We start from the raw sequence: 57,671 nt of genomic DNA on the forward strand, positions 1-57,671 counted from the left end.
GGAGAAGGTTTTCAAGGTCCGGCGGCGATACGGTCGCCGCCGGCCAGGGGGGTCGGTTTTAGAGTTACAAGGCGGGTCGGATTAGCGAGTTACACGACATGTTAGGCAAGCCTGTCACACAAAGGGTTTTTGGGGAGCACCGCATCTTTGCGGCCAATGAACCCGGTCTCCCTCAAGGACATAGAGGTCGCCGAAGGGCGCATCAGGAAAGTGGTCCACCACACACCTTTGACGCGTAGCGCCACCTTGAGCAAGATAACGGGCGCGGAATTCTACCTGAAACTCGAGAACCAACAGCGCACGGGCTCCTTCAAGATCCGGGGTGCTTTCAACAAACTCCAATCGATGAGCGAGGCGGAAAGGAAGCGCGGAGTGGTGGCCGCAAGCGCCGGAAACCATGCCCAAGGGGTCGCCCTCGCGGCGACGATGTCCGGGGCCAAATCGACGATCTTCATGCCGCGCGACGCCACGGTCGCAAAGGCCGAGGCGACGCGTAACTACGGCGCCGACGTCGTCCTCACGGGCAAGGACTATGCGGAGGCCTTCGAGGCGTCTCAACGGTTCGCGGCGGAGACCGGTGCGGTCGTAGTGCATGCCTTCGACGACCCGGCGATAATCGCCGGCCAAGGCACGATAGGTCTAGAGATCCTCCGCGACAACCCAGACATCGACACCTTGATCTGCGGCGTGGGCGGCGGCGGGCTCATCTCGGGCGTCGCCACCACCATGAAATCGATGAAACCCGGGATGCGCGTGATCGGCGTGCAACCCGAAGGATCCACCACCCTAGCCGAGAGCCTGAAGAAAGGCGCCATCATCGAAAGGGCGAGCGTCAACACCATCGCCGACGGTCTAGGAGCCCGCAAGGTCGGCAAGATCCCGTTCGAGATCATGCGTGAACTCGTCGACGAGGCCCCCATCGTCTCCGACCAGGAGATAAGCTATGCGATCCTCATGTTGCTCGAACGCGCGAAGGTGGTGGCGGAGGGTGCCGCCGCCGCGGGACTTGCCGCGTGCCTTTCCGGCAAGGTCGACGTGAAGGGTCGCAAAGTCGCGTGCATCGTTTCGGGCGGGAACATCGACATCAACCTACTCGACCAGATAATCAACATGGGCCTCATCATGGAGGGGCGCATCTTCCGCTTCTCCGTCATCATCCCGGACAAGCCGGGAAGCCTCCGCCAACTCATCGCGGTCATCGCGGAGGAGCGGGCGAACATCCGCACGGTGAACCACGATAGGCACAGGGCCGGCATCACCATCACGGACGCGGAAGTCTCCTTCGAGCTTGAGACGCGCGGCGCCGACCACATCGAGAGATTGGCGGACCGGCTGAAGAAAGAGGGCTACGAGATCAGGATAAGAAACTAACGGGGCGTCCCCGGCACAAAAGCGCCTTTTGGGCCGCCATCGGTCACGGACTTTCGCATCGACCGGTCGTGGACGAATCCGAGGACAAGTCCGGAGACGACGGTCGTCCCGAGCATCACGGCCCACATCTTGCCTGCCCTGAAGTTCGCGGCTATGGGATAGATGTTGTGACCGAGCGAGAACGCGAATATGAGGGCCGCGACCCCGGTCGCGATCGTCGCCCGCTTGTTTCGCGTCAGGATCCAACCTGCCAGGAGTCCGGGAGGAAGCGCCAGAACCACCGGGGCCACGAGCGGCACGGGGTCGATCTTGGAAAAATCGCTCGTCGAGAGGAGCTGCCCGATGTCCGGAGGGAAAAACATCCCGTAGATCTGTATCGGGACGAACGTGGCAAGAAGCACCAGCGAGAACACGACAGCCGGGAGATTGAGTGGTCCAAGTCCCCCTCGCGAATGGACCTCGTAGTACGCCCAGCCGATCACGGCCCCGACGATTGGGCCAAACAGAAAACCTGTGGCTAGCGGATTCCAGGTGGGAGCGAGGACGAAGTAGTGGGCGATGCCGAAGAAGAGGATGCCGATGGTGCCGGCGACGGCACCTGCCAGCACCGAGTTACGAAATGTATCCCCCATGCGGGCGGATTCGTCTTCCCGCACTAATCCTTGTAGAACCCTTCCCCGCTCTTCTTTCCGAGCTTTCCCTCGCGGACCAAGCGCTTCAAGATCTCCGGCGGCGCGTACCTGTCGTTCTTGAACCTCTGGTGTAGGTTCACCGCGATCGCGAGCCTCACGTCAAGCCCGACGAGGTCGCTGAGTTCGAGCGGGCCCATCGGGTGGTTGTAGCCGAGCCGCATCGCCTTGTCGATGTCGGCGGCCGACGCAACACCCTCTTCGAGCATGCGCATCGCTTCGAGCCCGATGACGACGCCGAGACGCGAAGTGGCGAATCCCGGCGAGTCCTTCACGATTATCGCGTCCTTGCCTAGGCTACCGGCGAACTCGACGGCTAAAGAGATCGTCTCCTTCGAGGTCTTCGCCCCGTACACCACCTCGACGAGCTTCATCGCCCGCACGGGGTTGAAGAAGTGGATGCCGACGAAGCGGTCGGGGCGCGAGACGCCGGTCGCGAGTTCGTTGATGCTAAGGCTACTCGTGTTCGTGCCGAGCATCGCGTGCGGTTGGAGGAACGGCGCCATCTCGCGGTACGTCGAATGCTTCAACGGAACGTCCTCGGGCACGGCCTCGATGACGAGGTCGGCCTGTCTCGCCGCCTCCTCAAGCGATAGCGTCGGCGTCATGTTGCAAGTCACGCGCTTGCGGTCCTCGTCGGTGATCTTTCCAAGTAGGACCCCCTTGTCGAGGTCCGCCTTCACGGCCGCGAGGCCGCGGTCAAGAAACTCCTGCTTCACGTCCCGTATGAGGACAGCGTAACCCGACTGGGCCGCGACGTGCGCGATGCCGCGCCCCATCGTGCCGGCGCCGAGGACCGCGACTATCCTGATCTTGTCCTGCACGCGTGCTCACTCCCGCGAGTACGCCGCGAGTGCTGCTTCCATGATGCGTGTCAGGAAATAGTAGGTCTCGGGGACTTGCATGAAAGTCGCTGCGTCCTTGAGGCGTTGCAGTTCCCTGACATAGGAGTCATAGGCCGTGAGCCCGGTAGGATCGAGGGAATCCACGCGGTCCACCTTCCTGCCGAGGCGCCGAAGCCCCTCGACGGATCCCTCGAGGTAGGCCGGATACGACGGCGTGCAGAAGTGCATCAGCGCTGCGGCCGCCGGGAGGGTGGCCCCGGGGACTTTTGAGAGCTCGAGAAGTTGCCTCGTCTCTGGAAAGATGGCCGACGTGAAAGACTGGCTCCACGGGGCCGGCCCGCTCTTGCGGTCCGCCTCGACGCCGGCGAAGCGGAACACCTTTGACGCGTAATCGAGGGTTATCGGCCGTTGGAACGCGTAGATGAGCGAATCGTATGCCGGGCGCACTTTCTCTTGTTCCTTGGAGAACAGGGGCGCAAGCCTCGCAAGGAAGCGCTCCTCGTCGCTCGTGAGATCGGACGGGGGGACGCGGATCGGCGGCGGTGCCTCGTCCACGATTCGCCCCTCAACCGCCCTTCGGGGCGATCCAGTCGTCGGACTTGAAGATCTCCGCGAGCTTGCGCTCGTCCTCGTCGCTTGGCAACACTTCCATGAGATGCTGCTCGTACTCCTTCTCCGAGAGCCTCTCGCCGGTGACGCTCCAGGTCTCCGTCTTGTGCCGGCCGATCTTCCGGTGGAACTTGATGTCGGGGATGGACAATCGCCGCTCCCCGGGTTTGACAAGCGCGTTGATCTTCTCCATCAATTCCACGATCTCCTGGCGGTAGAGTCGGCGCGCCGTGTCGTTGAGCTCGTCCTTCTTGGCCTCTTCGGCGGCCTCGGTCTCGTTGTAGCGGCCCTTTATCCCCCACACGTACGCCCAATGCGCCGAGCCCGAGTTGTCGGTGCCGAAGAGGTCGAATGCCGTCGGCACCCACTTGTTGAGGTACTTCTGCAAGAGCGGCGTCGGGATCTTCCCGGCCTTCACGACGCGCGTTATCCCTTGGTTTCCCGTGCCGAGGTGGAAGGCCTCCTCCTTGAGCATCGGTCCCATAGATTGGGCGAGAGGAGCGAAGCCGCTACGCGACAGCATCTTCAATTGGTACTTCCCGTCGCGGTCGACGAACTGCGTGTAGACGAAGAAGTCGAGCCAGTGGTTCACGGGCTCGTTGAACGAACCGAGAAGGCGCTCGTTCTTGTAAGCCCGGCGTTCCAATTGTTTTGCGGCCTCGATCTTCCCCGTCTCCCCGAAGTGGTTCATCAGAAGATAGCACATCTGCCAACCGTGCCGCATCTCCTCGCCCATGATGCGAACCGCGCTTTTCAGGTCGTAGTCTGAGGGTGCCGTCTTAAGGAGGTGCCGCTGCTGCTCGACGGACGCGAATTCCGTGTCCGCTTGGAAAACTATGAGGTTGAGGAGAGCGTCGCGGATCTGTTGCTGCGGGATCTGGAGCGTCGACGTCCACTTCGCGTTTCCCTTGTAGTCCCCGAACTCGATCTTCTCGGATTCGAGGTCCGCGAACTTCGTCTCGAGTTTGAAATCCCCGAGGAGCGCCGTGTCGAATCCGATGTCGGCCTGCCAATCGTGGAAATATGACACCCAATCATCGAACGTGGCGAGTCGCTTCGTCATGCTACCGGTCTGAGATATCTTTGGTCTTGGTAATAAAGGTCTGGTGGCGGTTTTTAGGGCGGCATGCACCAACAAGGTTTAAGATGGAAGTCGAAGTGTAGAATGCTTGATGTTGGCGCGTTCCGTCCTCGTACTCGCTGCGCTTGTCGTTTCAGGTTGCGTCACGGGACCTCCGGCAGAGAAAGACGACGTCGTTTCGCCTCCCGCGATCCTGCCGGCGGTCGTGCCATGGTGGGAGGTTGGAGACTGGTGGCTCGTCGACATCACGAATTCGACCGGCGCCACGTACACTTCTAGGCTCGTGAACTTCTGGAACGACACCGAGACCGCGCACTTTTGGCTCGGGGTCCAGGATCGGGACGAGGCGATGGAGCACGCGCTCTTCGACACGAACCCGCTTCTTGGACGGATCCACCACGCAATACTCACTCCCCACGAGAAGGGGATGCATGCGTCGATGTACCGTTTCCCGATCGTGGACAACGAGACGTGGGAAGGTTTCTCCTTCGGGGCCCAGTGGAGCTACAAGGCGAGAGCCGTTCCGGACATCGCAACGCCTCTCGGCGTCAAAGAGGGTTACCGGATCACCGGGTTCCAGCCGAACGGGGCGCGGATAGATTACGATTACGTCCCGGCGCTCAAGTGGTTCTCCTCGCTCGTGCAGCGCGATTCGGCGGGCCGCGAAGTCCTCGAACTTGTGGTGAAGGGCCATGGCTCAGGCTCGACCGGGACCTACGTGTTCTTGCAGGGGCGCGACTTTTTCAAGGGGCCGACATCCGCCGACGCGACCCACGACGAGACTTTCGAGGTGAAGGAAGACACGACGTTCATGGCAGTGAAAGTGGACGTCCGATCGGAGAGGCCGTGGCGCCTCGACCTCGTCGATCCCACCGGTACGACCCGGGCGACGTTCAGCGTGCTCGCCGCGAACGGCGGGCAGTGGCAGGAATTGAAGGAGGTCCCGGCGATGCAGGGCGTCTGGACGTGGAAGTACATCTCTGCCGCACCTTGGGCGGGCAAGGCGCTCGCGACCGGGATAAACGAATTTACGAAGACGATATAGATTCTGTTTGTCCTAGGAAGGCCCGGTTTTTCTGTGTATGCATAAGTACGTACTCAGCCGGAGCGGCGCTCGTGGTCGCAAGAAAAGGGTCGGGGGCCTTGAGAGAGCCCCCGGAAAACCGCGCGAACCGCGTAGGCAACAACGCATGCGCGTCCCTTTTTGATATACCTTTGCCAAAACGCGTTCGTGCCAAACGGGACAAAGCGAATGGCCCTCGCAGGTCGCGTTCAAGTGGGCGCCCCATGCGGGGGTATCGTACCTTGGTAACGAGCACTTCGGAGGACTCGCTTCTCTCGTCCTCCTCGCTCGGGATTCTTCCGAATCCCTCGGGCTTGAGGACCGCGTGAACCGCGTTGGCCGCTGGGTGAAGCGAGGCTTCACCCGCGCGCGGGTCAGAGATCGTGGGGGTGCCGTAAAATGGGCTGTCGGCGCGTTGCGAATTTTGTTCTCAGAATCGCAGGCGTCTGGTGGCCATCGTCACAACCACGCCTTTTGCCGGGGGGATAGCGGCCGTCTGTGGGAAACGTCTGGCTCAAACCGATCTCTCTTCCATCCTGCCGAAGTGGCAGCTTGCGCACATGGTTGACACATTGCAATATTGGCAGGCGCTGTGGCCGCACTTGTCACAGATCTTTACCTTCCAAGTTGTCCGATCGCATTGCTGGCACTCAACGGGCAAGTATGGTCCTCTGCGGATGCCATTCACAGGTTCACACTTAAAGATTCCCCCACGCGGATCCGGAAGGGACCGTGAGGTGTGTCCCGAGGTTGTGTGCCGGACCGCATGTGGCTGGACTTGGAAATCGCGGCGATCGCGGACGAGGCTTACGAAAAGGCAAAGAGGTGGAGCGTGTTCATGCCACCGTGGATGAAGATGGCCTCCAGCAGTTGTTCCATGCCGCTTTGGAGTACGTCAAACGCGCGCGACCCGACGAATGGGCTGATTTACAAAGGAGGTATGAGAGGGCCTTCGAAAGCTGGACCGTGGACGAATTCCTCGAAGATTACGCGTGGGTGGTGTACGCCGCAGGATTCAAGGAAAGCACGATAGAAAAGCTCTGGCCCCGGCTCAAGGCCGCTTGGCACGACTTTTCACTTGAGGAGGTCGCATCGATGGACGACCTTTCTGGTGTACTGGCCGTCTTCAATCGCGTGCCGAAAGCCGAAGCGGTTCGGCGCGGGGCAAGGCTAATCAAGTCCCGTGGTTTCAATGCCCTAAGGGCTGCCTGGAAAGTCCAAGGTCCCGAAGGCCTGATGATATTGCCCGGCATTGGTGTGGTCACTAAGGACCATTTGGCGCGAAACGTCCGACTAGCGGACGTGGCAAAGAATGATTTGTGGCTTCGTCGCGTTGTGAGGGCCTATGGCGCCGAATCACATACTCAAATCGTGGATTTTCTTGCCGGGAAAACAGGCGTCGCGCCGGGAGTAGTGGACATGGTGATTTGGCGATATTGTGCGGATGAACAGTGGACCGCGTCTCCTTAGCGCAAGTGCGCTTGACAGTTGTTGAGGCCGAGAAATCGCCTCCGGCCTCCATCGAAACCGCCCGCTCCAAGCCATCGCGACGCCTGGTCCGCAACGGGCACGCCTAAAGCGAGTCCGCTTGGCCCGAATCCCTCGGGGTTACCGCCCCTTGAACTTCGCGCTCGTGGAACACTCGCTTCGCTCGCGTTCCCCGGCGCCAAATTCGTCGGGCCTACCGGCCCTCGAATTTGGGCGTCCTCTTCTCGACATGCGCCGAGATGCCTTCCTTAGCATCCTCGCTTTGGAAGAGTAGTTGCTGCAGTTCGCGCTCGATCGACAAGGCGCTCTCGAACGGCACTTCTGCGCCGCTTTGCACTGCGCGCTTGATGTTGCCGACCGCCTTCGAGGCTTTGTTCGGCGGGCAATACTGCTCGGCGAACGTGATGACCTGTTCCATGAAGTTTTTCGACTCGTAGATCGTGTTCACGATGCCGAGGTCGTGGGCTTCCTCGAACGTCATGAGGTTCCCGGTCGTCATGAGCTCGATGGCCTTCGACTTGCCCACGATGCGTACAAGGCGCTGCGTGCCGCCGGTGCCCGGTAGGACGCCGAGGTTGATCTCCGGCAGGCCGATCTTGCCCGAATCCTTCCTCGCGATTCGGATGTCCGCCGCCATCGCGATCTCGAGCCCGCCACCGACGCAGTGGCCGTTTATCGCGGCGATGATGAGCTTCGGCGTGTGCTCGAAGCGGTTCAACGTCTCGTTCGCGTGGAGGCAGAATTGGTACTTGAACGCGGGTGTCACCGAGTTCAGCATGTTGATGTTGGCCCCGGCGCTGAAGAACTTCTCCCCGTGGCCGGTGAGGACCATCACGTGCTGTTCGGTGTTGAATCGGAAGTCGAGGATCGCCTCGTCGAGTTGGCGCATCATCTCGTGCGTGTACGTGTTCGCCGGCGGGTCGTTCATCTCGACGACGGTGATGCCGCCCTTGTTGTACGTGGTGATGAGTTCCTTGTCGCTTTTCGGTCGGGGCGATGTCGCCATGGGCCGCGAATCCGATTTGCTGCTTATAATCTTATAGTGGGTCGATGACGCCGTCAAACGACCCACCAGTTCTCGGGGGAAATGGTTGGGTTGTCGAGGCGCCCGGGGATTGACATCTGGCGATGTGAATACCTTTATGTATTCTGAAAGCGTATACATTGTGTGTGACAGACCGTGTCCAGTTCCGCGAGGATGCAGAGACGGTGGCCTTCGTCGAAGGCCTTGGCATCAACCCGAACGAGCTCGCGCGCGATCTTTTCGAGGCGGAGGTCCGCCGATTGAAAGCGAACGCGTGGCTCGAAGGCGTGCGCAAGTTGAAGGTCCGCCTCGGGGGAAACGCCGCCGATATCGTCCGTGAGGACCGCGATGCCCGGTGACCCGGCGTCTGTCGTCGTGGATTCGAGCGCGCTCATCGATTCCGTCGATTCGGAGAAACCGGGCCTCGACGAGGCGTTCGCGTTGATCGCCGCGGAGCACGAGCTCTTGGCCCCGGTGCTCTTGGCGTCCGAGTGCGGGAATGTGGTGCATCGGAAGCGCGCGGCCAGGTTCGGCCGGGACGCGATGGAACGAGCGGGGGCGCTGGAACTGCTGCTTGGCCAAGTGACGCTTGTCCTTCTCGACGCCGAAGACCGACGGCGCGCGGGATCGCTCGTCGAAGAAGCCGGCGTCACATACTACGACGCCGAGTTCTTGGCCCTCGCCGACGCCCGCGGCGCAGCACTCCTGTCGCAGGATTCGCGGCTCCGCGACGCGGCGCGAAAGATCCTGGGACCAGAGCGCGTTTTGGATGTCCGTGGACGAGTGTAGGCACTTTCGCCCCTCCCGACGAGGGGGCGCTTGCCGCGCGTTTTTTAGGCCGCCCGATGGGCCCCGGCGATAAGATCGGAGATTCGGGGCGGGTCCCGATCAAATTTATGCGCACATATTTGGCTTTTTATGCGCAATTTTATGCGCCATCCAAAGCCTTTTATGCGCAAAAGTGGTCTTGATTATGCGCAATGGCGACTTCTGAATTCGCCCCTTACAGGATCACCAAGGAGACGGTCCGCCGTCCCCGCCGCGACAGGTTCGCCCCACACTACGAAGTGGACCAGGAAATCCACGACGCGCTCAGGAACATCGAGCGCAACGACCAGGAACTCCGACGCTTCGGGCTCGACGACGTCGAATCGCGAAGGCTTTGGCGCCAAGCCATAGTGCGAAACGCGTTCGGGACCGCTAGCATCGAGGGAAACCCGCTCACCCTCGAGGACGTCGAGAGCCTGCTCGTCGCCTCGCCACGCCCCGCGGAGATCACGGAGCCCGACGAGCGGGAGATCTTGAACAACGCGGCGATGATGCAACGCCTACCCACTCTCAAGGTCCCGCGTTCCTTGCATGAAGTCTCCGCGCTACACGCGGAGCTCTGCAAAGGTGTCATGGCGGACGCCGGGGAATTCAAGAACCAGCGTAATTTCATCGGCCGCCGCCAGGACCGTAGCGTGATCTACGTCCCGAGCGAGCCCGCGCGCGTCGGACCCGAACTCCAAAACGCCCTCGATTGGCTCCACGACGCATCGGAGCACCCGCTGGTCCGCGTGATCATCTTCTTCCACGAGTACCAGGCGATCCACCCCTTCAGGGACGGCAACGGAAGGAGCGGGCGGCTTCTTTCGACGATCGCCACGTACCACTTCGGGTATCCCGGTATCCGTTACGCCCTTGTCGACTACTCGTTCAACGCCGATCGCGACGGTTATTACGGGGCGCTCGCAGCGACTCAAAAGAGCGCCTGGGACTACACACCGTGGCTACGCTACATGACCCGTGTCCTCGACACGACGTTTCGCGAAGCCCTCGACCGGTTCCTGTTCAGCGGCGACCTTCCAAAGGGCCTCAACAATCGCCAGATCCGCGTCGCAGAGTGGTTTGCGGGCGCGTCGAAGGGCCACGAAGACCGCCTCGTGAAATTCAATGACGTCCATCAAGCGTTTCCCGACACGCCTCGGCGCACGCTGCAGCTCGACCTCGCCACCCTCGCGGAAGCCGGCGTGATAGAAAAGAGGGGCGAACGGAAGGGCACGACCTACCGCTTTGAAAAGCGGCCGCGTGGAGCGAAGAAGGAGGGGTCTGCCTAGTGGCCCTCAACCTCGCGCTCCCCGCCCTCATCAACGCCGCGAGCGGCGCCCTTCTAGTGCTCCCCGGGCTTTTCGTCGCGAGCCGGACCAAGGGAGGCCGTGTGAACCTTGCGTCCGGCGTGTCCGCGATAGCGCCGGTGTCGCGGCTTGCCGACCGCATCGCGGGGAAGGCCGTGCCAGCTGCGGGGGCGCAGCCGCATGCGGCGAGTAACCAGCCAGCGTCGGAGCGCCAGATTTCCTACCGGCACGCCGTAGAACTGGCGTTACGGGACCGTCGGCTCTCGCGCGAGGAGGAGCCGCGGCTCTTTCAACTCGCCCATCACCTCAGTATCTCGCCCGCGCGGGCCGTCGAGATCCAGGATGCCGTCGAGGCCGGAGTCTCACCAGGAGGCGATTCGTGATGCGATTTGATACGGATCTTCCCGACATCCTGAACGCGCTCGGCGCGACCCTCGTCTTGGCGCTTGGCGTCTGGATCGCCCTCCACAAGCCGCGTTCCCGGGCGAGCGCCGCGCTCGCCGCGTTCACCATCGGGTTCGGCGCCTTCGTCATCCCGAACTACGCGCTGGCCGATCTCTCACATGGGGAGGAGGCCGCGCACTCTGCCTTCCGGTCCCTGGCCGAAGCGCTTGCCTTCGTGAGTCTCGTCGCGCTCCTGCGTGTCTTTCCGCGGCCGCTGACCCGCGCCGACCGCCCAGGGATCGCCGCCGCGTGCTTCGTCTTCGCGGTGGGGTCTGCCGCGAGCCTCGCGGCCCGTTTGATGAGGCCGGGGGGTTGGCAACCCGCAGCCTACGTCCAGGACAACGCCCTGTACTTCGCCATCAACGCCGCGGACTACGTCGCCAACATTTTCCTCTTCGCCGCGCTCCCGGCGGTCGCCGCCCTCCTCACGCTGCGCTACCGAGGCCTGAAGGACCCGAACCCCCGCACGCAGGCGGCGCTCATGGCCGCCGCGTTGCTTCTATACGTAGGCTTCATCGCGGGCGCGGGCGGTTCGGAAGGCAGGGACCCCATCCACGACCCCCTTGACCTCATGGCGAACGCCGGCTTCGCCCTGGCCTGCCTCGTGGCCGGCATTGCCTGGCTGCACGCGACCACGTGGAGCGACAAGTCCGCACGCGCCCGCAACCTCGCGCTCCTCTCATTCGGCATGCCCCTCGTTGGCCTGCTCTACGCGACGACCGAGAAGGGCTTCGGAGGATACGGGGTCATTCGCACCGTTTTCGTTCTCTTCCTCGCTTACGCGATCCTGCGAGGGCAACTCCTCGGCCTCGACGTGAAGATCCGCTTCGCCATCAGCAAGTCCACCCTCGCGGCCGTCTTCATCGCGGTGTTCTTCGTCGCAAGCGAAGCGGCGCAGCAGTTCTTCGGCGAAGCGTTCCAATCGAGCTACGTGGGAATCCTGGCGGCGGGTGCCCTCGTGTTCGCCGTAGCGCCGTTGTCTCGCATTGCGGACCGCATCGCGGAGAAGGCGGTCCCCCTCGCGACCGAGAGCAAGGGCGTGGCCGCGTCGGATCCCACACGTCGCGAAGACGCCTACCTCAACGCCGTCCGCCTCGCCCTACGCGACCGGAGACTGACGCGCGACGAGGAATCCCAACTCCACCGCCTGGCGGAAGAGCTCGGCATCGGGGCGGGGCGCGCCCACGAACTACTCGTCCAAGCGGAGAGCGAGGAGAGCGGCAGGGGGGCGGGCTAGATGGCGTTCGTCTGGAACGACGTCGGGGCCTTCGCCTCCGGTGTAGCGATCATCATGTGGCCGCTGGCCGCGCTCATACTTTTCCGCCGGCCCGACCGCGCGCAGAACAGGCTCTTGGCAGTAGCCATCGTGTTCGAAAGCATTGCGCTCGCGGGTGGAGCGGGGCTTCTTTTCCTCACGGACGATCCGCGCACGGCCTACGCGTGGCAGCGGCTCAACACTTTCGCCCTGCCCGCGTTCAGCGGCGTCTATCTGCTCTTTCTCGGTACACTTCCCTCTCCCCTCTCGGCGCCGTTCCGTACGCGGCGTGGCAGCGCGGTGGTAGTGCTGGGGATAGGCGCCGCATGGGCAGCCGCGCTCCTTTGGCCCGCGGCGTTCGTTCCGGGAGTGCAGCGCGTCTCGTACGCGACGTGGGATGGTGTGTCGGGTCCCTATCAGCCGGTCCTCACGAACATGATCCTCGCGGCGTACACGTATGGTTTCGTCGTGTCCTTGGACGCCTGGCGAAGGGCTAGCGCAGGAACGCTTCAGAAAACGCAGATGGGGCTTTTCCTTCTTGCATTCGGCGTCCGGGATTTCTTCGGTGCCTACGCCTTCGGTTATCGCCTCGTGAACAGTGCTCTCGGCACACAGCTCCCGTCGCTAAACCAACTTGTGGGGGTCCCGAACTACGTCCAATTCCCCGCATACATCCTGCTCTTCCTTCTCCTCGTCTCGTACGCGATGCTCAAAGTACAGCTCTTCGACGTGGATCTCCGCGTGAAATGGACCATCCGCCAGTCCACCGTCGCGGCCGCCTTCGTCGCGGTCTTCTTCGTGGTGAGCCAACTCGCCCAGACGGTCCTTCAATCAAGCCTCGGGCCGATTGCGGGGGTGCTCGCGGCAGGTGCTCTCGTCTTCGTCCTCGCTCCCCTCAACCGTCTCGCCCAGCGCGTGTCCGACGCCGCGATGCCGAACGTGAAAGAGACGGAAGGTTACAAGACCGTGAGAAAACGCGAGGTCTATCGCGCTGCGTTTCTGGAGGCCGCGGCCGACGGAGAGCTCACTGAAAAGGACAGGAACGTCTTGGCGACGCTTGCGGACCAGTTGGGATTGTCGAACATGGATGCGAGAGAGGTGGAGAAGGAAGCGGCGGCGAGGTCAATGGAGGTGACATGAGTGGAGGCCGCTCAGGGACCCTTTTTCTCCAAGATCCCTTCCAACTCGCGCACGAGGGTCGGCAACTCTTCCGCTACGGTACGCCACACGACGTCGAGATCCACCTCGAAGTACGCGTGGATGAGCTTGTCTCGCATTCCGGCGATCTTCCGCCACGGTACGCCCGGCAGGGTATTGCGCGTCGGTTCGCCCACATGCTTGGCGGCTTCACCCACGACCTCAAGGAGACGCGTAAGGGACAACGCAAGGGTGCGATCCTCGTCCAGGTCCCCGCGGCTTCGCCCACTGGACAGGGCCACCGCCTCACGGGCCGCATCAAGGACGTCAAGAAGACGGTCGCGCTCACGCCTCTCCATACTGGACCTCGGCCGACGCCAGCACCTCGTCGCGGAAATGCCTACTGAGATCATTGGGCGTGTGGAGATCGACTTCCCGGACCCCCAAGATCTGGGCGAGTTCGTCCTGGAGGCCGATGAGCGCGAAATACCCGGGCACGTGGCCGTCCTCGAACTCGACAAGTACGTCGACGTCGCTCGCCGGTCCGAATTGTTCCGTGAGCACGGACCCGAAGAGGGAAAGCCGTCGGACGTGGTGCCGGCGGCAGAAATGGCTGACTGCTTGCCTGTCAACGCGAATCCTTGCGGCCATGCTCCTCGACGGCGAAACGTCAAACCACCTCTTGAGCGCTTCGGAAGGGGCACTCCGGAGGCGACCTGAATGGGCCTCTACTGGAATCCGATAGGCGCCGTCGGGCTCGCCGTCACGGCCACGACGTGGCTCATCGCCGCGGTCATCTATTTCGCTCGTCCTGGGAGATCGCAGAACCGGCGGCTCGCGACTCTCCTCGCGGTCGAAGGCTTCGGCTGGTCCGGCGGCGCGGGACTCATCTACGTCGTCGACGATCCGGCTCAAGCCTACGCAGCGCAGGCAATCACGACCGTCGTGCTCGCGGCGATTCCCTTTCTCTATGTGGCCTTCATCGCGACGCTGGAAACGCCGCTCGTCCGACCATTACGGAATCCGTATGTCTCCTGGGCCCTCTGGGCGGGTGCGATGCTCGCCAGCGCGTTCGTTCTCGTGAACATGTCACATTTCGTCGCTGGCGTTGCGCCGGTCCCATACTCGAAATGGGAATCCGTGAGCGGTGATTGGGGGGCGTACGGCGTCGTTGGTTACGCTTTGGTGGCCACCTCTCTCTTGGGCCTCATCGCGGCGCTTGCCACCTGGCGCGGGGCCGCGCAAGGCTCCGCCACGCGGGCGCGGGCCGCCGCCTACGCCGTGGCGTTCGGGATCCGCGACTTCAACTTCGGAATAACGTTCTCCGGAATCCAGGATCTGCTTTTCCCCGAGATCGTCCCAGGTTTCGGTCAGGCGATGTTCGAGGTGGTCGCCCTCCTGTCGTTCCTGGTCCTCGGGTACGCAATCGTGAGACACCAGCTTTTCGACGTGGACCTCAAGTTGAAGTGGACGATCAAACAGTCAACGGTCGCCACCGCCTTCATCGCCGTCTTCTTTGTCGTCAGCGAGGTCGCGCAATCAGTGTTCCAATCAAGTCTGGGTTCAATAGCAGGAATCATTGCGGCGGGGGCACTGGTTTTCGCGCTCGCCCCGCTACAACGCGCCGCCGACCGCGTCGCGAGTGCTGCGATGCCAGGCGTCAAGGACACGTCGGAGTACTTGGCTTACAGGAAGGTGGAGGTGTATCGGGCGACCGTCGAGGAGATACTCGTGGATCGGGCGATCACGGAGAAGGAGCGCTCCATCTTGAATCGTCTGCGCGATAAGCTGGAACTTGGCGACGACGTGGCGAAAGCCATCGAGCGCGACGCGGCGGCCGCGAAGGGGGCCGCCTAGATTGGGCTCGTCTGGAACTCCTTGGGTGTTCTTGGCCTCGTGGCCGTGGCGTTCTTACTCGTGATGGCGGCGGTGGTCTACAAGGCCGGTCCACGGCGCGGGGTCAACCGTGTACTGGCCTTGACGCTCTTCGTGGAGGCCATCCTGATATCCGCGTGCGATGACGGTATAAGCATCTTCCTCACCGATCCTCGCGATTATTACGGGAGCCAAGTCATCCATTCCATCACTCATCTTGCGTTGCCGTTCCTCTACCTGGTATTCATCGGCGCCGCCATCGACACGCGCCTCGTGCGTCCGCTTCGGCACCCGGCCGCCCCGGTGATCATCGTTTCACTTCTTTTCGTCGCCCAGGTCCTCAGGTTCGTGTACCGAGACCAAGTCATCGTGGGCCTCGATCGCCCGTGGTTTGCCACTGGGGGCTTCGTCCCGGGGCCGGGCTTCGCCCTGATACTGCAGTTCTCCGCCATCGTTTCCCTGTTCGGCCTCGTTGTGACAGTCGATGCCTGGCGGAGAGCGGCCTCCGAAGCGGCAAAGCGGCGAGCCCGGGCGTACGCCATCGCGTTCGCTGCGCGAGACCTCTATTGGGCCGTTCTTCTCCTCCTCGTCCTTCCGTTTGGGGATCCGTATCACGACGTGTTCTGGGGGATCGTCTTTACGCAGTCGATGCCCTTGGCGAGCATAGTGTTCGTCTCGCTTCTCGGTTACGGGATATTGAAGACCCAACTCTTCGAGATAGACCTCAAGATCAAGTGGACCATCCGGAGAGGGACCGTCGTCGGGGCTTTCCTCTTGGTCTTCTTGACGGTCGCGGAGGTCGTGCAGATCCTGGTGTCCGACGCGTTCGGGATCGCGGCGGGGCTCGCTGCCGTGGGGTCGCTGTTCTTCGTCCGCCAAAGGTTACAAAAGGCCGCTGATGGTCTGGCCGACACGGTGATGCCTTCGGTGGGGGAGAATGAGGAGTACCCGACGTCGCGCAAAGCGGATGTGTATCGAGCGACCGTCGAAGAGATACTAGGGGATCGGGCGGTCACCGAGAAGGAACGCTCCATCCTGAACCGGCTTCGCGAGAAACTCGAACTCGGGGATGAAACGGCGGCCGCCATCGAACGCGAGGCACTCTCTGCAAGGGGCGTGGCTTGAGTGGGTCTCGTCTGGGAGCCGCTTGGTATCCCCGGGATCGTCGTAGGAGTGCTAGACGTCTTTCTCGCGTGGCTGGTTTTCACGTCCCGGCCCGATCGGAAGCAGAACCGGCTCTTGGCCCTGCTCTTCTTCCTTAGTGTTTTCATCATGGGTGGCAGGTACGGCCTGCGCCTCCTCTTCGACGACCCAGCATCGGCGTTCGCCGTCTACATGGTCGGGGAGATGGCAATCCCGCTTTGGGGATTGACGTACGTCGCCTTCCTTTCTACGCTTGATTCTCCCATCTCCAGGTTCCTGCGCCGCAAGAGCGTCCAAGTCGGTGTGGCGTTCCTCTTCGCGGCGAGGGGGATTTATGGCGTGGCGCTCACCGGCCCTGCGAACCGCTCGGTATCGCCCCTCGCCCATTTTCGCGGCTGGACGGTCGGCGGAGGGGCGCTCTTGCTCGGTGACTACGATCAGTATCTTTTCTACATCCTGTGGATCCTTGGCATCGTGACCGCGTTTTCGGCATTGATGACGGCCCGTCCGGGGCCGCACAAAGACCAGATGCGTTGGTACACCGTGGCATTCGTCGCCCAGGACGCCGTGCTTTTCTCTTGGCTCGCGTATCTCGATTTCCTGGCCCCGGCGACGTTCACGGCCTCCGACGAAGCCATCCTATTCCTCGGGCCGCCGTTGGCAGGGCTGCTCCTCGACGTCTTCCTCGCGTACGGGATGCTCCGGACGCAACTCTTCGATGTCGACGTCAGGATAAAGTGGACGATCAAGCAATCGACTGTGGCCGCGGCATTCATCGCCGTCTTCTTCATCGCCAGCGAGGCCGCCCAGCAGTTCTTCGCGTCCAGTCTCGGCTCCTATGCGGGGATAGTGGCCGCTGGGTTACTCGTCTTCGCCATCGCGCCCCTCCAAAGGGCCGCCGACAAAGTAGCGGACGCCGCCATGCCGCGCGTGAACGACACCTCCGAGTACTTGTCGTTCCGAAAACTCGAAGTCTACCGCGCTGCGCTCGAAGGGGCCGTGGCGGACGGCGTTGTCACGGAGCGTGAACGCGAGATACTCTCGCGCTTGAGGGACAAGCTCGGTATCACCGACCGGGATGCGGCGGCCATGGAGTCCGACGTGATGGCCGCGGCGAGGGGGGCCGCGTAGATGGGCCTCGTCTGGAATGATCATGCGATCCCCTCCATTGTCGCGTGGCTTCTCGCGTGGGGCCTTGCCGCCGTCATCTATTCCGCGGCGCCGCGAAGGCTACAGAACCCACTATTGGCTTTGATGCTCTTCACGGACGGCGCAGCCATCACGGCCGGGACGGGCATTATCTACCTCCTCGACGACCCGGCCCAAGTCTACGGGATGCAGATGGTGAACGTGACCTGCGGGATCTTTGGTCTGGCACTCTACCCGCTTTTCCTGTCCACGTTGGACACCGCCATCGTCCGGCCGCTAAAGCACCGGCTCGTGCGAGGAACGACTCTTGTGGCCGTGGCGGCCCTCCAGACCTACCGTTTCATCAATCCCGACTACTTCGTCGTCGGCGTCCAACGCGTGAGCTACGCGCCGTACGACGCCATCTTGAATCCCGACTACACAAACACCATCTTCTGGGTGGTCGCCGCGTTGCTCCTGTTTGGCGCGCTCGCCGCGTTCGCCGCCTACCGCGCCGCGCCACGGGCAAGCGCCGAGCGAGCGCGCGCCCAAGCGTTCGCCACCGCATTCGTCACCAGGGACGTCTTGAGCGTGACCCTTTTCATGGCCTTCGTGCTCACGCAAGCGGCCGCGCAAGAGAACCCATTCACGAGCGTCCTAAACTACATCTCCGCCTTCCCCCTGATCCTCTTCGTGCTTCTCGTGTCCTATGGGATCGTGCGGACCCACCTGTTCGACGTCGACCTCAAGATCAAGTGGACCATCAAACAATCCACGGTCGCCGCCGCCTTCATCGCAGTCTTCTTCATCGCGAGCGAAGCGGCCCAGGCGTTCTTCGCCGGAAGCCTCGGCCCGTATGTCGGGATCGTGGCGGCGGGCGCCCTCGTCTTCGCCCTCGCTCCACTGCAGCGCGCAGCGGATCGCGTCGCGAACGCCGCGATGCCCCAGTGAATCCGACGGCCGAGTACCTGACCTACAAGAAGCTCGAGGTCTACCGTGCGACCATCGAGGGTGCGCTCGAGGACGGCGAAATAACTGAACGTGAGCGTACCATGCTCATGCGGCTGCGCGACAAGCTAGGAATTGCCGAGGCGGACGCGCGGGCATTGGAGCTGGAACTGGTCGGCAAGGCGAGCCGGGCCACCACCTGACGACCCGGCCAGCAACATTTATCTCGGGTCGGACCCGTCAGTTGCCGTGGCCTTTCCGCTTCCACCGCTCGATGCCGGCTCCGTGCTCTACCTTCTCGCCGGGGCTGGAATGCTCTTCACGGCGCTCGTCCTCCTGTACTTCGACTTCAGGAGCCGCGTGAACCAGACATTCGCGCTCTTCCTCACTGTGCGGGGGATAGGGAACGCTCTCAATCCGTGGTTTCTCATACCCGAAACGACGGATCTTGCGGGTCGCCTCCAGCCATACTTCTGGATTGCAGTGCCCTTCGCCACGGCGCTCTTCTACCTGGCTTTCCGAGCCCGATATGCGGGCCGTCCAGCAGGGCGCATGCTTCCCGTTCTGATCGTCGTCACGGCTCTTGTCGCCGAGGGGCTCTATGCCTCCGACCATTCCCTCTTCGCCGCGTCCACGTCCACTGCTCTCGTGCCGGGGGACCCAGGCCCCCTGTTCGTGCTGTTCTTCCTTGTGCCGACGAGTTACGCGGCGGTCGCCGCCCTACTTTCGCGCGAGCTCCGGGGCGGGAAGCCAGGGCCGCGGTCCCAGTCGCTCCTCATCGTCGCCGCCGGTTTTGCACTGGACGCGGCGTTCCTCGTTGGATTCATCCCCACGGGCTACTTGTTGACCCTCTTCGATCCGACCGTCCAAGCGCTCCTCGATCTCCCGGCGGCGACAAGCCCCATCGGGATCGCCGGGCTCGTGACCATAGTCCTCACCGCCGTTTTCCTGGCCATCGCCTGGCGTAACGTAGGATCAAACCCTGAGGCGACGAGCAGGGCCGCGGTCTCCCGCTACGGTGTGGCGATGACGGCTGCGCTTGCTTCTGGCATCTTCACGAGCGCAGTCTTGGCACTGCGCTTCGATCCGGCTGGGTTTTGGGTGGGCGGAGTCGACGCCTTCTGGACCCTCGCCCTCCCCGTTCTCGTCGGGTATGCCCTTCTCAAGCACCAGCTCTTCGACATCGACGTGCGCGCCAAGTGGACCATCAAACGTGGGACACTCGCCGCAATGTTCCTCGCGGTCTTCTTCGTCGTCGCCCAGCTTGCCCAGAATTTCCTCTCCGATGAATATGGGCTAGTCGTCGGCGGGGTCGCGGCAGGGCTAATGCTCTTCGCCCTGTCGCCGCTACAACGCGTCGCCGAGGACGTCGCGAACGCCGCCATGCCAGGCGTCAAATCCTTCAACGAGATGAGCCACCCCGAGAGGCTCGCAGCGTACCTACGCTCCGCGAAGATCGCCTGGGCCGACGGGGCCATCGACAGGAGCGAACGGGCGATGCTCGATGGCCTGCGCGAGACGCTCGGCCTTTCCACCGATGAGGCGACGCGCCTTGAATCGGAGGCGTCGCGGGCCTAGGGACACACGGTCAGGTTTATCTTTTCCGAAGTCGTGGTTCGACCGTGGCGTGGCCTCCGCCCCTTACCATCGAGATCGTCCTGAGCATCGTAGCCGGCGGAGGGATGGTCGTCCTCGCGCTCGCGCTCCTTTACCTGGATTTCAACAGCCTTCTGAGCCGTGCGTTCGGCGTCTTCCTCCTGGCCCGCGCTTACACGAACCTGATGCCGGTCTTTCTCGAGATCGGGCCCGACCTCGCGGGCCGTCTCTACCCGTACGCGGCGATCGTGGTGGCGCCTGCTGCCATATATTTCCTCCTTGTCTACCGCGAAAGATACTCGAGCGCCTCTCCTAGGCCAAGGCTCCGCCTCGCGCTCCTCGTCGCCACGTTGGCTCTCCAAGCGGCCTACCTCCTCGACCATTCGCTCTTCGGCGCCTACACGGTCTCGTCCGACGGGTCGGTCTCGGACATGGCCGGGCCGCTGCGGACGGTGGACGACGCGGCGCCGCTCGCGTATGCCCTCGTCGCGCTGGTATTGGCGAAGGATTGCGCTGGCAGCCGCACGGGTCCGCGCTCGCAGGCCCTCAAACTCGCTTCCCTGGGTTTCGCCCTCGATGCGACGTTTCTCATCGTGACCCAGGTCACTGGCCTTCTCTCCCTCGTCGCTGTGCCGCTGCGGCCCGGCGAACAGGTGCCGGGCGTGAACGCGGGCGGGATGTGGGCTACCATCGGTCTAGCGATGCGCCTCGCGGGTCTCCTTCCATTGGCGCTTCTTGCCATAGGCCCGCTACGAAAGGCACCCGAGGGCGCCGACCCGCGGCGATGGTGGGCCCGTTACTCGGTGCTCGTCGCGGCCGCCGCCGGGTCGGCGGTGCTCACGGTCGTAGGTGGCGTCTACGGGTGGTTCGACGCGTTCTTGGGCTACCTCATCGTGGACCGCGTCTGGACGGTTCTGTTCCCGCTCTTCATCATGTACGCGCTCGTACGGCACCGTCTATTCGAGGTGGACGTCAAGATAAAGTGGACGATCAGCCGCGGCACGATGGCCGCCGCGTTCCTCGCCGTGTTCTTCGTCGTTGCCCAACTCGCCCAGGCGTACTTGACGAGCGAGTATGGGCTGCTCCTTGGCGGAGTGTCGGCGGGCCTGCTCCTTTTCGTGCTCTCGCCGTTGCAACGGCTTGCCGAGCGCGTCGCGGAGACCGCGATGCCCGGCGTGAAGCCCGCCTCCGCCATGGACCAGTCGGAGCGGCTCCGGGCCTACCTCGAAAGCGCCCGCGTCGCCTGGGCGGACGGGGTCCTCGACAAAAGTGAGCGCGCGATGCTCGAACGGTTGAGGGAGACCCTAGGCCTCTCGCTCGAGGACGCGAGCCGCCTCGAACGCGAAGCGGCGGCGGCCTAGGAGTAGTCGTGACGCCCGCGATGGGCGCGTTCCGCCCGCGCCGTGCGGCATCCGCTGTGAAAAACCCCCTCGTATGTTCCCGCCGCCACGTTCTGGAATGCGCCCTAGATCCAGCCCACCGGCAGGTTCGAGCACCACGCGTTCCACGCCATCGTGAGATGGTCGACGGTCGGATTGAACGCCGGGTCGCTGCCTTGCCAATAGCCGCCGTTCCAGCTTCCCGTCAGGTGCTGCCTGCACTTCGAATCGATCACGAACCACTTGGCCTCGCCTGCGGGACGCGGAAGGGTCGCATTCGTGCCCGTGGCCGCGTTCACCATCTGTTCTAGTTGAGCCCGGTAGGGGCCTACACCATCGATGAGGCCGAAGACCACGCCGTGCCCCTGGTACATGTGGTTGTACGGGGAGTTGGGCCAAGTGGTGCTTCCCACGGTAAGGCCGGTGTCCGGGACGACGTTGTGATAGACCAGGTCTCGTAGCTCCGAGCGTGTGAGGACGCCGTCCCCGAGTGCGCACGCTGTGGCCGCGCTTCCGCACGCGACCGGTGCTCCGGATGCGATCACTCCAGCCCCCTCGGGGCCCGGTGTAGTGTCCTCCAGGAGTTCCCGGGCTTCCTGGAGCACCTGGGCTATCATGCCTGCCGTCACCGGGGCGGCATTGCTCGTCCCGCTGTGCGTGCCCATGCCCGTCGCCGTGGTGCCGCCGGTACTCGGATAAGAACTGCCGATGCTACTCACGTCGACCGGTTTGGTCGAGCCGCTGTACGACTGCTTTGCGCCCGGGTCGACCGCGCCCACTTTCACGATCCAATCCGTCCCCTTCTGGCTGTTGAGGTAACCGAATTGCGGAGTGATGAAAGCGTTCTCCAATCCATTGCCGGCCGCGAACACCACGAACTTGCCTGCTTCGCTCGCAGTCCGCCACGTTGCGGGCGCCGGGCCCGTTGCAAGACCGTTTCGGACGGTGCAAGACACCGCGCACGATTCCCAACTGTTGGAGATCACGTCGATCCATGGTTGGCTCGCGGCCCACGTGACACCGTTGTTGCCAAGGCCCTGTACGAGGACGACGAGGCATTCGGGGCAGGTCCCGTGGATGTTGCCGACGGCGCTCGCCGCGCTACGTGTCCCGTGGTTGCTGTTCGTCCCCGCAAAACTCGCGCCGTAGCGCACGGCGCCGATGATCTTGGTTCCGGGGAGCCAATGGAGTTTGACGCCCGTTCCCGACCCCGTCGACACCTCGAACTCCGCCCACGCCGCCGCATCGGCCGCGAGAAGCGACGCAACATTGGTGTCAGCCGTCTGCGGGATCGATATGTCGATCGCCTTCGCGCCCGGGTAGCCTGCGATGTACGTCGAAGGGTCGGTCGTGAAATCAAAATCGTTCGTCGCATCCGAGTCGAGGTTCCAAGGGTGCTGGTGCCCCACGAAATCGTAGTGGTAGGGCGAGAAACCATCATCCACCACGGCGACGACGGTCACGGGCCGCGGTTCCACCGGGGTGGGGCCGGAGAGGGTCGTGTTGGACGCTTGTGCCGATAGGACGCCCTCGTTGCCGCCGGCGTCGAACGCGGACACGGCGTAATAGTAGGTGGTCAAGGCATCGAGTCCCGTGTCGATGAACGCGGTCGGTGTTGCGATGCCGATTTGCGACAGCGCCTCGGGCGCGGTTCCCCGGTAGACGTTGTACCCGGCGACACCCAAGTCGTCGGACGCCGCGGTCCACACGAGGCCGATGCTGTGATCGTCACGGGCGGTGGCGAGAAGGCCGGTCACTTGCCCGGGCGGCGTCGTGTCGATGACGCTCGGGCCGATCGTCAGGGCGGAGGGGAATCCCGTCGAGTCGTACAGTATCCCATGCACTCCAGCCGAATCCGCGAACCCCGCGTCGATGCGGATCACGAGTTCGTTTCCCTCGGCGGTGAGGTCGCCGAGATCCACCGTCTGGAGGACGATCCCGCTAGGAGTGATGGCGGGCCCACGCGCCGTTAACGCTCGGGCCTCGACGCCGTCAACGTAGAGATAGAATTGCATCGTCGCCCCGCTCGCGGCACTACTTCCCGCCGCGGTGAACCAGAACGTCAAGGACACCGGCGCGGTCGAGAGGTCGAACCCGCCGTCGGGCGTCCAACGCCAATCAGCGTCGTATTCGCTCGAAGGGGGTGTCCCGTCGGCGGCGAAAGAGTCGTGCGCAACACTTGGCGTCGGCTTCGTGGGAGCCGCCTCGCTCAAGACGTCGCCGTCGAGGTCCATGTCCACGGGACCAAGGCCTGTGGGCCCGCTTCGAAGGTAGAGCGTTACGTCTCCCGTGCGCACCGGGGCGTCGACCATCCGGGCCCGAAGCGAGATGGTGCCGGGGGCCCCCGAGTAGAAAGTTATCTCCGCGGTCGTCGTCCCAACCGGAATCACGCCGGCCTCCCCCGCGAGGCTTGCATAGGAGCGCAGCGTGGCCGATCCATCCTTGTAAGTCACGTCGATGTCGTCGCCCGGGTGCTCCCCACGCGCCGTGAAAGGAGCCCCGCCGCACGAGGCGGGGATCGCGTCGACGAAAAAGTTCTCGCCCGCGAGTTGCACTTCGCCGCCAGTCGCAAGAGTTCCGGCGTGCGTTAGCAGGAGGTCGCAAACGACCGGGTAGTCGGCCGCGGCGGGGGTAACCGCGAGCGCCGGAAGGATCAGGAGAGTCGCCACAACGAGAGCTGTCGGGTTCGCACGTCTTGGTTCACACATCAGTCCAGCCTCCTCTTGAAAGGACTTGGACACACCACGGGATAGGTCACGATAAGCCTTTCTCCGGTGCAAAGCCGCCATCACATGGCGATACGGTCAGCGCGGTCCCCGCGACGCGCGACTTGACTTATCGCGTCGGTGGCCTCTGGCGTCGTGCCATCCATCGTCGAAGCAGGCCCTGGTCGTCTTCGCCGACGATGAACCCTCGACACTTCTTCGCGCCGCAGCGGCAGCGCACGGGTTCGTCGTCGAAGTCGAAGTTGTAGTCGTACGTGATCTCTTCACCGCGCGCAATGTCTTGCAGCGCGATTATCCAGATGTGGCCGCGGATCACGTCGCTTTCGCAGTTCGGGTCGCAGCTGTGGTTGGCGAAGCGGGCGATGTTCCGGCGCACCGACCCGTCGATGTCATGCCGGGCGTTGAGTTCGAAAATGTAGTGCCGGCGCCTTTTGGCCTGTTCTTCCTGCCGGCGAGCGCCCTCAGCCTTCGTGACCCTCTCGCCCACGTACTCGATCACTCGTTCCCCTTTGCCGATCGGCCTCCCGGCCACGAGGCCTCGCCCGTGGATGCCGGATCTCACGAGGCGGACACTCGCACTAGCGCGGTTCTTCGTCTTCGCCGGCATCGCTACTCGACACTCATCCCGAAAACGACCGTGGCCTTCCTTTCCTCCGACTCGTCGCCGGGCCGCCAATCGATGACGATGAACAGGTGATAGATCCCGGGCTCGACGCGTGTCCCATCGGTCGCCGTCTGGTCCCAGATGGCCGTGAAATCGCCCCACTCCCCGTTATCCACTGGGATGTACTCGGAGAAGTACACCAGGTTCTCCTCGGAGTAGTTGCACGTCGTCTCGAAGGGGCATTTGTGGACGAGAAGGCTGAAGTTCCCACGCCAATCGTAGGCAAGGGCGCTACGCGACGAGACGCGCACGTCCTCCCCGGCCGATACGCGCGTCTTTTCAAGGAACAACGTGGAGGCGGGGTCGGGGGCCCCTAGATAGTTGACCGTGACGACCTCTTCGACGGGCCCGAAGAGGACGCGGACACCGAAGGAGACGTTCCTGTAAGCTACCTCGTAGTCGCCTGCCACCACGCTCCAACTCATGACGGCGTTGGCCCTACCCGCGGCAGGCGCCTTGACCGGGACGCTTTCCGAACCGCCGGCCGCGAGTTCGACGCCGTCTCTACTCACGACGAGGAAGTGCGCCTGCCCGTTCAGGGCACAGTCGGAGGCGTTGTCGACGCGGAAGTTGGCGCCCTTTCCGAAGGCGGACCTCTCCTCCGGCATGACCTTCACGAGGCCCGGGTCTTTCACGTCGCACGGAAGAAGCGCGATCCCGTACTGGCCCGCCACATACACGGCGGCACCCGCGCCGATGATCACGAGTCCCGCGAGGATGGTCGATGTCGCTACCCGGCCTGCCATTCGTCGCGACAACGGTCATGCCCCCAAAAAGGGGGCGTGTGCCTGGAACATCGACGACCGCTCGAACCTGCACATCGTCTTTCGCAGGAGAATCAAACGCGCCATCGGCAAGACCCTTCAAGCCCACCGGCATTGTTTAATATCGAGTTGGTGAAATATCACCTCAAGTGTTGTTCATTCCTGGTTGGACGCCGCCGCGGACGCCGCGTCCGTCGCGCCCCGCAGCCTTACATGTTAAGGTTTGTTGCGAAAAGGGGTTGCTGTCATCCACCGTGCGCCCGCGCTTCCGCAAGCCGATTGCAGGCCGTGTTGCCATCTCCGCATGAGATTCAACGGGGGCCTTACAGGCCGCGCGGCCCGTCGTTTGGTCACCCGTTGGCCGGCGGGCCACATCCACGCAGCGGGCTATTTCGTTACCTTCCCCTTCCTGGACGCGCCCATTGCGAGGGCGAACAGGGCGACCAAAACCACGCCGATCAACAGCGCCACGATAGCCAGCCTCTTACGGTCGTCCGCGATTCGCTTGACGAAATTCGCCGCGTCGTTAATCATGGGCTGGGGATTGAAGCGGTCAAAGTGAATACCCTCCAATCCGTATAGGAACATCGTAGGTTTCGTGCCGTTCTCGATCAAGGGGACAACGAGCTTCCCTGCCTTGACGGCATACCCAACCTCCTGATTAACGGCCGCGGAATCCGTTCCTTCCTTTGTCAAGAGCGCGATGAAAACGTCGCTCCGGTCCAATTCCTCCTGGACCTTTACCGTAACCGGCGTTCCGGGTTGACGGAAGTATTCGGCCACGAACACGCGAAGCCCGAGGCCTTCGAGCGAAGCATACAGCGCGTGTACGAGGTCGGCATTCGATTCGTCCTGCTTATGCGAGAGAAACACGTTCACCATGTTATCGGTTATTCCTCGGAGGCCTAACCTAATAAAGCCGATGCCCCTCGCGCGGCAACGCGCCCCTCTCTGCACGCATTCGCCATCGATTCGAAACCCCCTTCCGAGCTGTTCCTACGCGGTGAGGCACATCCCAAACAGTTACCATCTGCTCACCGGTTGGCGGTGAAATGATACTTTCAGGGCACCTATTACAATAAGTTTATACATGATGAGCTACTATTGCGCGAGTAGGTGATTGCGTTGGTTCGATTTGATTCATTATCTCCACACGACTTCTTGCCGCGCCAAGGTGGATTTTCGAAGCCTCAAACAGCCGAGAAAACACCCGGTTTTCAGGAGGACTCCAGTGAAAGGATTCAGTTGATTCTTAATCTCGTCAAAGGGCACCCTGACGGTGTCTCGGCATCCGACATTGCCGACGCGCTCGGCATTGCTTCCAATACTGTGCTGAAAGTACTGCGCGAACTTGAACGAGAGCGTGAAGTGTACTCACGCACTCACAGCCGCGGACGCTCACAGGTGTGGTACCCGAATGGTCGTCTCATTCACCCGTACCTTGAACTTTTCAAGGAAATCCGCGGCAAGCCCTATCGAATATCGGTGCAAGAATCTCGGACAGGACCACTTGTCCAAGTCCAAGAGCGGTCGTTCTCGCTCCTGCATGGGGAGCGTGTGGAGGGCGCGATCTTCGTCGAATACGAAGCACTCGACCAACTCATTGACGGTCTCAACGAGATGAAAACACGATACGAGTCCCATGAGCGCTTGAAGGTGAAACAATGATGATAAGAACCCTCGAAGTCAAGGAAGTCGTCGGAGAAAGTCTCGTCGGCAGCGCCCGGGTCGGTGCGCGCCACCCCCCCGTCGAAATCGGAAAGATGGCCCCGATGTTTCGCAAGAGCGAAGAGCCAGACGGCCTCGTTCGGGCCTCCTTCCTCGACCCGACCGTCCCCATTGAGATCAACCTGCTGCACTGGCCCTTGATCCGAAGAGCCCTCCAGAGGCTCGCCGTCCAGGCTCCGACACACGCGGATTGGCTCAACCCGAGCGATCTGATCCGTGGACGCCCGGCGATTGGATACGTTCCCCCCGACGCCCTCACCGAGGTGTATCCCGCGGGCATCAAGGCGCTAACAACCAGCGGCCCGGTTGGTCGGCAGATCAGTGCTCTACGAGCGGGCCATCCCGACGCAAATTTTTGGGCTGCCGTGGCCGACACGGGACTGTACGTCCCCTGGTTACAAGAACTCCGGGCCTTCGTCGATGCGATGGGCGCAAGTCTCCTTGCCCCCCCAGTGCCGGTTGTGCAAGGCGATCTGGCTACGAGCCCAGATGGCCAGTACGCCGTCAATCTTGCCGCGGCCAACTACTGGCGCGAAATGGTCACACAAGACGCGGGAGGCGCGCCGACCCTCATAGAGGCGTACCTTCGCCAGCGTCAAATCGGCCTCCTGTACGCCCTGCCCGTGCACCCTACCGCCTTCCGAAACAAGGTGCTCCTGGAAAAGACCCTGCGCTATCTCGATATGGCTCTTGCCTCAGGAGATAATCCCTATTGGGGCGTTCACCTCCATCTTTTCGACATGGGACTCGCCTCCCGCCAAGGGCGCCCGGCAGCAGTAAAGGAGTTTGTTCGAGAGGTGGCGCGGATCGCGACAAATGCAAACGTCCTAACCTGGGTGAGCGACGCCGGCGCCGTGGGTCCGGCCCTTCTCGACCTTGGAGTGTCGTTCACTTCCTACCATAGCGGAATGACGCCCGGCCGCGTCTACGGTGACGGTGGAGGCCCGGGCGAGAAGGAACTTCAATACGGCAAGATAATCGAGCTTTGGAAGTACAACCTCTGTGACCGAGCCTATGTTGAATCCAGGAACTGGACGCTCGAAGATACGGGTTTGTTCAATAGCGTGGTCCCAATGTCGCTCCGTAACACGACGCCCCCCAAGTGGCGAATCGGGTTTTCGCGGCCACACAACACAGCGGTCGCGGAAAAAATCAACCAGCTACGGGAACAAGAGCTGCGGAAGGGCAACGTCGCGCCGGGACGATCTCACATTGGGAAGTCCAATGACGATCGGATTGCCCCTTGGGCCGCGTAGGCTCGGTGAGCGCCGGTGGCCGTTACTTTGTTCGAAGCCTTGACGGTGGCGGCTGCCGTCATTACCGTGGTCGGTGTAGTCTTCGGACAGGATTTGATGGGACGTAGTTGGCGTTTCCTGAATCGGACACGCCCGCTGCTTCAAGTCTCCATCTTGCCAGAACCGGACGGTTCGTGGATCGTTCGGGCCGTCGTGAGCATTCCCCTGGGCAAACCCCCGCTGCAACTCTACACCATCAGGGGCACGATTGAACCAACGGACAAGGCGAGCGGATTCATCCGGCGGCCGGTTCTACTTGAGAATGGACCGGGACCGACCCCCGTGGTTGTAGAACAATACCAGTACGCGGTTAGGCATCTGCCGCTGCCGCCGCGCGGGAAACCATACAATATGACTATTAACCTTGTAGCCGTCGGCGTGAATCTAACGCACAGTTACGAAATCATCCACGACGGCGGCTGGAGGCGGAGGAAGAACTGGTTTGCCCAACAGGTTCAAGATTGGCGGGCGCGGCGATTCTTCAAACGTGCCCGCATCGTGTAGGCTGGAGCGCCGGCTCGTTTCAGTGCGCGGCCCGCGGCCCCACGCGGTTAGCGGTGCAAGTCCTCCTTTGCATACGAACCTGCCGGCGGCAACAGGGTTAAGTCGGGAGACGGAAGTAACAACGCGTGGCCAAGCAACTTCCTGGCGTCCACCGAACCTATGAATTCTATTCGATGAGAACACAGCCGGACAAACTGACGAAAGTCCCAGACAGTGATCTCTTTCTCCCGGGTGAGGCAGAGTGGACATACGAGGTAACGCATTTCAAGAGGACTCGCCTAAATGGATTGGCGAAAGACGAGGATACGGGAGTCGCATCGAAGGTGCAAGCAATCCTTGACCACCGTTTTAGGTTGCTTGAAGTATCGACGGATGGCGATCTCGAACCATTCTGGGCCATGCTTGACCTATACGAAGACTGCAAAATGATTCTCCAGAACTTCCCCCCCTTCAAACCGACGGGGCCGCTTGACGGAATCATGCAGGCCACTGTTAGCGACATGGATCAAACCCTTGGGTATCTGCACCGCGCCAAACAAAAGGGAATTCTTCGTTTGGATCTCACGGGGCCTTCGATGCCTCCAGAGTTGGAGAAACCACGACTTCGCGTTGGGTAGATTTTGCTTATTCGGCCGCGCCAGAATCGCTACCGACCGCGGACACAATAATTGCCGTCTTTCTCTCTGGCGGCCGAGGTCGCTCAATCGGGAACAAATCTTGCATCGCTTGATGGTATCCAACGAGGCCCAACTGGCCCTGGATATGTGCCTTGTCTTGGGGATTGAGCCCAAAGAGCGACTGGATTGCCCGCTCGATGGCATAGTCGTCAGCGAGACGATGGGTAGCCATGATCTTATCCACATTCTCAAGTATCTGAGCGTATGCTTTCCGCCCGGCCGCCGTATGAAGCGGACGGAGTGGAATCGGGAGGCTCCGTATCTTGTCATGAGTGAGCTTTGCGAATGCCTGGGCGGCGTCCAATTCACCGAAGCGTTTGAAAACGTAATATTGGAACGTGCGCGAATTCAGGAGCGCAAGAAGGAACCGGTGATCGAGGTCTTTTGGCGCGTCGGCAGGCAATTTGGTGGGATCCATCCACGCTCCGGGGGGCCGGTCCCTTGTAATGGCGCGCGTCACCTCGTCGCTCGTCCGACGGAAGCGGTAGACGTACACGCTCTGTGGACAGTACGCGCCCGTGCCATCCAACGCAACCGTGAGACCAACACCCGCCTGGCGAATGAGCACCTTCTCCCCATCATAGAGTTCGGGCGGCTTGTACGCGATCCCCTCGAAACCAAGCGTGATTCCTCGATAGGCCAGTGGCCTATAGCGGCCCTTGAAAGAGTCGCCATCCACGAACGGCTGGTCTCCAGAAAGCGCGGGTTCGTGGATGAGGTGATCTTGAGCAAGTGCCTGGGTCATCACGTACTTGTGGTCGCAATGTTTGCATTTTTTCTCCTTGAATTTCCCGCCACGCTCTTGCCCGGGTGGAGCATCCCATTTTGCGCAGTTCGGGCAGCGAATCACATGGCCATCCTTCCCGAGTTCCACGCCGCGGCCCGAATCGCAAACCGCGCCAAGGGGCAGGGACTCTCCCTCCATTTTCGCCATAATGGCGTCATCGTCTACGTACCGGAATAGCTCCACTTCGCCTGTGGCGCGACATCGAGATTGTGGTACGGCAAACGCGTAGGATTCTTCCATTAGAGCGAGGTTGGTTTCGCCTCTGACGGCCCTTCGACGATCCTCTTCTACGAGGACCATGCTCCGAAAACCCGAAGTGTCGTTCGGTTGTTCCAACGAGGCTTGCAGTACGGTAGTGTTAAATCGGATCGCTGGCCCGAACCAATCCGCACCAAGATTGTGATACCTATTGATGGTCGTGTTTTCGAGGAGGTATTTCCTAACGGCAGTATGCTCACGGAGTAGGAGCGTATGTGGTAGGACGTAGGCGAGTACGCCGCCGGGACGCAGGTACTTCAAAGCCGTGAGAATGAAGAGCTCGTACGAATCCAGTGCCTCGGCGTCGATGGTGGGGTAGATGGACTTGACATAGCTTCGCGACTCGGGACGTACCTCGGCCCCCCATGGCGGGTTACCAATGACCAAGTCGAACTTCGGGAATCCGTCGGTCGCTTTCGGGATCCCGGGGAATTGGAGAATGTCGGCCAATGCATCTCGAGCCAAGAAATTCTTCTCCAATCCTTCAAGGCGCGTGTTTTTGCGGGCAGAGCCGAGCCACAGAGAAAGTTTTGCGACCTCAACGCTTTCAGGGAGAATGTCGTTTCCGTGGATGCACGCGCGCAATGCGTCTGCCTCAATTCCATGATAGTCAGCGAGAGTCACTTGCCCGCCGCGGAGGCTGTCAAGCTTCGCGACAACCCGGTTGATTTCTCGCAGAATGGTTCGATAGCTTGAAACCAGGAACGCCCCAGACCCGCAGGAAATGTCCGCCACGCGGATTGCAAGTATTCGTTGGAGGTATGACCGGAAAAACGCCTCTTGTTGCGTCTTCGTCGGCTGTGCGGGGGCTTGAGTTCCCCATACCGCCCTCATAGTCTCAGAGGCAAGATCGGTAAAAATCGTCTCAAACGCTTTTTGCGCGAGGAAATTCGTAAGGCCTTCCCTGGTGTAATAAAGGCCGAATTTTTCCCTTGTCAGCGCCGCTTCGACAGTCGCGGCGGTCGTTGAGGACTTGTGTACTGCTTCCAAGTCGCCGACGCTTTCCTCGAAGATTCGTCCCAGAAGGTGCTCGTTGAAGTCCGTGTAGAAATCGAATTTTCTGAAACCAAATATACCATGTACTTTTTCATCCCCCACCTTATAGTCCTTGAGGAAGAGGCCGTCTGGAATTCGAACGCCATCGAGGATGGCGTGAGCTTGGAACAGTCCGCCGTTATATCCATACACTCGGGTGGCTGACGTCGCCGCCGTCCCGACGTCGATGGCCCGGAAGAGATCCTTGACATCCTCGTAGATTCTGTCACTCGAAACACTTGGGCGCGAGGCTGCTGATTCAATGACTCTGCCGAGGAGTCCGTGGGGCAGCAGTTCCGCCGGGTGGTCCGAGAAGAAGCAGGTCATGAGCCCCCTGTGGATCAACTGCTGGCTCGCTTTGACGAGGTCAATACGGCCTTGTTCGGTGTGCGCCAATTCCGGTTTAGCCCGCGAGAGCGCGGAATAGGAATCCCTAACGATCTGCCGGTAATAGGCGTAGAACTCGTCGGTCAGACGTAGCCGGGCAGAAAGGCTGTTTTGGAGCAGGTTCTCGAGCTGGGAAGGCTCTGGGTACCCGATGAGATGGTCGCGGTGGAGAAGGTAGTACATTTGCCAAAAATGGTCGGTCAGAGTGCCGTTCGCGACGAAGTCGGGAATCCACCAGCGTTCGAAGTGATCTATGGCGCTGTGGTGGTAGACGCGCACTTCTTTCATGTTGGAGACGAGGACCCACTTTACGTGGAGTCCGTTTCGGACCGCGTATTCGAACGCCTGTTCGACGGGGCTCTTGAGCCTCCCAGGATCGACTTTATCAAGATCAACGGAAGGCCCTTTCAATTCACCAACGGCAAGGCGGATGTCATCTTTCACGGACCCGTCGGCGTCAATCTGAAATTGCCCCAAGAGGAAGTCCGGAAACATGTCGGCGCCGGTGGCTTTGGTTTTCGGTAGGATCTGGAATCGATTCTGTTTGCCCGGGGGCTGAGCATAGCCAAGGATGTCCACGAAGAACAGTTGGTTGAAGGCCTGCTCCAAATTACTTTCGTTGAGATCGGCTCCACTGGCGATCATCGATGTCCAGGAAGAAAGGCGCTGCACGACGGGGTCGTTGCCTCCAGGAAGCGACTTTGGGAACTGGGCGAGATATGCGGAAAGGAGTTCCTTGCGGAAGAGTGGGTATCGTTCCATTTTCATGCGCCCGGGCCTTGCCTCTTGACGACGCGACGGGAAGTGGCGTTCGGTTCTTAAGACGATGCGGTTCGGTCGCCGGCCGCGCAGCGGTTTTCAGGAACTCCGCCGCGCATTCCGGACACGGCCGAACGACGGCGTATGGCGACGAAGGTGCGCACCCGATGGTAGCAGCTTGCCCCCTTGTGTATGAAGATGTTGCGCCGCAAGTAGCGCATGGTCCGGTTCCAGTCAGTCCAATCGCGTTTGACGCGTGACCGCTGGCCACCCAAAGTCTTCGGCCATCGCCGGAGTCGGAGCCGACTTTTCTGGCCGCAAGGCCTCTCGCATAAGGGCACCCCATCGATTCTTCCAGCCGCTTCGGGAGATTAGGCCGGCGGCCTCCGCCGGTGTTTGGCCGGCCAACGCCTGATGCGGTCTCACGAAATTCAGCCACACGGCTTGACCGGCGGTGAGCGGTCCTCCGGGACTTTGGAGCGTTCTGGCCGCGCGCTGCCTCCCTCTCACCGTATTGTTGACGCGTTCCACCATGTTGTTGTTCCGCGCATGGTCCGTAATGTGAATTTCGCGAAGGTGCCGACGTTCTCGTTTCTTGCCCGTGCCGAAGACGCGCTTGGCCGCGTCAAGGTAGGCCGGCAATCCGTCGGTCACAATCGTGGATGGCATTTCGCCAGCCGCTTGCCGTTTGGCCAACGCGAAGACCATGGTGGCGTCGGAGGTCTCGCGGCCCTCAGAGATCCTGCTTACCAAGATGAATCGCGTTTTTCGATCCACGACGTGCCAGAGCCATTTCCATTCGCCGGCGTACTTGACTTTCATCTCGTCCGCGTGCCATCGGGTCGTGCCGACCTTAGGCCGAAGGTCCTCCGCGTAGTCATTGAGGAGTCGCACATAGCGCGACAGCCAATTGTAGACGGTCACGTGCCCGACCTTAACGCCGAAAAACTGCTCAAGAGTGTCGGCAATTCCTCTGAGGCTTACGCCTTTGAAGTACAGGTCGAGCACAAGGCAAATCACCTTTGCATCGCCCTTGAGGCGTTTGAAGCCGTCGTCCTGCACAAACTTCCGCTTGCACTTCTTGCACCAGTAAGCTTGGCGGCGGCCGCATCGGCCGTACTTGGTCAAGTCTTCCCCCTGGCAATATTTGCATACGATCCTTGGGCTCATTTCCGGTTCTTCGGCGATGACTTCAACAGGCTCCGGGACAATCGGTGGTTCCTCAGTGATTACGGAAAGAAGGATCCGTACGGCCCAGATGTGCTTGCACGGAATAGTCGTGTCGCGAAAGTCCGCGCAAGTGCATCGCCAATGCTTTCTCTTCCCGCCGCCACCACCTGGAACCTTGACCCGGTACCGCAACCCTGGCTCCCGTGCACTCGGGATCCGGTACTCGTACATGTGCACCCGGTGAATCGAGTCCGCGGCCTTCGCGACGATGGCCGCGCCTCGCTGTTGTCGGGCGTCCACGATAGCCTGCATATCTATCGCAATCTATAGGAATACATCGACGGCTTCTTATAGATTCCGGTGGCTACCCCGTTTCGAGGTGGTTGGATGGCGATGAAAAAGGTGATGGTCGCTATGACTCCTGAGATGTACACTGCACTCGAAAGAATGCGCCGGGCACGCAAGCTGGGAACGGTCCCGGAACTCATTCGTCAACTTCTTAGTACCGCCCTGACTTCTGACGTCTGAATGGCCATGCGACTTTGGGAGCGGCTCGACGAGGATCAGAAAAAGTTGGTGTTGGTCGCCGTCGCCCTTGCCATTCTTGTTTTCGCGGTCGCCATATATCAAACAGAAATAGTTGCGGCCATCAATGGGGTGCTTGCCGAAGCCGGGCGCCTACTGGATGTGGCCTTCACGACGACGCTTGGGTTCATATTTTCAGCACTCGCGTGGCTATGTATTTTCTTCTTGGACTCGTGCATCGCCCAAGCAGTCATTCGGCAGACGGTCACGATTACCGGCGGCCGCGTTCAACTCAAAACGAACGGGCGCAGGCCGTACCTGCCCGATTGGTTTTACGCGCTCATCGTATGGGGCGTGGGAATTGCCATTGCGGCTGTCGAATATTATGAATTCGGAACCATCTTTGCCATGCTGCGAGGCCACAAACTCGCCTTGGCGTGGCTTCTTTTGACTCTCGTGGCCGCGAACTATTACGTCATGCAACTGGACGACCTGGGCCGACCAAAGCACGGAAAGGGAGCCAGGAACGCATTGTGGCTGGGCGGCTTGTCAGGGGCAGTTTTCTTAGGCACGCTTCTGCCAAGATAATAGAAGAATCAGCAAGGCGCAGAGCAAGATTCCTGCTGAAATGTAGAGCATTCGCCTGCTTGTGACGTGGACAATGCCCACCCGCACACCCACGACGAAAAGAAGCTCAAGCCACACCGCGGACCAACCAAGAGTGAACAGGGGCGCCCAAAGGGCCTGATCAGGGTTCAACCAACCACCCCCTGAACAATGCCAAGCCCACCTAACGTTCATATAGAAGTTTCCCTTTACATGGTCCACCCAACCTCAAGAAAGGTGGTATCTCAATGATGGGCTCGAACCAACCGATAATCATCCTGAAGGAAGGCACAAACCGCGAAAAGGGCAAGGGCGCGCAGGCGAACAACATCATGGCCGCGCGAGCGATCGCCGACGCGGTGCGCACCACGCTTGGCCCCAGGGGCATGGACAAGATGCTCGTCGACTCGATGGGCGACGTCGTCATCACCAACGACGGCGCGACCATACTCAAGGAGATCGACGTGGAGCACCCGGCCGCGAAGATGCTCATCGAGATCTCGAAGACCCAGGACGAGGAGTGCGGCGACGGGACCACGACGGCCGTTGTCCTCGCGGGCGAGCTCCTGAAGCGCGCCGAGTACCTCGTCGAGAACGTCCACCCGACGCTCATCACGAAAGGGTACCGGCTGGCAGCCGACAAGGCGGTCGAGATCCTCACCAAGTACGCGATCAAGGTCGACCCCGAGGACGAGAAGGAACTCACGCGCGTAGCGACGACGTCGATGTTCAGCAAGGCGGCCGCGTTCGACCGCGAGCATCTCGCGGAACTCTCGGTACGCGCCGTCACGGCCATCGCCGAGAAGCAGAACGGCAAGTGGACGGCCGACAATGACCACATCCAGATCGTGAAAAAGCACGGTGGCGCGGTCACCGACACCGAACTCATCGAAGGCATCATCGTCGACAAGGAGCGCGTCCACGGCGGGATGCCGACGAGCGTCAAGAACGCGAAGATAGCGTTGCTCAACGTCGCCCTCGAGGTCAAGAAGACCGAGGTCGACGCGCACATCGAGATCCGCGACCCGACGAAGCTCCAGGCCTTCCTCGACGAGGAGGAACGGTACCTCCGCGGTCAGGTCGAGAAAGTCAAGAAGAGCGGTGCCACGGTGGTTTTCTGCCAGAAAGGCATCGATGACCTCGCTCAGCACTTCCTCGCAAAGGAAGGCATCTACGCGGTGCGCAGGGCCAAGAAGAGCGACCTCGAGAAGCTCGAACGCGCCACGGGTGCTCGCATCGTGAACAAACTCGACGACCTGCGCGCGGACGACCTCGGGAAGGCCGCCCTAGTCGAGGAACGGAAGATCGCCGACGAGGAGATGACGTTCGTCACCGGCTGCACGGGCGCCAAGAGCGTCAGCATCCTCATCCGCGGCGGCACCGACCACGTCATTGACGAGATGGAGCGCACGCTCCACGACTCGTTGGGCGTCGTATCGACGACCATCGAGAACGGGCACATCGTCCCGGGCGGCGGAGCACCGGAAGTGGAGACGGCTTTGCTTCTACGCGACTACGCGACGACCGTGGGCGGCAGGGAGCAGCTCGCGATCGAAGCGTTCGCCGAAGCGCTCGAGATCATCCCGCGCACCCTCGCGGAGAACGGCGGCCACGATGCGATAAACGCGCTCGTCGACCTTCGCTCAGCGCACGAGAAGGGCAACAAGTACGCCGGGTTCAACGTCTTCACGGGAAAGGTCGTCGACATGAGGAAAGAGAACATCGTCGACCCCCTCAGGGTGAAGACGCAGGCCATCCAGAGCGCAACGGAGGTCGCGACGATGATCCTCCGCATCGACGACGTCATCGCGTCCAAGAAGGGCGCGGGTGGCGCAGGCGGCCCACCGGGCGGCCCAGGCGGGATGCCGGGCGGCATGGGCGGCGGCGACTTCGAGTAGGCGGTCGAACGTCGTCAAGTGGGGCGGCAAGGCGTCGCCCCTATCCCTTCTTCGCCCCTTTCTCCTCTTCTTATTTTCATCCCCCCTGCTCCTCTTTTTCTCTTCATCCCTTCCGACGGTCGCAAGGCCCTTGATCATCTCCAGTCGACCGACCGCCCCACGGGCCACAAGCCTTAACCGCCGCCGTCTGGTTTTTGGATGACATGCCGGCTGAGAAAAAACGTTCCTTTGACACTAGGGCCGTCCACGGGTCGCAGCGGAAAGGCCACGCGCCTCTTGCCGAGGCCATTTTCCCGACCACCACGTGGCGCCTCGACGACGCCAAGCAGGGCGCAAGGTTCGCGCAGGCGATCCACCCGCAGCAATTCTACACGCGATGGGGAAACCCCAACCTCCAAACGCTCGAAGAGACGGTCGCTTCTTTGGAGGGCGGCGAGACGGCGCTTGCGGTCGGTTCGGGGATGGCCGCGATCTCAACGGCCGTGATCACGGCGCTCGACGGCGGAAAACGGATCGCCGCCCAAAGAGCGCTGTACTCGGCCACGATGGAGATGTTCACCGGTCACCTCAAGGCCGCCAATATCGAAACGACCTTTTTCCTCAAGCAATACGGCGTCGAGACGACTTTCTTCGACCCGACGAAAACCGGAGACGTGGATAGGGCATTGACGCCGGGGACGAAGATCGTCTACATCGAGACGCCCGCGAACCCGACGATGGAGATCACGGACATCGCACAGGTAGCCCGGGTGGCCCACAAGGCGGGGGCGATCGTCATCGCCGACAACACGTTCGCCACACCGTACAACCAGCGACCCCTCGAATTCGGGGTCGACGTCGTCGTCCACTCGATGACGAAAGGCATCTCCGGGCACAGCGACGTGACCGGTGGCATCATCGTCGGTAAGCGGTCATTCATCGAGAAGGCCTGGTTGAACTACAAGATCCTTGGACAGACGCTGGGGCCCATCGACGCGTGGCTTGCCAGCCGCGGCCTGAAGACGTTGCACCTCCGGGCTGAACGCCAGAACCGCAACGCCGCCCGGCTCGCCGAACTTCTCGCGAACCACCCGAAGGTCCAGAAAACGAACTACCCGGGCCTCAAATCGCACCCCCAGCACGCGCTTGCGGCAAAACAGATGACGGGGTTCGGTGGCATGCTCTCGTTTGAGATCAAGGGCGGCTACGAGGCGGGAAAGCGCTTCGCCGAATCGGTGGAGGTCGCGACGCTTGCCGTGAGCCTCGGCGGCGTCGAGACATTGGTGCAACACCCGGCGTCGATGACGCACGGGCCCGTCTCGGCCGAGGACCGTCAGCGGGCCGGGATCAACGATTCGCTCATCCGCGTATCGTGCGGGATAGAGGCAACCGAGGATCTTGTGGCGGATTTCGAACAAGCCCTTGCCAAGGCGTGAGCATAGGCCAGCACGGGCCCCCGCCCGGATCCCTGCCCGGCATAGGCGCCGCCGTACGATTCGGCCCGCATCCCGCGCCACGGGGCGACAGGCATCATCGACGGATCTCCGGATAGGCCGCTGACGAAGCGCCCGCATTCCAAGCTCCACTTTGCTCCTATAAGCGACCAATCCACAATCTATATGGGCCGCACTATTGAATCCGGGTCCAATGGCAAAAAGCAGATCCAACGTAATCGGAATCGCGGTACTTTTCATGGGTGTGGCGTTTGCGGGCTGCACTTCGTCAACGCCGCCGGCGACGAACGGCGGCGTCGATTTCGGGGACGGGACAGATTCCGGCGACGGCTCCACGGGTAACGGCACGGGCACGGGCGGCGACACCGGCACCGGCAACCAGACCGGCGGAGGGACCGATGGTGGGAACGAGACCGGCGACGACGGCAACACCACCGTTCCCCGCTTCGAACTCACGGCACCGACGATCGGGGTCGTCGATGCCACCGGCAACACCACGAACTCGGTCGCCGTACGGGAAGACGTGAACATCAGCGCGACCTTCGCCGACGCGAACATCTCCGCCCACATCGTCAACTATGTCTGGCGTCTAGGCGATGGGAACGTGAAGAACGGTTCGAACATCATGCATTCGTACCTTTCCCCCGGGCGCCGCGTCGTGAACCTCACGGTGGAGGACGCCTTCGGGAGGAACGCAAGTTCGGAGGCGGTCATCGGCGTTCGCCACGAGGAGACCTTCACGGGCACCCTCACCATCGCTTACGTGCAGGGCGGAGACGCCGAGAACGGGAGGTCGTACCGCCGGCACTCGTTCAACGTCACCGACGGCGCCGTCGTCGCCGAGATCAGGCTTTCCTACGAGCCCGGCGTGACCACGACGGAGAACCTCGACCTGTTCATCTTCGCCCCGAACCAGACGGATGAGGCGGTGGCGAGCGGAGCGAAGCCGGCGGGCCAGCCGGAATCCCTGACGCTCGACTCGTCGATCCTACTTTCCACCGGCCAATATGCGGCGGAGGTGCGCCTCGTCGCCGGCGCGGCGGTCGATTACACGTTGCGCGTAACCATCGAATACGTCTAAGGCCACCGATCGGTCGAACGTAGCACGCTCCCAAGACGCGCAGCCACGGGGCCAAGCGGTGGCTGGGTGAGGATGGCCCTTGCGACGATGCGTTGGACTCCGGGGCGACCACGCCCAAAGCCAACCGCGCCCCCACGGCGGATCAGGTGCTTTCTCCTTGGAGGTTTATATATGGCGGGGAAGAGTCGTGCAGTAAAGGCTAATACCGGCCGGGGGAAGTCTAACGCGTCAAAATGGTTGCCGCGAGACCCTCCATAGCATTAGTCGCCACGGGACTCGTCGTCCTCGCGTTTTCGGGCTGCGTGAGCCCCCCGTCGGACCCTGGCGCCGAAAAACGGATAGCCACCGCCGAGACGACCGTCGAACTTGGCGGCGTCGAAGGCATCGTGGTCGACCCTTCGTACTCGCCGCTAGTGGGCGCGACCGTCACCATCCGCGAACTTGAGACGGCCACCCAGGCCCTCGAGGACGGGAGCTTCGCTTTCAGCAAGGTGACGCCCGGCACCTACGCGTTTGTCGCCGTCTACGAGGGGTATGCGTCGAGCGTGAAGACTTTGAGCGTCTCCGGCGCGAAGATCGAGAAACTCGAATTCATGCTCGATCCACTCGGGACGACCGCGCCATTCATCGACAAGATGGAGTTCGCCGGGTTCCAGGAGTGCGCCGCCTCTTGGGGCTACAAAGTTTCGACTCCGGGCGGCGAAGTCCCCAATCCGCCAATCCGGGGCGTTTCGGCGTGCTCAGTGGGAAACATCGTGAGCCAGGACATCCTCGAACAGGGAAACGTCACCAACGACCACTTCATGGACCGCTTCTTCATCGGCAAGGACGTGAAGTCGATCGTGGTCGAACTCGTCTGGGACCAGAGCGGTGTTACGGGAAGAGGCGCGAGCGTCATCGTCGAGCCCGACCTCATCTCGAACGATCCCCGCACCGAATATGGGCGCGCCGACGGAAAGAGCCCGCTGCGCGTCGAGATCGACGTGGCCCGGATGCTGGAGGTCGACGATAACATGACTAAGGTCTGCGCCGGCGAATACCCGCCCGACGACATCATCGCCCCGGAGGAGTACTGCTCGCGGGAGGGCGACGGGAACGAGGGCCGCAATATAACGATGAAGGGCGGCGCCCTGCAGTGGCGGGTGTTTCCATGGTGGGCCGGAAGCCCCGATGAAAAGGCGGGCGCCTCGGCCTCGATACAACAAAGGTTTTCCGTATATGTGAGCGTATTCTACCACGAACCGGCCCCGTCCGGCTACTCGATCTCGCGGAGATGAACAGGTGACAAGGCGAACAGGGACAGGCATCCTCTTGGCAACCCTCATGGCCGTAGCCTTCTTCCTCGCTCCCGTTGCATCCGCCGCGACCAACACCGGCTACACGGGCCCCTCCGTCGAAGTGAAACTCTACGGACACGTGTTCGACCTGTTGAACAAGGTGCCGATAAATACCGAGGTCCCCCCCGCTAGCGACTTGGGACGCAACTTTGGGACCCCGACATTGAGGACCGGCGTTCAGGATCTTGACACTCAAAACTATCTTTACTTTTACTCGACCCCCGGCCCCGTGCACTACAATGTGACCGAGACCGTTGGGGGCGTCGTCGGGCCCCGTTTGCACCCGGAGCGCGGCATCGCAATGGACATGGAGTTGGAGCCAGGCAAGGATATTGTCGCCTACTGGTACATGTCCGCAGACTCGGTATCGACCAGGACAGTCGGTTTTGCCCCGGGCGTTGACCTTGGTGTGCTCGCGCAACTCAAGGTCCGAGCCACGATTCGTTTGGGCGATGACATCGGTCAGGATCTGGACAAGCAACCGATAGTTGCGCAAGGCGAGGCTCTTGTGGACATGATCGTCACCCCCAGTGATCCCAAGGTCTATGAAATCGTGATCAACCTCGGCAAGCCTCAACGCGAGGTGATCAAGGCAGACGAGGACTTCAACATCAAGTTCGAATGGTACCAGGTAAAAGATGAGGCTTCTGGCGCCGAATTCGTCCAGCGTGACTGGGAACTGCACACGGGGAAAGATTACCCGAACCGCGTTCATCTTTGGGTCAGGAATCCGGTCGTGCTCCAGGACATCCACCCGCAATTTGTGGGCGACAAACTGGTCATCCACAATTACCTGAATTCGCCCCTTGGAAACTACGATGTTGACGCGTCATCAACGACGGTGACGATCCAGGGCCCCTCGGAGGCGAAGAGCCTTTCCCAACCAGTCGTCGTACAACGGACTTGGGAGCACAACCACCACTTCGACGCAGTGACCGTCACCTACCTTTGGGATTACCGCGATGACGATGCCGTGCCGGGAGAATATAAAGTCACGACATCCGCCTGGAACCTCCAACACACCGCCATGGCCGAGAAGACAGCACATTTCTACATCGACGAGGGCGGGAAGGCCGGCAAGGCGATCGCGGCGAGCGGCGACGAGATCAAGCCGTTCGACCTTGAGGACGTCGAAAAAGGCCCGAAGAACGCCCCGGGATTCGAGGGGTTGTTCGTGATTGCGGCCCTTGCCGCGGTGGCCTTCGGTAGACGGAAGAAACGGCGTTAAGCGACGCGCTTTCGCAGTTCACATCTTAACGGGTCGGTCTTGGCCTATCCTTGACGCTTCCGGCCCCATCTGGCCTTGGTACTTGCTGCCTCGCGCCGCTCCGTATGGCTTCTCGGCAGGGCTCAAGAGTTGATGGATGACTATCTGCGAGACTCGCGTCCGTGGCCGCAGCGCCACAGGCACTTTGCCCAGGTTTGAGAGTTCGAGCGTTATCTTGCCCTCGAAACCTGGGTCTATGAAACCCGCCGTGGCATGGACGACGATGGCAAGCCTTCCGAAGCTCGACCTGCCTTCGACGCGGGCGACTAGGTCGTTCGGGATCTTCACGCGCTCCAACGTGGTCCCAAGCGCGAACTCGCCGGGGTGCATGATGAACGCGTCACCGTCCTTCACATGCATCTCCTCTGTGTACTCCTTCGCGACCGTCGTGTCGCCTGGGTCGATGAACGGGATGTGCGGTGTCTTGAAGACGCGGAACTCGTTGCCGAGCCGCAAATCGATGGATGCAGGCTGGATCTGGAGGTCGGGGTCATCTAGCGGGTCGACGACGAGGTCGCCCTTCTTGAGCCGTGCCTTGATGTCCAGGTCGCTGAAGATCATCGCCGGGAAAGCGGCGTCCCGCCTAAAACCCCTTGCCTGCGTCGACCACCGGCATGCCTCAAAAGGATGGCGCGATGTGACTTTCGTCCCTTGGTAACCCGCGGGCAAGGCGCGTCAGGAGGAACGGTGTGACCAAAGTGGTGAGAAGCGACATGACGACCACGGCGGAGTAGAGGTCCCGAGAGACACCGGGGATGCCCAAGGCGATCAGGGCGACGATGATGCCGACCTCGCCGCGTGGGATCATCCCCACGCCGACGAAGAGCGCGGATCTTGCGCCGAGCGACATCGAGGCGACGTAGCAGGCGACGAGCTTCGTCGCGATCGCCACGACCACGACCGAAGCGATGAAAAACGCCGAACCCGAAACGGCGCCGAGCTGGACCTGCGCACCGACGAAGACGAAGAAGAACGGCGCGAGGAACTCCTTGAGCGAGACGAAGGCGTGATCGAGCTGGTAGGATTCGCGTAAGCCCGCGAAGGCCATCCCGGCAAGAAACGCACCGATGATGGCTGCAAGGCCGAAAGTCGCCGCAAGCGCCGAAAGCCCGAGGCACGCCGCGATGGCCGCCCCACGCACCATGCGCATGCTCGGCTCCTTGCCGACCCAACCGGGCGCCTTTTGGATGGCGCGGTTCACGAGGCGCTCGCCGAAAAGCGCGAACACGAGGACGAAGCCAAGCGAGGCCATGATCGCGAGGCCGGCGGAGAACACCGAGGCCCCGCCGCCGACGGCCACCGATTGCACCACCGTGAGCACTGCTAGCCCCAAGACGTCGTCGATGACGGCGGCCGCCATGATCACCCGGGACTCGCGTCTCCCGATTATCCCAAGGTTCCCAAGCACCGCCGCGGTTATTCCCACCGACGTGGCGACCAGCGCCGCGCCAAGGAAAAGGGATTCCACCTGCGACAGCGTGTTGTAGACGCCGAGGGCGTAGCCGGCCGCGAAAGGGACGGCGACGCCGCTCAACGCCACGAGCGTTCCAAGGCGGCCGACCTTGCGAAGCTCCGACAGGGGGGTTTCGAGTCCGACCTCGAAGATGAGAAAGATCACGCCCAACTCGGCGAAGAGGCGCAGGACCTCCGCCGACGTCGCCGGGAACACGAAGTCCTTGAGGAACGTGTTCCCGAGGATGAGGCCCGCCGAGATCTCGCCTATTATCGTCGGCACGTGGACGCGGGAGACCAGGACACCAAGCACCTTCGCGGCGAGGAATATGGCGAAGAGCTCGAAGATGACATAATCGCTCCCGCTTACCACGTCCGCGAAACAGGGTGGAAACACGGATAATTGTTGTGATACGGCTCCGACCGGCCGTCGGTCAGAGCGTTTCGCGCCTACCCTTTCGACGGGCTCGCCTCAAAGCGAAATCGGGTCTCGAGCGACAATCAAATAGCCGTCCTCGCCGCTTTCCGGGCGTGACGGACGCTTGCGTCTTCTGCGCAATAATCGTCGGACAGAGGCCCGGGATCATCGTGTTCGACGACGGGACGCACGTCGCGATAATGGACAAACATCCGATCACGCACGGCCACACGCTTGTCATGCCAAAGGCCCACGCTCGTGACATGTTCCACATGGCCCCCGCGGACGTGGGACGTCTGTACCAGGTCGCCGCGCGGGTCGCCCGGGCCGTCAAGAAAGCAACCGGCGCCGACGGACTCAACGTCGGCCAGAACAACGGCGCCTCGGCCCGCCAGATCGTTTTCCACGTGCACGTCCACTTGATCCCACGCAGGCCCGGAGACACCACACATCATTTCCCGGACCGGCTCGAGGAACCGCCGGAGGAGACCCTGAAAGTCGCCGAAGCCATCAGAAAATGCTTGAAAGAGGAGGCGTCATGAAAGTGATAGCCGGCGTCGACGACATCATGTTCACCTCCAAGATCCAGATCGCGGCCCGCGCCAGCGGACAGGAAGTCGAGTTCGCGACCAACCGGGAGACGCTTCTTGGCGCCGCTTCGGACGGCGGCTTGGTGCTTCTCGACCTCGACGCCCCCGCCTTCGACCCGTTGAACCTCATTCCCGAGTTGACGGCGCGGGAAAGTTGCCGCGTGATAGCGTTCGTCTCCCACGTCGAGGCCGATGTGGCGAGAAGAGCACGGGAGGCGGGAGCGCACCAGGTGCTTTCCCGTTCGAGGTTCTTCGAAGCGCTGCCAGGGATCCTTCGCCCATAGACCGCGACACCTTTCCTCGCCAGGCCTACTCGGGCGGAACGGTCGTCTTGTCCTTTGCCAGCCACGCGAGGAGTCGCTCCGAAAGCGCGCTCCCGCTGAAGAGCGCCACGCCATGCGCGCTTCCCTCCAGGAGCTCGAGGTCCCGCACCGATTTCGCATGGTCGTAGGCGTAGCGCGCGGCCGAAGCGCTGTTTGTGTCGCCCTTGGACGCGGCGGCGAACAAGGCGCCTCCGTACGTCTCCATGGGCGGCTTGAGATCCATTACGGCCGTGTCGATCGCGGGTGAGATGAGCGCGATGGAGCCGATTCTCGTGTCGTTCGCAGCGTAGGTCACCGCCGCGTTCGCGCCGACGGAGGCCCCCACCAGTTCGAACCCGTCAAACGATCTATGCTTGTCGACCGAGAGGAAGGATACGGCGGCCCCCACATCGAGCGGGAGCATGGCGACGTCCTCGGCAGTGAAGTTCCTGAACGACGCCTTCGTGCCGTTCTTCTCATCGCTTTCGCCGTGACCACGGAAATCGAACGCGAGCACGGCAAACCCCGCCTCGGAAAGCGTGGCGGGGAAATTCCCCCAATCCGCGCGCGACGTGCCGTACGGGTGCAAGAGCACGATCGTCTTGGACGAGTTCCCGCCAACGGGCGGAGGCGCGTGGTAGACCCCCTTGAGGCCGAAGCCGTCCGGGGTCACGAACGCGACCCTTTCCCCCTTGTCCACAATGGGGATGTCCTGGCCGACGCAACCCGCGAGCAGGGCGACCACGATGAGCGCAGGGAGAAGGGGGTCACGATCCACGGCGGAGAAGCAGCGCTCCTTCGTAAACGGTTTGCGGGAAAAGGGGGAACACCCGACCCCAGAACGCCTGGAGCCGGGGACTTGCCGCCATGACGCGGCAATCAATGACGGGGCCGATGCCCCTTAGGCCTTCTTCAGGTAGGGGAGGCCGGTCCGCTTGTTGACGCCGACCTTGTATTCCTCCGGCTTGTCGCAGGGCTTGCCGCTCTTGGGCTTGTTCCCTGTCTTCGCGAAGAAGTAGATGGTCTGCTTTCGGCCGCCGTTCAACGTTACTTGCCTTGTGTGTAGGGTGTAGCCTTTGTGCTCGAATGGCACCATAGTCACCAAGGAGAAAACGGCCAATCCCTATCTTAAGGTTTGCATTTTGATGCGAATCCTCTCCTTAGAAATACCCCCACGAGATTCCCGACTCCTGAATTTCCAAGGAGAGCGCGTGGGTTTCGTGAGATTTCTTGGACAGTGACGCTCCCAAGTATGCGCCTTTTGCTCCTTAGAAACACCGAGTCCGCGAACAACGTAACTCGGTGAAAGTGAACATATTCTGTCCATTCTCCGGTCGTTCCCTCCTTGGCATTCGATGTGAACGTGGCGGCCTTGCACGCCGGGGCGTGAAGATCGTGGGTGCGCTCGTCGGTGGTCAAGTACCGCGTGTGGTCGAAGACTTGCGTAGGCTTTCGGGGTCCGCGCTACTAGGGGCGGTTTGGGAAGGTGAACGCCGAGGCGGAGATTCGAACTTCGGCGGACTCCTTCCAGTCGTCCGCCTCGTTCTAATCTCCTCCTAGACCTTTTGGGTCCGCATCCACTTGGGGACTGTATGGGGTGGTGGACGCGGAGGAGATTCGAACTCCGGAGGCCTCCCTTCGGTCGGCCTCCTCGTTCTCATCTCCTCCTAGCCTGTTGGGGTCCGCGCTCCTTGGGGACATTCGGGGAAGGGAGCGCGGAGGAGGAGATTCGAACTCCGCCGGACTCGCTGCGCTCGTCCGGCTCGTTCTCATCTCCTCCTAGACCTTTGGGGTCCGCGTCCACTTGGGACTGTTGGGGATGGTGGACGCGGAGGAGGAGATTCGAACTCCTGAGGACTTTCGCCCACCGGTTTTCAAGACCGGCGCCGTAGGCCGCTTGGCTACCTCCGCAATTGGACGTGGGCGGCAAGAAGCTGGAGGGTAATTAACTGAACGTCAGAATGACCAAAAAACGGATGGGCGGCGGCAAACGCCGCCGCCACTCACGAAACCTGGGAGTTTCAGGCCGCCGCGGTCTTTGGCGCGGCAAAGCCCGTCCAAAGGCCCCAGACGCCGACGAGGACATGCACTACGTTTCCGCCGAGGGCGGGTTGGCCCGCGGTGAAGACGCCGAGGCTCTCAAGGATCGTGGGCGAAGCAAAGCCGATGACGGCCAGCAGCACGTAGACGACCCCGAAGACCTGCGCGTACATCGTCATCATCTTCGTCTCAGTGTTCATGAAGCCCACGTAGAGGCCGATGAGGCCTAGAACGACGTGGACGATGCTGTGCGTTGTGCTCACGTGCAGGAAGCCGGGAACGATCGTCGGCATGACGAATCCGATGATACCGACCAGTAGGAATACTATCCCGGTCACCTGCGCGTACAGTTTTGTCATGTTCTCCATGTTCTTTCACCTAGCCGGCTGACCCGACTGCGCCTCCATTAAATGGCCGGTAAATAAGGGTTTTCAAAGTGATTTACGAAATTCGTGATGAAAGATGGCGGTCGGCGAAAAGGTTTAGTTTAGGTGGGGGGCGAAATTGGCCCAAATTTTGGCAAACCGCGCCTTGAATTCGGTCCGTTCTTTAACGTGTCGGTTTTGCAGCGTGGCCCGGACGGCCAGAAAGGGACAGGCGTGCCCGGAACCGCCCTCCCGCGGCTCGACCACCCGTTCCGGACCTCTCCGCCAGACATTGAAATAACGCCGTGCGCTTTGCCGAGCGTGTCGGGTTTCAAGCTCGCGGCAGGGCTGCAACCAAAGGGCGACCAGCCGGAGGCGATCGAGAAGCTCAGCAAAGGGCTTAGAGAAGGCCTTCGCCGCCAGACGCTTCTTGGCGTCACCGGTTCGGGCAAGACCTTCACAATGGCCAACGTCATAATGAGGGCCGGCCGTCCTACACTGGTCATCAGCCACAACAAGACGCTCGCCGCGCAGCCCTACGAGGAGTTTAGCGAATTCTTCCCGGAAAACGCCGTCGAGTACTTCGTCTCTTATTACGACTATTACCAACCCGAAGCCTACGTCCCCCAGACCGACACCTACATCGGCAAGGAAACGAGCATCAACGAGCAGATCGAGCGGCTCCGCCACAGTGCCACTCAATCGTTGATGGTGCGAAACGACGTCATCGTCGTCGCCTCGGTGTCGTGCATCTACGGCTTGGGCGACCCCCGCGAATACCGGGACCTCCACCTCGTGATCGAGAAGGGAAGGCAGGTCAAGCGGCAGGAGATGCTCCGGAAGCTCGTGGACATCCAGTACCAGCGAAACGACATGGACCTCAAGCCCGGCACGTTCCGGGCCCGCGGCGACGTCATAGACGTCTTTCTTCCGGACGGGGAGACCGTCTACCGGATAGGGCTATTCGGCGACGACGTCGAATCGATCGCCCGCATCGACCCTCTGCTCCCCGAGAAGAAGGCGGAACTGGAACGCGCCATCATCTACCCGGCAAAGCACTTCGTGACGCCGCCGGATCGGATGGAGGAAGTCTGCAAGTCCATCGAAGCCGAGGCCGACGTGAGGATTACCGAGCTCAAACGCCTGGGGAAGGTCCTTGAGGCCGCCCGGCTGGAACAGCGGACCCGATTCGACCTTGAGATGCTTCGCCAGGTCGGCTACTGCCACGGCATCGAGAATTACTCACGCCATTTCACCGGAAGGAAGACCGGCGAACCCCCCTACTCCCTTCTCGATTACTTTCCCGAGGGGTTCCTCACCTTCATCGATGAGTCGCACGTCACGATGCCGCAGGTGCGAGGCATGTACGAAGGGGACAGGGCGCGAAAGGCAACACTGGTCGAATACGGCTTCCGGCTTCCCTCAGCGCTTGACAACCGGCCTCTCAAGTTCCCGGAATTTGAAAAACGGGTGGGACAGATCGTCTACGTGTCGGCCACGCCGAGTCCATACGAGCGCGAGACCTCGGACCAGGTGGTCGAGCAACTCGTGCGGCCCACGGGCCTCGTCGACCCCGTGCTGGTCGTGCGACCCATCAAAGGGCAGGTCGACGACCTATTGGGCGAGATCCGCTCAAGGGCGAAACGCGGCGAGCGCGTCCTGGTGACCACGCTCACGAAACGCATGGCGGAGGACCTCACCGATTACTATACGTCCCTCAACGTGAAGGTGCGCTACCTTCACGCCGATGTCGACACGTTGGACCGGATCGACATCCTTACAGGGCTCCGCCGTGGCGACTTCGACACTTTGGTCGGGATCAACCTGTTGCGGGAAGGACTCGACCTTCCGGAAGTGTCATTGGTGGCGATCCTCGACGCCGACAAGGAGGGGTTCCTTCGCGGCGAGACCGCCCTCGTCCAGACGATCGGCCGCGCCGCCCGCAACGTGAACGGCTCCGTGATAATGTACGCGGACAAGGTCACGGATTCCATGAGAAAGGCGATCGATGAGACGGACAGGCGCCGCGCGGTACAGGTGGCCTACAACGAGTCCCACGGGATCACGCCAAAGACGATCGAGAAGGCGATCCGCGAAATGAAAGGCATCGCGAAGAAACCGGAGGTCACGGTCCAGGTCCCGAAAGGCGTCCTTTCACAGGACGAGACGCTCGTCATCATCGGCGAGTTAGAGGCGTCCATGCTCCTCGCCGCAAAGCGCTTGGATTTCGAGAAGGCCGCCGCCATGAGGGACAAGATACGAGAGCTTCGCGGGCTTGCGGGGATAGTGCAGGAAGGCGGCGTGGAAGCGGGTCCAGAACGGCCGAAGGGGCGAGGGCGATGGGGCGCGAGGGCCCGGTAAGGGCTTCCACGGAAAATCCTTTATGAGTCGGAAGTCATGGAGGGCCGTCCGATGTCGCCGAAACCGCTCATCGTGGGATTGATGCTCATTTCGCTCGTCCTGTCGGGCTGTACGCAGCGCTCTGACCAAGGCGACGGGGCGAACGGCTCCGGCGCTGCCGGCGGAACGGGAGCCACTGGCGGGGGAGGACGCGCCCCGGGCGAGCCCAACGTGCCGCCGGGCACGCCGATCGTCCAGTACCGCGTCGATTGTGCGATCGCCGTCCAGCCGGATTGGCCGGAGAGATGCCTCGCCCGCGCGAGCGTCACGCCTGAATCGAAGACGGAATACGACCTCATGGTCAACCCGAAGGACCCGAACAACGTGATCATCGGTACGAAGGACCTTGACCGCAACGCCTCGGGATGCGTTTGGTCGGTGCCGCTCGTCACGAAGGACGGGGGAAAGACGTGGCAGACTGTCTACATCGGCGGGAAGAACGGTACGAGGCAACCCACGGACCCGCTCTACGGTTGGCAATGCATCACGGACCCGATAATGGTCTTCGACGGGGACGGCATCGCCTACTATGCTCTGCAAGCGTACGATTACTCGACCTTGAAAAGCGTCCCTGACCAACCCGAGTCACCGGTCCCCCCGCCCGTCGAGCCGCCGGTCCCGACTTGTGGCCGCCACGACGGTAGCGCATTCTACCTTGCCATGAGTTCCGACGGCGGCCTCACGTGGCCCCGCATCCTCACGATGGACGCGGGCGACGCCGGGTGCGTGTTCCACGACTACCCGCGCATGACCTGGAATCCGATGACGGGGTCCGTGTACGCGACTTGGAACGCCATCACGCCCGAGGGGAGCGTCGCGGTGGTCTCAGGCACCAGGGACGGCGGCATGACCGTGGACCCGCCGACGCATGTTGCGTCCACGAACCCCGATCTGAGGGGGAAGTTGGGGATCACCGGTTTCACCGCGGCGAACGACGGCACCGTCTATCTAGCACTCACCGACGGTGGAGACGTCTACCTTTCGACGAGCACGGACGACGCCAAGACGTTCTCGGAACCCCGGAAGGTCTTCAACATGACGCCGATCGATTCGCCGTTGCCGAACACGCGGTTCAGGGCGTTCAGCGCGATCGAACTCGCCGTCGACCGCTCCCCGGCCGGGTCCCAAGGGGCGCTCTACGCCGTCTGGGCCGACAACCGCACTGGGGATTCGGATATCTTGGCCTCCGTTTCGAAGGACAAGGGCGCAAGTTGGAGCTCGCCCGCGCGCGTGAACGAATACTCGAAGAACTACCAGTTCATGGTTCGCCCAACGGTGAGCGCGGACGGTGTGCTCCACATCGTGTACATGGACCGGTCGTACGACGCCGGCGACCGCCTTCTTGACGCCACTTACGCGTACTCGACTGACGGCGGGGCTTCGTTCACGAACATCCGGCTCACGGACCACGGTTTCGACGGCGACCTCGGCGTCCACCAGAACGGTTTCCCGTTCATCGGCGATTACATCGCGATCGGGACGTCGGGAGACGTCGTCTACGTTTCCTTCCCCACGACCGTGACCGGGGGGGCCCAGGCCGCGGTCGGGCGCATCGTGAGGGCGGTGTAGGTCTGGACGTTGCCGGTCCCTCCGGCCCCACCCGAAGTCCCCCCGCGTCCCGCCCGCTTGGGCTGACAGAGAAGGCCGCAAGAGCCCTTGCCAGGATGTCCACCGTCGTTCTTGGCCCCTCGCGGCGGATCGGCCCGCTCGTCTCGGGCGTGGGCGCTGCGGGGCTCGTCACAGGACTGTTGCTTGTGACACCGGGCGCGATCATACTTATGAGTTCGATCGCCGGCCAGCCATTCGACATCCGAGGCGCATCTGGTTTTTCCTCCCGACGCGACGTTCTCAGCCTATTGGGCACGGTCGCTGCGGCTTTGCTGCTTCCGACGATGATGGTCCTGGGGACGTTTCGCCTCCGGGCCCGGATCCCGGGCCGATTTCGCGTGTTGGGTCTACTGATCTTTGTCGTTGCACCCCTTCTTTGGGGGCTATCTTGTGCCGATGACGCGTCCTGTGCACGTCCGAACGTGGCCCAGTCGGTCGGCATAGGTCTCCTGGTTTCCGCTGCGTTCATCCTCCCTGCCGCTCCCCTCTTCATTCCAGGCCATCGGGTATCGGGTCTTCGAACGGCCATCGGTCTCGTCGTTCTCATGGGCGTCGTCCTGCTCTTCCTCTACGGCCTGTACGTCGCTTTCAACGTGCCGGCCGGCGCTCCGCCCCGATCTGCATTCGGGTCCACGCATTATGAGGGCCGGACACTTGAGTTCGTGTTCGTCGCAGCACTATCGCTTGTCGCCCTATTGGGCGCGGGGCTTGTGGCGGACGGTACGTCAGGAAAGCACATCGACGAGATGGACGCGCCCGGAACACGCCGCGCCCTCGACGAAATGCTCGATGACTATTACGCGCGGGGTCTCATCCGGAGGGCGGAACTGGAACGCTTCCGGAGCGAGTACGCCGCCCTCGTGGCCGGCGTCGTCGAGCACTCCGACAGGGCTTGGACGGAGCGCAAGCTCTCCAACCACGGGACCGTGTTGACATTCTTCGGATTTGCCCTTCTTTCCGTCGGCGTATTCGGCGTTTTCTGGGTCGGGACTTCGTCAGTGGATTGTCGCTCGTTGATCGATTGCGGCGGCGAGGTCGCGCGGTACGTAGCGGGAAAACGCTTCGTAGTCGGTTGGCTGGGTGGCTACTTCGTCGGTTTGGGCATCACGACGCTTTTCACCGGCCTCATCGCCCTCCAGGGGTCTCGCGCGGCCACGCCGGGGAGCCCCGGCGGGATGACCGGCGTTTCCGAGGGCGTCTTACGGTTGCGAGAACGCATCGTGGAAGCTGCGCATGAGGCGTCGACGCGCCGAGGGACCTCGCGCGACCCCTCGTGACGCCGGAGCAATCATCTTAAGCCGTAAACATTCTTCGCCGGTCGATGGATTCCGTCGTGAAAGTCTGGCGCGGCGACCTCGTCGAGAGCTTGCATCGCGTGTCGGTGGCGGTCGTCGACGTGGAGGGGAACCTGGTAGCGGGTTGTGGGGACCCGGCCCTCACGACCTTCCTTCGTTCGTCCGCGAAACCGTTCCAGGCGGTCCCCTTCATCGAAAGTGGCGCGGCGAAGGCGTTCAGCGCCTCCGATGAGGAACTCGCCATCTTGACCGGTTCGCACGGCGGGGAACCGAAACAGGTGGGGACGGTGTCGTCGCTTCTTTCCCGGGCGGGCCTCTCGGAAAAGGATCTGAAGTGCGGGCGCCACCGTCCGTACACGGATTCCGTCGCGCGGATACTCAGGGAGAACTATTCCGCCGTCCACCACAATTGCTCGGGAAAACACGCCGGGATGCTCGCCACGGCCAAGCATCTTGGCGAAGCGCTCGGATCATATCAGGACCCTTCCCACCCGGTCCAGGCGCGCTGCCGAAACGTCGTCGGCGAACTCTGCGGCGACTCAAATGCGCCTCTTCACGAAGCCGTGGACGGTTGCGGTGTGGTCACGTTCGGGACCTCGCTCGTTGCGATGGCGCGCGGTTTCGCAACACTCGCGAACCCCGTTGGGAGGCACAAGATCGCCCTCGAACGGGTGAGGGACGCCATGATCGCCCACCCTGACATGGTCGCCGGCGAGTCGCATTTCAACACGAAACTCATGCGTTCCGCGCCGCGACTCGTCGCCAAGGCAGGAGCCGAGGGCCTCTTTTGCGCTGGAGTGATCGGCCGGGGGATCGGCATCGCTTTGAAAGTCGAAGACGGGGAGAAACGAGCCGTGGCGCCTGCGATGCTTGCGACCATGCGCGCCCTGGGATTCGATGCGCCGGGGTTGGATCCCGTGGCGGCGCCCGTCGTGAAGAATTTCGCGGGATGGGTCGTGGGTCGCATCGAGGCGTCCATCACTTTGGTTCCACCCCCCACAAAGGAGAAATAGGCGTTTCCAAGTTAGCCGAATGTGGTCGTCGACTCCATCATGATCAAGGGTGCGCGTGAGCACAACCTCAAGAACATCGACCTCACGCTGCCCCGCAACAAGCTCGTCGTCGTCACGGGACTCTCCGGCTCCGGCAAATCAAGCCTCGCATTCGACACCATCTATGCGGAAGGCCAACGCCGCTACGTCGAGAGTCTCTCGGCCTACGCCCGCCAGTTCCTCGGCCAGATGGAGAAACCGGACGTCGATTCGATCGACGGCCTTTCGCCGGCGATAAGCATCGACCAGAAGGCAGCGGGGAGCAACCCGCGCTCGACCGTCGGCACGATAACCGAGATATACGATTACCTGAGGCTCCTCTACGCCCACGTCGGCATCCCGCATTGCACGAACTGCGGCCGCGTGGTCCGTGCGCAGACGGCGCAAGAGATCGTCGAACAGGCGTTGAAGCTTCCTGCCGCCACCAAGGTCCAGGTCCTCTCGCCCGTGGTTCGGAGCCGCAAAGGCGAGTACAAGAAGGTTTTCGCCGACTACAAGGCAAAAGGCTTCGAACGTGTGCGCGTGAACGGAAAGTACGGCACCGTCGACGACGTGTGGGGGCTCGCTCGGTACGAGAAGCACACGATAGAGATCGTGGTGGACAGGCTGGTCGTGGCGCCGGACGCGGAGGAACGGTTGAACGAAGCGGTCGAAAGCGCCATGACATTGAGCGGGAACGTCGTGACCCTCGCCACCGACAAGGAAGACCTCACCTTCTCCGGGAATTTCGCATGTCCCGATTGCGGCGTTTCGCTTCCCGAAATCGCCCCGCGCTCCTTCTCGTTCAACAGTCCGCACGGGGCATGCCCTTCCTGCCTCGGGCTCGGCATATCAATGGAGATAGACCCCGGCGCGGTCATCAAGGACCCTTCGATGAGCCTTCGCCAGGGATGCTTTGACTGGAAGGCGACGCGGATGCACACTTGGATAATCCGGGAGATAGAGAACCTCGCCCGCCACTACAAGTTCGACCTCGACACGCCATGGGAGAAGCTTCCCGAAAAGGCCCGGGAAATGGTCCTCTACGGAAGCGACGAGAAGTTCCATCAACGCTATGAGGGAAAGGGCGAGAAGTCGAACTTCCTTTGGGAATCCTACACGGAGTACGAAGGCCTGATACCACGCCTCGAACGCCTTTTCAAGGAGTCGGGCTCGCAAGGAGTACGTGAGGACATCTCCGAACTCATGAGCACGAAACCATGCGGCGCCTGCCGTGGCAAGCGGCTGCGGCCCGAGATACTCGCGGTCACCATCCAGGAGAAATCCATCCACGACATGACGGCGATGCCGGTCGAACGCCTCCTTCCGTGGTTTGAGACTGCCGAAGCGAGACTGACCGATCGGCAAAGGAAGATCGCGAAAGACATCGTGAAGGAGATACGCGAACGCCTCCGTTTCATGGCGAACGTGGGCCTCGAATACTTGACACTCGACCGGGCCTCCGGGACACTCTCCGGTGGGGAGGCACAACGGATCCGCCTGGCGACCCAAGTGGGGTCCGGCCTCGTCGGCGTCCTGTACATCCTCGACGAACCCTCGATCGGCCTCCATCAACGCGACAACGAACGCCTCATCGGGACCCTGAAGGGGCTACGCGACCTAGGCAACACGCTCATCGTCGTAGAACATGACGAGGGGATGATCCGCGCCGCGGATTACGTGGTCGACCTGGGCCCCGGCGCGGGCGAGCAAGGCGGTCACGTCGTCGCCCAAGGGACGCCAAAGCAGGTCGAAGCGGCGAAACAGTCGCTCACGGGGCGTTACCTGAGCGGCCGGGAAAGCGTCCCGGTCCCCGAGCGACGTAGAAAAGGCAACGGCAGGCGGCTCACGGTCAAGAGAGCGTCGGAGAACAACCTGAAGAAAGTGACCGTCACGTTCCCCCTCGGATTGTTCAATTGCGTCACCGGTGTCTCAGGGTCCGGGAAGTCCACGTTGGTGACGGAGGTGCTCTACAAGGCGCTCGCGCGCAGGCTCAACCTCGGCCACGAGAAGCCCGGCGAGCACGCTGGGCTAGACGGCGTGGAACACGTGGACAAGGTCATCATCATCGACCAGTCGCCGATCGGCCGCACGCCGCGAAGCAACCCCGCGACCTACACGGGGGCCTTCACGCCGATCCGTGATCTTCTGGCGGCCGTCCCGGAGTCCCGAAAGCGCGGCTTCAAGCCTGGCCGCTTCAGCTTCAACGTCCAAGGCGGTCGGTGCGAAGCTTGCGAAGGCGGCGGAATGGTGAAGATCGAGATGCATTTCCTCGCCGACGTCTACGTCCACTGCGATGTCTGCAAGGGCGCGCGGTACAACAGGGAGACGCTGGAGATCAAGTACAAGGGGAAGAACATCAAGGAGATCCTCGACATGAGCGTCTCGGAGGCTTTGCCGTTCTTCGCAGCCATCGCGTCGATCCGGAACAAACTCCAGACGCTGGAGGACGTGGGGCTCGGTTACATAAAGCTCGGCCAACCGGCGCCCACACTCTCGGGCGGCGAGGCGCAGCGGATAAAACTAGCCTCGGAGCTTTCGAAGCGGGCGACGGGAAAGACCGTCTACATCCTCGACGAGCCCACTACGGGCCTCCACTTCGACGACATCAGGAAACTACTCGGGGTCCTGAACCGGCTGGTGGACGCCGGCAACACGTTGATCGTCATCGAGCACAACCTCGACGTGATAAAGACCGCGGACTGGATAACAGACCTCGGGCCCGATGGCGGGGAGCGTGGAGGATACGTGGTGGCGGAAGGCACGCCCGAGGAAGTGGCCGCTTCCAAGACGCACACCGCGCAGTTCCTTCAGCCGACGTTGGCGGCGGGAAAACATCGCGCGAAGGCGGCCCCGAAGGGTCCGGCTTGAGCGCCACCGTCCGCGACTACGTCGCGCAGTGGCGCCGCGTCGCGACCCCCTGGGACGCGGAATCGAAGCGCATCCGCGAAGCGACCGGCTTCAAGGTATGGAACCCAGGCCTCTACGGCGAGAAGTGGCACACGCGGCACCTTGAGACATATCCGCCCTCGGAATCGCCCGTCTTGCTCTTCGGGCTCAATCCCGGCCCCTACGGTATGGGACAGACCGGTATCCCCTTCACGGACGTGAGACGCATAAAGACGAAACTTCCACGCCTGCGGGACGCGCTCGTTGCCTCGGGCGAACGTTTGGAGCTCCCCGGCCTCGCTCCACCCGACCTCCAACCGTTCCTCTCGATGACGCACGAGGCGTCGTCCGTGAGAGTCTACCTTTTCTTGGAGAAGGCTTTCGGGAACGCCGAAGAAGGTTCTTCACGCGTCTTTGTCGCAAACCCATGCCCGCTACTTTTCATGGATTCCGATGGGAAGAACCGGACTCCCGCAGATTTCAAGCGCGCGGCTAACGCGACGATCGGACGGGAAGCCGCCAGTAGACTCCTGACGCATCTTCAAGAAATCCGCGTCGAATGCGCGCTGGACGCCGCCCGGGTCGCAAGACCGCGTGCGGCCGTGCTATTGGGCAAGGAGGTGGATGCGGCGCTCGGCGAAGCCTTGAGCTCAGAGTTGGGAAAGGCCAGGGTCATCGCGTACCCGCATCCGGCGAGGGCGATTCCGGAGGCTTGGGCGAGCGGGTTGGTCTCGCAACTCAAGAAGAGAAACCAGCTGTGATGAGACGGGTCACGGCTCTTGACTTCCGCCCGGCCCGTACATCGGCTTGAACTTCGGTGCGACGACCGGCGGGTTCTTCTCGCAAGTGTCTAGCACCTTTGCGACGATGCCGTCGAACGCCGCGGCCGCTGGCCCCTCGTGGGCGAGCATGAATGGTCTTCCCGAATCGCCGCCGGTCATGACGCGCACGTCCATCGGGATCCTTCCAAGGAATGGGACGTCGAGTTCATCCGCGAGCCGTTCGCCGCCGCCGCTTCTGAAGATGTCGGTGGTCGTGCCGCACGGGTCGCACGTGAAGCCGCTCATGTTCTCGACGACACCTAGGACTTTGAGGTTCAGCGATTTCGCGAAGTTGAGGCTCCGCTTGTTGTCGTCGATCGACACCTCCTGCGGTGTCGTGACGACTATCGTCCCGTCGATGCCGGGG

General features: G+C 61.9%; 53 protein-coding genes and 1 tRNA gene (1 of these 54 running past the window's edge). 34 read left to right on the forward strand and 20 right to left on the reverse strand.

The features are described 5' to 3' along the window. Positions 1–156: 156 nt before the first annotated feature. Positions 157–1,371 (forward strand): threonine ammonia-lyase, encoded by a 1,215-nt coding sequence (locus HY556_09425; protein ID MBI4393998.1) that lies wholly within the window; start codon positions 157–159, stop codon positions 1,369–1,371. Here the strand turns inward: HY556_09425 and HY556_09430 are convergent. From HY556_09430 to HY556_09445, 4 genes are read right to left on the reverse strand one after another with little or no spacing between them, the layout of a single operon-like run. Next, entirely contained in the window at positions 1,368–2,003 is a 636-nt protein-coding gene (locus tag HY556_09430) for a hypothetical protein (protein MBI4393999.1), read from the reverse strand. The genes HY556_09425 and HY556_09430 overlap by 4 nt on opposite strands. 23 nt (positions 2,004–2,026) lie before the next feature. Further along, positions 2,027–2,872 (reverse strand): 3-hydroxyacyl-CoA dehydrogenase family protein, encoded by an 846-nt coding sequence (locus tag HY556_09435; protein ID MBI4394000.1) that lies wholly within the window; start codon positions 2,870–2,872, stop codon positions 2,027–2,029. Positions 2,873–2,890: 18 nt separating this feature from the next. Further along, on the reverse strand, positions 2,891–3,460 hold the full coding sequence (locus HY556_09440) for a hypothetical protein (protein MBI4394001.1): 570 nt from the start codon (positions 3,458–3,460) through the stop codon (positions 2,891–2,893). Positions 3,461–3,470: 10 nt separating this feature from the next. Continuing rightward, complete coding sequence (locus HY556_09445) at positions 3,471–4,577, reverse strand: phenylacetate-CoA oxygenase subunit PaaI (GenBank protein ID MBI4394002.1); 1,107 nt, start codon at positions 4,575–4,577, stop codon at positions 3,471–3,473. A 109-nt stretch (positions 4,578–4,686) separates the two neighbouring features. On the opposite strand from HY556_09445, the gene HY556_09450 reads away from it, so the two are divergent. Both HY556_09450 and HY556_09455 read left to right on the forward strand, forming a co-directional pair. Then, positions 4,687–5,640 carry a hypothetical protein gene (locus HY556_09450; GenBank protein MBI4394003.1) on the forward strand — a complete coding sequence of 318 codons (954 nt, stop codon included), beginning with the start codon at positions 4,687–4,689 and terminating at the stop codon, positions 5,638–5,640. A 786-nt stretch (positions 5,641–6,426) separates the two neighbouring features. Next, positions 6,427–7,128: a hypothetical protein gene (locus HY556_09455; GenBank protein MBI4394004.1), complete on the forward strand. Its 702-nt coding sequence runs from the start codon at positions 6,427–6,429 to the stop codon at positions 7,126–7,128. A gap of 211 nt (positions 7,129–7,339) precedes the next feature. On the opposite strand, the gene HY556_09460 is transcribed toward HY556_09455, so the two are convergent. Beyond that, positions 7,340–8,152 (reverse strand): enoyl-CoA hydratase/isomerase family protein, encoded by an 813-nt coding sequence (locus tag HY556_09460; GenBank protein ID MBI4394005.1) that lies wholly within the window; start codon positions 8,150–8,152, stop codon positions 7,340–7,342. Between the two features lie 164 nt (positions 8,153–8,316). On the opposite strand from HY556_09460, the gene HY556_09465 reads away from it, so the two are divergent. The 6 genes from HY556_09465 (at position 8,317) to HY556_09490 (ending at position 13,126) form a co-directional block, all read left to right on the forward strand. Beyond that, positions 8,317–8,529 (forward strand): hypothetical protein, encoded by a 213-nt coding sequence (locus HY556_09465; GenBank protein ID MBI4394006.1) that lies wholly within the window; start codon positions 8,317–8,319, stop codon positions 8,527–8,529. Beyond that, positions 8,519–8,959 (forward strand): type II toxin-antitoxin system VapC family toxin, encoded by a 441-nt coding sequence (locus HY556_09470; GenBank protein ID MBI4394007.1) that lies wholly within the window; start codon positions 8,519–8,521, stop codon positions 8,957–8,959. The genes HY556_09465 and HY556_09470 overlap by 11 nt, the downstream gene beginning before the upstream one ends. 191 nt (positions 8,960–9,150) lie before the next feature. Next, positions 9,151–10,269: a Fic family protein gene (locus tag HY556_09475; protein ID MBI4394008.1), complete on the forward strand. Its 1,119-nt coding sequence runs from the start codon at positions 9,151–9,153 to the stop codon at positions 10,267–10,269. Then, complete coding sequence (locus tag HY556_09480; GenBank protein MBI4394009.1) at positions 10,269–10,670, forward strand: hypothetical protein; 402 nt, start codon at positions 10,269–10,271, stop codon at positions 10,668–10,670. The genes HY556_09475 and HY556_09480 overlap by 1 nt, the downstream gene beginning before the upstream one ends. Further along, entirely contained in the window at positions 10,670–11,968 is a 1,299-nt protein-coding gene (locus HY556_09485) for a hypothetical protein (GenBank protein ID MBI4394010.1), read from the forward strand. The genes HY556_09480 and HY556_09485 overlap by 1 nt, the downstream gene beginning before the upstream one ends. After that, a complete protein-coding gene (locus tag HY556_09490) occupies positions 11,969–13,126 on the forward strand; it encodes a hypothetical protein (GenBank protein ID MBI4394011.1) in 1,158 nt (385 codons plus the stop codon). A gap of 11 nt (positions 13,127–13,137) precedes the next feature. Here the strand turns inward: HY556_09490 and HY556_09495 are convergent, their stop codons facing one another. Both HY556_09495 and HY556_09500 read right to left on the reverse strand, forming a co-directional pair. Continuing rightward, on the reverse strand, positions 13,138–13,482 hold the full coding sequence (locus HY556_09495; protein MBI4394012.1) for a DUF86 domain-containing protein: 345 nt from the start codon (positions 13,480–13,482) through the stop codon (positions 13,138–13,140). Beyond that, positions 13,469–13,774, reverse strand: coding sequence for a nucleotidyltransferase family protein (locus HY556_09500; GenBank protein MBI4394013.1), 306 nt, complete (start codon positions 13,772–13,774; stop codon positions 13,469–13,471). Before HY556_09500 ends, HY556_09495 begins: the two co-directional genes overlap by 14 nt. Before the next feature lie 69 nt (positions 13,775–13,843). On the opposite strand from HY556_09500, the gene HY556_09505 reads away from it, so the two are divergent. Genes HY556_09505 through HY556_09535 form a run of 7 tightly spaced genes read left to right on the forward strand, consistent with a single transcriptional unit; the run spans position 13,844 to position 21,174 of the window. After that, entirely contained in the window at positions 13,844–14,980 is a 1,137-nt protein-coding gene (locus HY556_09505) for a hypothetical protein (protein MBI4394014.1), read from the forward strand. A gap of 39 nt (positions 14,981–15,019) precedes the next feature. Further along, positions 15,020–16,123, forward strand: a complete 1,104-nt coding sequence (locus HY556_09510; GenBank protein MBI4394015.1) for a hypothetical protein — start codon at positions 15,020–15,022, stop codon at positions 16,121–16,123. After that, the gene (locus HY556_09515; protein MBI4394016.1) at positions 16,124–17,272 is read left to right on the forward strand and encodes a hypothetical protein; all 1,149 of its coding nucleotides are present in this window, start codon (positions 16,124–16,126) and stop codon (positions 17,270–17,272) included. After that, entirely contained in the window at positions 17,273–18,220 is a 948-nt protein-coding gene (locus HY556_09520) for a hypothetical protein (protein MBI4394017.1), read from the forward strand. It begins immediately after the preceding gene. Next, a complete protein-coding gene (locus HY556_09525; GenBank protein MBI4394018.1) occupies positions 18,217–18,420 on the forward strand; it encodes a hypothetical protein in 204 nt (67 codons plus the stop codon). Before HY556_09520 ends, HY556_09525 begins: the two co-directional genes overlap by 4 nt. Before the next feature lie 46 nt (positions 18,421–18,466). Then, on the forward strand, positions 18,467–19,795 hold the full coding sequence (locus tag HY556_09530; protein ID MBI4394019.1) for a hypothetical protein: 1,329 nt from the start codon (positions 18,467–18,469) through the stop codon (positions 19,793–19,795). Positions 19,796–19,839: 44 nt separating this feature from the next. Further along, positions 19,840–21,174, forward strand: a complete 1,335-nt coding sequence (locus HY556_09535; protein MBI4394020.1) for a TerB family tellurite resistance protein — start codon at positions 19,840–19,842, stop codon at positions 21,172–21,174. 104 nt (positions 21,175–21,278) lie between these two features. On the opposite strand, the gene HY556_09540 is transcribed toward HY556_09535, so the two are convergent. From HY556_09540 to HY556_09555, 4 genes are all read right to left on the reverse strand, one after another. Continuing rightward, entirely contained in the window at positions 21,279–23,900 is a 2,622-nt protein-coding gene (locus tag HY556_09540) for a S8 family serine peptidase (protein ID MBI4394021.1), read from the reverse strand. Between the two features lie 127 nt (positions 23,901–24,027). Continuing rightward, on the reverse strand, positions 24,028–24,525 hold the full coding sequence (locus HY556_09545) for an SET domain-containing protein-lysine N-methyltransferase (GenBank protein ID MBI4394022.1): 498 nt from the start codon (positions 24,523–24,525) through the stop codon (positions 24,028–24,030). Positions 24,526–24,527: 2 nt separating this feature from the next. Continuing rightward, a complete protein-coding gene (locus HY556_09550; GenBank protein ID MBI4394023.1) occupies positions 24,528–25,328 on the reverse strand; it encodes a hypothetical protein in 801 nt (266 codons plus the stop codon). 405 nt (positions 25,329–25,733) lie between these two features. Further along, the gene (locus HY556_09555; GenBank protein MBI4394024.1) at positions 25,734–26,303 is read right to left on the reverse strand and encodes a toll/interleukin-1 receptor domain-containing protein; all 570 of its coding nucleotides are present in this window, start codon (positions 26,301–26,303) and stop codon (positions 25,734–25,736) included. 159 nt (positions 26,304–26,462) lie between these two features. Between HY556_09555 and HY556_09560 the strand changes: the two genes are divergently transcribed. From HY556_09560 to HY556_09575, 4 genes are all read left to right on the forward strand, one after another. Next, positions 26,463–27,014 (forward strand): winged helix-turn-helix transcriptional regulator, encoded by a 552-nt coding sequence (locus HY556_09560; protein MBI4394025.1) that lies wholly within the window; start codon positions 26,463–26,465, stop codon positions 27,012–27,014. Then, entirely contained in the window at positions 27,011–28,330 is a 1,320-nt protein-coding gene (locus HY556_09565) for a hypothetical protein (protein MBI4394026.1), read from the forward strand. Before HY556_09560 ends, HY556_09565 begins: the two co-directional genes overlap by 4 nt. Before the next feature lie 27 nt (positions 28,331–28,357). Next, positions 28,358–28,873 (forward strand): hypothetical protein, encoded by a 516-nt coding sequence (locus HY556_09570; GenBank protein MBI4394027.1) that lies wholly within the window; start codon positions 28,358–28,360, stop codon positions 28,871–28,873. Between the two features lie 125 nt (positions 28,874–28,998). Beyond that, the gene (locus tag HY556_09575; GenBank protein MBI4394028.1) at positions 28,999–29,490 is read left to right on the forward strand and encodes a hypothetical protein; all 492 of its coding nucleotides are present in this window, start codon (positions 28,999–29,001) and stop codon (positions 29,488–29,490) included. 7 nt (positions 29,491–29,497) lie between these two features. Here the strand turns inward: HY556_09575 and HY556_09580 are convergent, their stop codons facing one another. Both HY556_09580 and HY556_09585 read right to left on the reverse strand, forming a co-directional pair. Beyond that, positions 29,498–32,785, reverse strand: a complete 3,288-nt coding sequence (locus HY556_09580; protein ID MBI4394029.1) for an N-6 DNA methylase — start codon at positions 32,783–32,785, stop codon at positions 29,498–29,500. A gap of 225 nt (positions 32,786–33,010) precedes the next feature. Continuing rightward, on the reverse strand, positions 33,011–34,246 hold the full coding sequence (locus HY556_09585) for a DDE-type integrase/transposase/recombinase (protein ID MBI4394030.1): 1,236 nt from the start codon (positions 34,244–34,246) through the stop codon (positions 33,011–33,013). A 228-nt stretch (positions 34,247–34,474) separates the two neighbouring features. Between HY556_09585 and HY556_09590 the strand changes: the two genes are divergently transcribed. The 6 genes from HY556_09590 (at position 34,475) to HY556_09615 (ending at position 42,054) form a co-directional block, all read left to right on the forward strand. Next, on the forward strand, positions 34,475–35,059 hold the full coding sequence (locus HY556_09590; protein ID MBI4394031.1) for a hypothetical protein: 585 nt from the start codon (positions 34,475–34,477) through the stop codon (positions 35,057–35,059). Positions 35,060–35,325: 266 nt separating this feature from the next. After that, entirely contained in the window at positions 35,326–36,975 is a 1,650-nt protein-coding gene (locus HY556_09595; protein MBI4394032.1) for a TCP-1/cpn60 chaperonin family protein, read from the forward strand. Positions 36,976–37,178: 203 nt separating this feature from the next. Continuing rightward, a complete protein-coding gene (locus HY556_09600; GenBank protein ID MBI4394033.1) occupies positions 37,179–38,390 on the forward strand; it encodes an aminotransferase class I/II-fold pyridoxal phosphate-dependent enzyme in 1,212 nt (403 codons plus the stop codon). Between the two features lie 211 nt (positions 38,391–38,601). Beyond that, positions 38,602–39,489 (forward strand): PKD domain-containing protein, encoded by an 888-nt coding sequence (locus tag HY556_09605; protein MBI4394034.1) that lies wholly within the window; start codon positions 38,602–38,604, stop codon positions 39,487–39,489. A gap of 233 nt (positions 39,490–39,722) precedes the next feature. Then, complete coding sequence (locus tag HY556_09610; protein ID MBI4394035.1) at positions 39,723–40,766, forward strand: carboxypeptidase regulatory-like domain-containing protein; 1,044 nt, start codon at positions 39,723–39,725, stop codon at positions 40,764–40,766. Between the two features lie 4 nt (positions 40,767–40,770). Further along, positions 40,771–42,054, forward strand: coding sequence for a hypothetical protein (locus HY556_09615; GenBank protein ID MBI4394036.1), 1,284 nt, complete (start codon positions 40,771–40,773; stop codon positions 42,052–42,054). 18 nt (positions 42,055–42,072) lie between these two features. Here the strand turns inward: HY556_09615 and HY556_09620 are convergent, their stop codons facing one another. After that, positions 42,073–42,654, reverse strand: coding sequence for a dCTP deaminase (locus HY556_09620; GenBank protein MBI4394037.1), 582 nt, complete (start codon positions 42,652–42,654; stop codon positions 42,073–42,075). Between the two features lie 58 nt (positions 42,655–42,712). After that, positions 42,713–43,918, reverse strand: a complete 1,206-nt coding sequence (locus HY556_09625; protein ID MBI4394038.1) for a cation:proton antiporter — start codon at positions 43,916–43,918, stop codon at positions 42,713–42,715. A gap of 158 nt (positions 43,919–44,076) precedes the next feature. On the opposite strand from HY556_09625, the gene HY556_09630 reads away from it, so the two are divergent. Both HY556_09630 and HY556_09635 read left to right on the forward strand, forming a co-directional pair. Beyond that, a complete protein-coding gene (locus HY556_09630) occupies positions 44,077–44,505 on the forward strand; it encodes an HIT family protein (protein MBI4394039.1) in 429 nt (142 codons plus the stop codon). Beyond that, positions 44,502–44,837, forward strand: coding sequence for a response regulator transcription factor (locus tag HY556_09635; GenBank protein ID MBI4394040.1), 336 nt, complete (start codon positions 44,502–44,504; stop codon positions 44,835–44,837). The genes HY556_09630 and HY556_09635 overlap by 4 nt, the downstream gene beginning before the upstream one ends. A gap of 25 nt (positions 44,838–44,862) precedes the next feature. On the opposite strand, the gene HY556_09640 is transcribed toward HY556_09635, so the two are convergent. The 4 genes from HY556_09640 to HY556_09655 all read right to left on the reverse strand — a co-directional run bounded on the left by HY556_09640 (position 44,863) and on the right by HY556_09655 (position 47,263). After that, positions 44,863–45,633: an alpha/beta fold hydrolase gene (locus tag HY556_09640; protein ID MBI4394041.1), complete on the reverse strand. Its 771-nt coding sequence runs from the start codon at positions 45,631–45,633 to the stop codon at positions 44,863–44,865. Positions 45,634–45,756: 123 nt separating this feature from the next. Continuing rightward, positions 45,757–45,951: a hypothetical protein gene (locus HY556_09645; GenBank protein MBI4394042.1), complete on the reverse strand. Its 195-nt coding sequence runs from the start codon at positions 45,949–45,951 to the stop codon at positions 45,757–45,759. A gap of 731 nt (positions 45,952–46,682) precedes the next feature. Beyond that, positions 46,683–46,766, reverse strand: a tRNA-Ser gene (locus HY556_09650). Positions 46,767–46,876: 110 nt separating this feature from the next. Beyond that, positions 46,877–47,263 carry a DUF4383 domain-containing protein gene (locus HY556_09655; GenBank protein MBI4394043.1) on the reverse strand — a complete coding sequence of 129 codons (387 nt, stop codon included), beginning with the start codon at positions 47,261–47,263 and terminating at the stop codon, positions 46,877–46,879. Positions 47,264–47,581: 318 nt separating this feature from the next. Between HY556_09655 and uvrB the strand changes: the two genes are divergently transcribed. The 6 genes from uvrB to HY556_09685 all read left to right on the forward strand — a co-directional run bounded on the left by uvrB (position 47,582) and on the right by HY556_09685 (position 57,244). Next, the gene (gene uvrB, locus HY556_09660) at positions 47,582–49,621 is read left to right on the forward strand and encodes an excinuclease ABC subunit UvrB (protein ID MBI4394044.1); all 2,040 of its coding nucleotides are present in this window, start codon (positions 47,582–47,584) and stop codon (positions 49,619–49,621) included. A 51-nt stretch (positions 49,622–49,672) separates the two neighbouring features. Beyond that, positions 49,673–51,229 (forward strand): exo-alpha-sialidase, encoded by a 1,557-nt coding sequence (locus HY556_09665; protein ID MBI4394045.1) that lies wholly within the window; start codon positions 49,673–49,675, stop codon positions 51,227–51,229. A 95-nt stretch (positions 51,230–51,324) separates the two neighbouring features. Beyond that, on the forward strand, positions 51,325–52,545 hold the full coding sequence (locus HY556_09670) for a hypothetical protein (protein ID MBI4394046.1): 1,221 nt from the start codon (positions 51,325–51,327) through the stop codon (positions 52,543–52,545). A gap of 44 nt (positions 52,546–52,589) precedes the next feature. After that, entirely contained in the window at positions 52,590–53,576 is a 987-nt protein-coding gene (locus HY556_09675) for an asparaginase (GenBank protein MBI4394047.1), read from the forward strand. Between the two features lie 39 nt (positions 53,577–53,615). Then, a complete protein-coding gene (gene uvrA / locus HY556_09680) occupies positions 53,616–56,465 on the forward strand; it encodes an excinuclease ABC subunit UvrA (protein MBI4394048.1) in 2,850 nt (949 codons plus the stop codon). After that, complete coding sequence (locus HY556_09685; GenBank protein ID MBI4394049.1) at positions 56,462–57,244, forward strand: hypothetical protein; 783 nt, start codon at positions 56,462–56,464, stop codon at positions 57,242–57,244. Before uvrA ends, HY556_09685 begins: the two co-directional genes overlap by 4 nt. A gap of 9 nt (positions 57,245–57,253) precedes the next feature. On the opposite strand, the gene HY556_09690 is transcribed toward HY556_09685, so the two are convergent. After that, positions 57,254–57,671: the final stretch of an Mrp/NBP35 family ATP-binding protein gene (locus tag HY556_09690; GenBank protein MBI4394050.1), read on the reverse strand. 476 nt of this gene lie beyond the right edge of the window; 418 of the gene's 894 nt are visible here — the last part of the coding sequence; the start codon falls outside the window, past its right edge; it ends in the stop codon at positions 57,254–57,256.

Source organism: Euryarchaeota archaeon (assembly GCA_016207515.1).
Lineage (GTDB): Archaea > Thermoplasmatota > SW-10-69-26 > JACQPN01 > JACQPN01 > JACQPN01.

Coding starts and splice junctions, on each gene's coding strand:
- HY556_09540 (MBI4394021.1), bottom strand. CDS start 23,900: ATGTGTGAACCAAGACGTGCGAACCCGACAGCTCTCGTTGTGGCGACT.
- HY556_09500 (MBI4394013.1), bottom strand. CDS start 13,774: ATGGCCGCAAGGATTCGCGTTGACAGGCAAGCAGTCAGCCATTTCTGC.
- HY556_09495 (MBI4394012.1), bottom strand. CDS start 13,482: ATGGAGAGGCGTGAGCGCGACCGTCTTCTTGACGTCCTTGATGCGGCC.
- HY556_09445 (MBI4394002.1), bottom strand. CDS start 4,577: ATGACGAAGCGACTCGCCACGTTCGATGATTGGGTGTCATATTTCCAC.
- HY556_09645 (MBI4394042.1), bottom strand. CDS start 45,951: ATGGTGCCATTCGAGCACAAAGGCTACACCCTACACACAAGGCAAGTA.
- HY556_09590 (MBI4394031.1), top strand. CDS start 34,475: ATGGCCATGCGACTTTGGGAGCGGCTCGACGAGGATCAGAAAAAGTTG.
- HY556_09610 (MBI4394035.1), top strand. CDS start 39,723: ATGGTTGCCGCGAGACCCTCCATAGCATTAGTCGCCACGGGACTCGTC.
- HY556_09595 (MBI4394032.1), top strand. CDS start 35,326: ATGATGGGCTCGAACCAACCGATAATCATCCTGAAGGAAGGCACAAAC.
- HY556_09620 (MBI4394037.1), bottom strand. CDS start 42,654: ATGATCTTCAGCGACCTGGACATCAAGGCACGGCTCAAGAAGGGCGAC.
- HY556_09470 (MBI4394007.1), top strand. CDS start 8,519: ATGCCCGGTGACCCGGCGTCTGTCGTCGTGGATTCGAGCGCGCTCATC.
- HY556_09430 (MBI4393999.1), bottom strand. CDS start 2,003: ATGGGGGATACATTTCGTAACTCGGTGCTGGCAGGTGCCGTCGCCGGC.
- HY556_09655 (MBI4394043.1), bottom strand. CDS start 47,263: ATGGAGAACATGACAAAACTGTACGCGCAGGTGACCGGGATAGTATTC.
- HY556_09665 (MBI4394045.1), top strand. CDS start 49,673: ATGTCGCCGAAACCGCTCATCGTGGGATTGATGCTCATTTCGCTCGTC.
- HY556_09490 (MBI4394011.1), top strand. CDS start 11,969: ATGGCGTTCGTCTGGAACGACGTCGGGGCCTTCGCCTCCGGTGTAGCG.
- HY556_09580 (MBI4394029.1), bottom strand. CDS start 32,785: ATGAAAATGGAACGATACCCACTCTTCCGCAAGGAACTCCTTTCCGCA.
- HY556_09485 (MBI4394010.1), top strand. CDS start 10,670: ATGCGATTTGATACGGATCTTCCCGACATCCTGAACGCGCTCGGCGCG.
- HY556_09600 (MBI4394033.1), top strand. CDS start 37,179: ATGCCGGCTGAGAAAAAACGTTCCTTTGACACTAGGGCCGTCCACGGG.
- HY556_09675 (MBI4394047.1), top strand. CDS start 52,590: ATGGATTCCGTCGTGAAAGTCTGGCGCGGCGACCTCGTCGAGAGCTTG.
- HY556_09450 (MBI4394003.1), top strand. CDS start 4,687: ATGTTGGCGCGTTCCGTCCTCGTACTCGCTGCGCTTGTCGTTTCAGGT.
- HY556_09425 (MBI4393998.1), top strand. CDS start 157: ATGAACCCGGTCTCCCTCAAGGACATAGAGGTCGCCGAAGGGCGCATC.
- HY556_09635 (MBI4394040.1), top strand. CDS start 44,502: ATGAAAGTGATAGCCGGCGTCGACGACATCATGTTCACCTCCAAGATC.
- HY556_09550 (MBI4394023.1), bottom strand. CDS start 25,328: ATGGCAGGCCGGGTAGCGACATCGACCATCCTCGCGGGACTCGTGATC.
- HY556_09505 (MBI4394014.1), top strand. CDS start 13,844: ATGGGCCTCTACTGGAATCCGATAGGCGCCGTCGGGCTCGCCGTCACG.
- HY556_09475 (MBI4394008.1), top strand. CDS start 9,151: ATGGCGACTTCTGAATTCGCCCCTTACAGGATCACCAAGGAGACGGTC.
- HY556_09520 (MBI4394017.1), top strand. CDS start 17,273: ATGGGCCTCGTCTGGAATGATCATGCGATCCCCTCCATTGTCGCGTGG.
- HY556_09565 (MBI4394026.1), top strand. CDS start 27,011: ATGATGATAAGAACCCTCGAAGTCAAGGAAGTCGTCGGAGAAAGTCTC.
- HY556_09545 (MBI4394022.1), bottom strand. CDS start 24,525: ATGCCGGCGAAGACGAAGAACCGCGCTAGTGCGAGTGTCCGCCTCGTG.
- HY556_09605 (MBI4394034.1), top strand. CDS start 38,602: ATGGCAAAAAGCAGATCCAACGTAATCGGAATCGCGGTACTTTTCATG.
- uvrA (MBI4394048.1), top strand. CDS start 53,616: ATGATCAAGGGTGCGCGTGAGCACAACCTCAAGAACATCGACCTCACG.
- HY556_09670 (MBI4394046.1), top strand. CDS start 51,325: ATGTCCACCGTCGTTCTTGGCCCCTCGCGGCGGATCGGCCCGCTCGTC.
- HY556_09460 (MBI4394005.1), bottom strand. CDS start 8,152: ATGGCGACATCGCCCCGACCGAAAAGCGACAAGGAACTCATCACCACG.